Annotated in this window: 49 protein-coding genes and 1 pseudogene (1 of these 50 only partly in view); 24 read left to right on the forward strand and 26 right to left on the reverse strand. The window is 73.1% G+C overall.

Going from position 1 to position 49,663, the window contains the following annotated elements:
* Window positions 1-38, forward strand: the final stretch of a protein-coding gene (locus tag AB0A97_RS27980; RefSeq protein ID WP_361155041.1) for an SHOCT domain-containing protein. 274 nt of this gene lie to the left of the window's left edge; only the last 38 of its 312 coding nucleotides appear in the window; its start codon lies beyond the left edge, outside the window; the stop codon is at window positions 36-38.
* Window positions 39-158: 120 nt separating this feature from the next.
* Here AB0A97_RS27980 and AB0A97_RS27985 read toward each other — a convergent pair whose 3' ends face one another.
* Together AB0A97_RS27985 and AB0A97_RS27990 are read right to left on the reverse strand one after the other, a co-directional pair.
* Window positions 159-707, reverse strand: a complete 549-nt coding sequence (locus AB0A97_RS27985; protein ID WP_361155043.1) for an ATP-binding protein — start codon at window positions 705-707, stop codon at window positions 159-161.
* 172 nt (window positions 708-879) lie between these two features.
* Entirely contained in the window at window positions 880-1,170 is a 291-nt protein-coding gene (locus AB0A97_RS27990) for a hypothetical protein (RefSeq protein WP_030023665.1), read from the reverse strand.
* A gap of 304 nt (window positions 1,171-1,474) precedes the next feature.
* On the opposite strand from AB0A97_RS27990, the gene AB0A97_RS27995 reads away from it, so the two are divergent.
* Entirely contained in the window at window positions 1,475-2,572 is a 1,098-nt protein-coding gene (locus tag AB0A97_RS27995) for a PLP-dependent cysteine synthase family protein (RefSeq protein ID WP_361155254.1), read from the forward strand.
* 80 nt (window positions 2,573-2,652) lie between these two features.
* Here the strand turns inward: AB0A97_RS27995 and AB0A97_RS28000 are convergent, their stop codons facing one another.
* Complete coding sequence (locus tag AB0A97_RS28000; protein ID WP_361155045.1) at window positions 2,653-3,498, reverse strand: DeoR/GlpR family DNA-binding transcription regulator; 846 nt, start codon at window positions 3,496-3,498, stop codon at window positions 2,653-2,655.
* Between the two features lie 427 nt (window positions 3,499-3,925).
* Between AB0A97_RS28000 and AB0A97_RS28005 the strand changes: the two genes are divergently transcribed.
* A complete protein-coding gene (locus AB0A97_RS28005) occupies window positions 3,926-6,187 on the forward strand; it encodes a hypothetical protein (protein ID WP_361155255.1) in 2,262 nt (753 codons plus the stop codon).
* 7 nt (window positions 6,188-6,194) lie between these two features.
* On the opposite strand, the gene AB0A97_RS28010 is transcribed toward AB0A97_RS28005, so the two are convergent.
* The gene (locus AB0A97_RS28010) at window positions 6,195-8,651 is read right to left on the reverse strand and encodes a right-handed parallel beta-helix repeat-containing protein (RefSeq protein ID WP_361155047.1); all 2,457 of its coding nucleotides are present in this window, start codon (window positions 8,649-8,651) and stop codon (window positions 6,195-6,197) included.
* A 258-nt stretch (window positions 8,652-8,909) separates the two neighbouring features.
* Entirely contained in the window at window positions 8,910-9,515 is a 606-nt protein-coding gene (locus AB0A97_RS28015; protein WP_361155049.1) for a hypothetical protein, read from the reverse strand.
* A 249-nt stretch (window positions 9,516-9,764) separates the two neighbouring features.
* Here AB0A97_RS28015 and AB0A97_RS28020 point away from each other — a divergent pair, with 249 nt between their 5' ends.
* Window positions 9,765-10,505, forward strand: coding sequence for a CBS domain-containing protein (locus AB0A97_RS28020; RefSeq protein ID WP_361155050.1), 741 nt, complete (start codon window positions 9,765-9,767; stop codon window positions 10,503-10,505).
* A gap of 70 nt (window positions 10,506-10,575) precedes the next feature.
* Here AB0A97_RS28020 and AB0A97_RS28025 read toward each other — a convergent pair whose 3' ends face one another.
* The 4 genes from AB0A97_RS28025 to AB0A97_RS28040 all read right to left on the reverse strand — a co-directional run bounded on the left by AB0A97_RS28025 (window position 10,576) and on the right by AB0A97_RS28040 (window position 13,487).
* Complete coding sequence (locus AB0A97_RS28025) at window positions 10,576-10,989, reverse strand: ATP-binding protein (RefSeq protein WP_361155257.1); 414 nt, start codon at window positions 10,987-10,989, stop codon at window positions 10,576-10,578.
* A 38-nt stretch (window positions 10,990-11,027) separates the two neighbouring features.
* A complete protein-coding gene (locus AB0A97_RS28030; protein ID WP_361155052.1) occupies window positions 11,028-11,870 on the reverse strand; it encodes an MEDS domain-containing protein in 843 nt (280 codons plus the stop codon).
* Window positions 11,871-12,094: 224 nt separating this feature from the next.
* Window positions 12,095-12,934, reverse strand: a complete 840-nt coding sequence (locus AB0A97_RS28035; protein WP_361155053.1) for an MOSC N-terminal beta barrel domain-containing protein — start codon at window positions 12,932-12,934, stop codon at window positions 12,095-12,097.
* 91 nt (window positions 12,935-13,025) lie between these two features.
* Window positions 13,026-13,487, reverse strand: a complete 462-nt coding sequence (locus AB0A97_RS28040) for a DUF6643 family protein (protein WP_361155054.1) — start codon at window positions 13,485-13,487, stop codon at window positions 13,026-13,028.
* 260 nt (window positions 13,488-13,747) lie between these two features.
* On the opposite strand from AB0A97_RS28040, the gene AB0A97_RS28045 reads away from it, so the two are divergent.
* Window positions 13,748-15,076 carry a TerD family protein gene (locus AB0A97_RS28045; protein ID WP_361155055.1) on the forward strand — a complete coding sequence of 443 codons (1,329 nt, stop codon included), beginning with the start codon at window positions 13,748-13,750 and terminating at the stop codon, window positions 15,074-15,076.
* 7 nt (window positions 15,077-15,083) lie between these two features.
* Here AB0A97_RS28045 and AB0A97_RS28050 read toward each other — a convergent pair whose 3' ends face one another.
* Entirely contained in the window at window positions 15,084-16,250 is a 1,167-nt protein-coding gene (locus tag AB0A97_RS28050) for a glycosyltransferase (RefSeq protein WP_361155057.1), read from the reverse strand.
* A gap of 120 nt (window positions 16,251-16,370) precedes the next feature.
* Here AB0A97_RS28050 and AB0A97_RS28055 point away from each other — a divergent pair, with 120 nt between their 5' ends.
* From AB0A97_RS28055 to AB0A97_RS28065, 3 genes are all read left to right on the forward strand, one after another.
* Window positions 16,371-17,171 carry an aspartate/glutamate racemase family protein gene (locus AB0A97_RS28055; RefSeq protein ID WP_361155058.1) on the forward strand — a complete coding sequence of 267 codons (801 nt, stop codon included), beginning with the start codon at window positions 16,371-16,373 and terminating at the stop codon, window positions 17,169-17,171.
* A 117-nt stretch (window positions 17,172-17,288) separates the two neighbouring features.
* Window positions 17,289-17,906, forward strand: a complete 618-nt coding sequence (locus tag AB0A97_RS28060; protein ID WP_361155060.1) for a hypothetical protein — start codon at window positions 17,289-17,291, stop codon at window positions 17,904-17,906.
* A gap of 81 nt (window positions 17,907-17,987) precedes the next feature.
* Window positions 17,988-18,470 carry an NUDIX domain-containing protein gene (locus AB0A97_RS28065; protein WP_361155061.1) on the forward strand — a complete coding sequence of 161 codons (483 nt, stop codon included), beginning with the start codon at window positions 17,988-17,990 and terminating at the stop codon, window positions 18,468-18,470.
* A gap of 81 nt (window positions 18,471-18,551) precedes the next feature.
* Here AB0A97_RS28065 and AB0A97_RS28070 read toward each other — a convergent pair whose 3' ends face one another.
* Together AB0A97_RS28070 and AB0A97_RS28075 are read right to left on the reverse strand one after the other, a co-directional pair.
* Window positions 18,552-19,163, reverse strand: coding sequence for a hypothetical protein (locus tag AB0A97_RS28070; protein WP_361155063.1), 612 nt, complete (start codon window positions 19,161-19,163; stop codon window positions 18,552-18,554).
* 136 nt (window positions 19,164-19,299) lie between these two features.
* On the reverse strand, window positions 19,300-20,403 hold the full coding sequence (locus tag AB0A97_RS28075) for a hypothetical protein (protein ID WP_361155064.1): 1,104 nt from the start codon (window positions 20,401-20,403) through the stop codon (window positions 19,300-19,302).
* Window positions 20,404-20,638: 235 nt separating this feature from the next.
* Between AB0A97_RS28075 and AB0A97_RS28080 the strand changes: the two genes are divergently transcribed.
* Entirely contained in the window at window positions 20,639-20,842 is a 204-nt protein-coding gene (locus tag AB0A97_RS28080) for a CsbD family protein (protein WP_361155065.1), read from the forward strand.
* A 102-nt stretch (window positions 20,843-20,944) separates the two neighbouring features.
* Entirely contained in the window at window positions 20,945-21,145 is a 201-nt protein-coding gene (locus tag AB0A97_RS28085) for a hypothetical protein (RefSeq protein ID WP_361155066.1), read from the forward strand.
* 46 nt (window positions 21,146-21,191) lie between these two features.
* On the opposite strand, the gene AB0A97_RS28090 is transcribed toward AB0A97_RS28085, so the two are convergent.
* Window positions 21,192-22,016, reverse strand: coding sequence for an SAM-dependent methyltransferase (locus AB0A97_RS28090; protein WP_361155067.1), 825 nt, complete (start codon window positions 22,014-22,016; stop codon window positions 21,192-21,194).
* A gap of 343 nt (window positions 22,017-22,359) precedes the next feature.
* Here AB0A97_RS28090 and AB0A97_RS28095 point away from each other — a divergent pair, with 343 nt between their 5' ends.
* The 5 genes from AB0A97_RS28095 to AB0A97_RS28115 all read left to right on the forward strand — a co-directional run bounded on the left by AB0A97_RS28095 (window position 22,360) and on the right by AB0A97_RS28115 (window position 28,221).
* Window positions 22,360-22,941, forward strand: coding sequence for an RNA polymerase sigma factor (locus tag AB0A97_RS28095; RefSeq protein ID WP_361155068.1), 582 nt, complete (start codon window positions 22,360-22,362; stop codon window positions 22,939-22,941).
* A 3-nt stretch (window positions 22,942-22,944) separates the two neighbouring features.
* On the forward strand, window positions 22,945-23,661 hold the full coding sequence (locus AB0A97_RS28100; protein WP_361155069.1) for a hypothetical protein: 717 nt from the start codon (window positions 22,945-22,947) through the stop codon (window positions 23,659-23,661).
* A 166-nt stretch (window positions 23,662-23,827) separates the two neighbouring features.
* Window positions 23,828-25,138: an FAD-binding oxidoreductase gene (locus tag AB0A97_RS28105; protein WP_361155070.1), complete on the forward strand. Its 1,311-nt coding sequence runs from the start codon at window positions 23,828-23,830 to the stop codon at window positions 25,136-25,138.
* 24 nt (window positions 25,139-25,162) lie between these two features.
* Window positions 25,163-26,599, forward strand: coding sequence for a DUF1338 family protein (locus AB0A97_RS28110; RefSeq protein ID WP_361155071.1), 1,437 nt, complete (start codon window positions 25,163-25,165; stop codon window positions 26,597-26,599).
* Between the two features lie 86 nt (window positions 26,600-26,685).
* A complete protein-coding gene (locus tag AB0A97_RS28115) occupies window positions 26,686-28,221 on the forward strand; it encodes an aldehyde dehydrogenase family protein (RefSeq protein ID WP_361155073.1) in 1,536 nt (511 codons plus the stop codon).
* A gap of 60 nt (window positions 28,222-28,281) precedes the next feature.
* Here AB0A97_RS28115 and AB0A97_RS28120 read toward each other — a convergent pair whose 3' ends face one another.
* The 3 genes from AB0A97_RS28120 to AB0A97_RS28130 form a co-directional block, all read right to left on the reverse strand.
* Entirely contained in the window at window positions 28,282-28,635 is a 354-nt protein-coding gene (locus tag AB0A97_RS28120; RefSeq protein ID WP_361155075.1) for an STAS domain-containing protein, read from the reverse strand.
* A 233-nt stretch (window positions 28,636-28,868) separates the two neighbouring features.
* The gene (locus tag AB0A97_RS28125) at window positions 28,869-29,063 is read right to left on the reverse strand and encodes an antitoxin (protein ID WP_361155076.1); all 195 of its coding nucleotides are present in this window, start codon (window positions 29,061-29,063) and stop codon (window positions 28,869-28,871) included.
* Window positions 29,064-29,185: 122 nt separating this feature from the next.
* A complete protein-coding gene (locus AB0A97_RS28130; RefSeq protein ID WP_030017544.1) occupies window positions 29,186-29,698 on the reverse strand; it encodes a DUF5949 family protein in 513 nt (170 codons plus the stop codon).
* A gap of 354 nt (window positions 29,699-30,052) precedes the next feature.
* On the opposite strand from AB0A97_RS28130, the gene AB0A97_RS28135 reads away from it, so the two are divergent.
* Window positions 30,053-30,493, forward strand: coding sequence for a hypothetical protein (locus AB0A97_RS28135; RefSeq protein WP_361155078.1), 441 nt, complete (start codon window positions 30,053-30,055; stop codon window positions 30,491-30,493).
* Window positions 30,494-30,539: 46 nt separating this feature from the next.
* On the opposite strand, the gene AB0A97_RS28140 is transcribed toward AB0A97_RS28135, so the two are convergent.
* Together AB0A97_RS28140 and AB0A97_RS28145 are read right to left on the reverse strand one after the other, a co-directional pair.
* Window positions 30,540-31,127: an AAA family ATPase gene (locus AB0A97_RS28140; protein ID WP_361155079.1), complete on the reverse strand. Its 588-nt coding sequence runs from the start codon at window positions 31,125-31,127 to the stop codon at window positions 30,540-30,542.
* Between the two features lie 156 nt (window positions 31,128-31,283).
* The gene (locus tag AB0A97_RS28145; RefSeq protein WP_361155259.1) at window positions 31,284-31,976 is read right to left on the reverse strand and encodes a TetR/AcrR family transcriptional regulator C-terminal domain-containing protein; all 693 of its coding nucleotides are present in this window, start codon (window positions 31,974-31,976) and stop codon (window positions 31,284-31,286) included.
* Between the two features lie 224 nt (window positions 31,977-32,200).
* On the opposite strand from AB0A97_RS28145, the gene AB0A97_RS28150 reads away from it, so the two are divergent.
* Window positions 32,201-33,883 (forward strand): CocE/NonD family hydrolase, encoded by a 1,683-nt coding sequence (locus AB0A97_RS28150; RefSeq protein ID WP_361155261.1) that lies wholly within the window; start codon window positions 32,201-32,203, stop codon window positions 33,881-33,883.
* On the opposite strand, the gene AB0A97_RS28155 is transcribed toward AB0A97_RS28150, so the two are convergent.
* The gene (locus AB0A97_RS28155) at window positions 33,841-34,227 is read right to left on the reverse strand and encodes a nuclear transport factor 2 family protein (protein WP_361155080.1); all 387 of its coding nucleotides are present in this window, start codon (window positions 34,225-34,227) and stop codon (window positions 33,841-33,843) included. The genes AB0A97_RS28150 and AB0A97_RS28155 overlap by 43 nt on opposite strands.
* A 165-nt stretch (window positions 34,228-34,392) precedes the next feature.
* Here AB0A97_RS28155 and AB0A97_RS28160 point away from each other — a divergent pair, with 165 nt between their 5' ends.
* From AB0A97_RS28160 to AB0A97_RS28190, 7 genes are all read left to right on the forward strand, one after another.
* The gene (locus AB0A97_RS28160; protein ID WP_361155082.1) at window positions 34,393-34,752 is read left to right on the forward strand and encodes a metalloregulator ArsR/SmtB family transcription factor; all 360 of its coding nucleotides are present in this window, start codon (window positions 34,393-34,395) and stop codon (window positions 34,750-34,752) included.
* A 127-nt stretch (window positions 34,753-34,879) separates the two neighbouring features.
* Entirely contained in the window at window positions 34,880-35,125 is a 246-nt protein-coding gene (locus tag AB0A97_RS28165; RefSeq protein ID WP_361155083.1) for a hypothetical protein, read from the forward strand.
* Window positions 35,122-35,607: an MrpF/PhaF family protein gene (locus tag AB0A97_RS28170; protein WP_361155085.1), complete on the forward strand. Its 486-nt coding sequence runs from the start codon at window positions 35,122-35,124 to the stop codon at window positions 35,605-35,607. Before AB0A97_RS28165 ends, AB0A97_RS28170 begins: the two co-directional genes overlap by 4 nt.
* Entirely contained in the window at window positions 35,600-35,893 is a 294-nt protein-coding gene (locus tag AB0A97_RS28175; protein ID WP_361155086.1) for a hydrogenase subunit MbhD domain-containing protein, read from the forward strand. The genes AB0A97_RS28170 and AB0A97_RS28175 overlap by 8 nt, the downstream gene beginning before the upstream one ends.
* Window positions 35,890-36,687, forward strand: a complete 798-nt coding sequence (gene mbhE / locus AB0A97_RS28180; protein ID WP_361155088.1) for a hydrogen gas-evolving membrane-bound hydrogenase subunit E — start codon at window positions 35,890-35,892, stop codon at window positions 36,685-36,687. Before AB0A97_RS28175 ends, mbhE begins: the two co-directional genes overlap by 4 nt.
* The gene (locus AB0A97_RS28185) at window positions 36,684-37,031 is read left to right on the forward strand and encodes a cation:proton antiporter subunit C (protein ID WP_030598094.1); all 348 of its coding nucleotides are present in this window, start codon (window positions 36,684-36,686) and stop codon (window positions 37,029-37,031) included. Before mbhE ends, AB0A97_RS28185 begins: the two co-directional genes overlap by 4 nt.
* Window positions 37,032-37,060: 29 nt before the next feature.
* A complete protein-coding gene (locus tag AB0A97_RS28190; protein WP_361155263.1) occupies window positions 37,061-38,932 on the forward strand; it encodes a complex I subunit 5 family protein in 1,872 nt (623 codons plus the stop codon).
* A 48-nt stretch (window positions 38,933-38,980) separates the two neighbouring features.
* On the opposite strand, the gene dhaM is transcribed toward AB0A97_RS28190, so the two are convergent.
* The 7 genes and pseudogenes from dhaM to AB0A97_RS28225 all read right to left on the reverse strand — a co-directional run.
* Window positions 38,981-39,373: a dihydroxyacetone kinase phosphoryl donor subunit DhaM gene (gene dhaM, locus AB0A97_RS28195; protein ID WP_361155089.1), complete on the reverse strand. Its 393-nt coding sequence runs from the start codon at window positions 39,371-39,373 to the stop codon at window positions 38,981-38,983.
* Between the two features lie 20 nt (window positions 39,374-39,393).
* Window positions 39,394-39,975: a dihydroxyacetone kinase subunit DhaL gene (dhaL, locus tag AB0A97_RS28200; protein ID WP_361155265.1), complete on the reverse strand. Its 582-nt coding sequence runs from the start codon at window positions 39,973-39,975 to the stop codon at window positions 39,394-39,396.
* Window positions 39,976-40,325: 350 nt separating this feature from the next.
* Window positions 40,326-41,312, reverse strand: a complete 987-nt coding sequence (dhaK, locus tag AB0A97_RS28205) for a dihydroxyacetone kinase subunit DhaK (RefSeq protein WP_361155267.1) — start codon at window positions 41,310-41,312, stop codon at window positions 40,326-40,328.
* Window positions 41,313-41,850: 538 nt separating this feature from the next.
* Entirely contained in the window at window positions 41,851-42,375 is a 525-nt protein-coding gene (locus AB0A97_RS28210) for a hypothetical protein (RefSeq protein ID WP_361155090.1), read from the reverse strand.
* On the reverse strand, window positions 42,350-46,300 hold the full coding sequence (locus tag AB0A97_RS28215) for a polymorphic toxin-type HINT domain-containing protein (protein WP_361155091.1): 3,951 nt from the start codon (window positions 46,298-46,300) through the stop codon (window positions 42,350-42,352). Before AB0A97_RS28215 ends, AB0A97_RS28210 begins: the two co-directional genes overlap by 26 nt.
* Window positions 46,301-47,102: 802 nt before the next feature.
* A pseudogene (locus AB0A97_RS28220) lies at window positions 47,103-47,814 on the reverse strand (transposase); the annotation flags it as partial.
* A 335-nt stretch (window positions 47,815-48,149) separates the two neighbouring features.
* Window positions 48,150-49,663 (reverse strand): hypothetical protein (locus AB0A97_RS28225; protein ID WP_361155092.1); only part of this gene is annotated, 1,514 nt, incomplete at its 5' end.

A 49,663-nucleotide genomic window follows, 5' to 3' on the forward strand; every position in this document is an offset into this window, starting at 1 on the left:
AGCGGTTCGGCACCGGTCCGAAGGGCGGGGCGGCGTGAGCGGGCGGGCCCCGTCGGCGCTCGACGCCGCGTGCCGTGGGCACTCAAAGCGCTTGTAGCGCTCAAAGCGCCCTACGCCGCGCGCCGTGAACGTTCATGCCGCGCGCCCGCCCCGGCCCTTCAAGCGACTCCGGCGCCCCGCACCCGCGGACGGGTGTCCACCGCTGCGCGCAGGGGCGGTTCGGCCGGAGTGAGCGCCGGTTCGCGTGCCGCTGTGGCGCGCGCGCACGACGAGCGCCCCACCGACGTACGGCGTACCGCTTCCTCCGGTGCGAGCGAGAGCGCGGGGAGCGTGAACCAGACGACCTTGCCGCCACCGTCCGGGCGCACTCCCCAGCTCTCGCTCAGAGCGTCGATCAGCGACAGTCCGCGGCCCTCGGTGTCGAGGGTTCCGGCCGTCCGCACCCGGGGCAGCCGGGGGTCCAGGTCGCGTACCGAGACCGTCAGTTGGTCCAGGAGGACGAGCAGTTCGACGGTGCATTGTTTGCTGGGCACGGCGTGCTGGTGCACATTGGCCAGCAGTTCGGTCACGCCGAGCGCCGCCGGGTCTATCAAGGCGTCGAGACGCCAGTACCGGAGCTGTGCCGATACGATTCTGCGCACCTGGCCGATCCGGGCCGGAAGGGCCTGGAGCTCCACCGTGCAGTGTCTGCTGGGCTGCCTGATCACGACCGCGACTCCCTGATGAGGTCGGGCGCCCTCGTACGACGGGGGCGAAGATCGGATCCAGCGATGCCGCACTTCCACCACAGTGTCACCGCTGGTGAACCCTCAGTGATACGAGTCCAGGGTCGTCCCACCAGTGCGCTCCCGCAACCGCACCGTCCCCCGAGAGACCCTGTCAAGCGCGAGCGGAGCGTGCCGCGCGTACGGCGTCCAGGAAGCGGTCCGGGGTGCCCAGCGTCAGCGAGTAACGGTGTCCGTTGAGGGTCGCCAGTGCCCGGTCGCGGGCCGCGAACAGGGGTTTGTGCGCCTGTACGGCCTGCACCGGCGCGCTGTCTATCTCGGTGCCGTAACTCGTCAGCAGGGCCAGCCTGCCGTCCTTGATCACGACCTGGCCCGCCCGGGTGAGCGACCGGAGCAACCATTTCTCTATGCGCACCCCGGTCGCGTTGAACTCGGGCTCCGCCATGGCGATCACCTCCTCAGCACGTCGGGCGTGCGCTCTCCACCCGCCCCCTTGGTGCGCAGTCTGCCTGCGTCGTGCCGTGTGCACCAGTACCCCTTGGCCAAAGCTCGCCCACGGTCCGGTCCCAGGTGGTGCTTGGAGTTGCTCAAAGGGTTGTTTATGCAGGTGAGAAGCGTGTGGCAGGTGGTTATAGTCGGAACCGGCCCGGCGTCCCGCGCGGGCTCCGTACGACGTCGGGGAGCGCGCCATGAGCACCGCACAGTCATCACACAGCCCCGCCGACCGGGTGCCCGGGAGCGGCTGTCCGATGCCGACCGTGGACGTGGACCGCAGCGATCCGGACTACCGGAGCTGGCTCAAGGAGGCCGTCCGCAAGGTGCAGGCGGACGCCAACCGGACGGCCGACACCCATTTGCTGCGCTTCCCGCTGCCGGAGGAGTGGGGCATCGACCTGTACCTGAAGGACGAGTCGACCCACCCGACCGGCAGCCTCAAGCACCGGCTGGCCCGTTCGCTGTTCCTCTACGGGCTGTGCAACGGCTGGATCCGGCCCGGCAAGCCCGTCATCGAGTCCTCCAGCGGCTCCACCGCGGTCTCGGAGGCGTACTTCGCGAGTCTGATCGGTGTGCCCTTCATCGCGGTGATGCCCGCCACCACCAGCCGGGAGAAGACCCGGCTGATCGAGTTCCACGGCGGTACCTGCCACCTCGTGGACGACCCGCGGACCGTCTACGCGGTCTCCGCCCGGCTCGCCGCCGAGTCCGGCGGCCACTACATGGACCAGTTCACCTACGCCGAACGGGCGACGGACTGGCGGGGCAACAACAACATCGCCGAGTCGATCTACCAGCAGCTGCGCCTGGAGCGGTACCCGGAGCCCGCCTGGATCGTCGCCACGGCCGGTACCGGCGGCACCTCGGCTACCATCGCCCGCTACGTGCACTACATGCAGTACGACACCCGCATCTGCGTGCCCGACCCGGAGAACTCCTGTTTCTTCGACGGCTGGCGCACCGGCGACGCGAAGACGGACTGCGCCACCGCCTCACGCATCGAGGGCATCGGGCGGCCGCGCATGGAGCCCAGCTTCGTGCCCGGCGCCGTCGACCGGATGATGAAGGTCCCGGACGCGGCGAGCGTGGCGGCCGTACGGGCCCTGGAGCGGGCCATCGGCCGCAAGGCGGGCGGCTCGACGGGTACCGGTCTGTGGAGCGCGCTGAAGATCGTCGCGGAGCTGGTCGCCGCGGGGCGCACCGGCTCGGTCGTCACCCTGCTCTGCGACCCGGGCGACCGCTACCTGGACAAGTACTACTCGGACAGCTGGCTGGAGGAGCAGGGCCTGGACATCGCGCCGTACGCGGCGACGATCGACAGCTTCCTGGCGACCGGGAGCTGGCCGGGCTGAGCCACCCGGCACGCCGGGCCGGCCGCCGGTCCTTCAAGGGCCGACGCCCGGCCTTCGGAGGTCCGCCCCGGCGCCGGGCTTCAGAGATCCGTGCCGTCGCCCGGTTCGCCCGCGACGACCAGTTCCGGCGGCAGTTCCGCGATCTCCGTACGGGCCTGCGCCGACAGGCCGCGGTCGGTCACCAGGACGTCCACGTCCTCCAGGGAGGCGAAGGAACTGAGCCCCACCGTGCCCCATTTGGTGTGGTCCGCCACCACCACGACGCGGCGGGCGGAGCGGACGAAGTGGCGGTTGGTCTCCGCCTCGGCCAGGTTGGGCGTGGACAGGCCGGCCTCCACCGATATGCCGTGCACCCCGAGGAAGAGCACGTCGAAGTGGAGGGAGCGGATCGCGGCGTCCGCCACCGGGCCCACCAGGGTGTCCGAGGGAGTGCGTACCCCGCCGGTCAGCACCACGGTCGCCCCGCCCGCCCGGGGCGTCTGGCTGCCGCCGGCCGCCGCCCGCTGTGCGGTGTAGAACACGTCGGCGACCCGTACCGAGTTGGTGACGACCGTCAGGTCCGGCACCTCCAGCAACTGCTGGGCCAGCGCGAACGCGGTGGTGCCGCCCGCCAGGGCGATGGCGCCGCCGGGCGCGGCCATCCGGGCCGCCGCCTTGGCGATGTCCTCCTTGGCGCTCAGTTCCAGCCCCGACTTGGCCTCGAAGCCCGGCTCGTGGCTGCTCGGCTCGCTGACCGGGACCGCGCCGCCGTGCACCTTCTCCACCATGCCCTGCCGGGCGAGGGCGTCCAGGTCGCGCCGGACCGTCATGTCCGAGACGTTGAGCCTGCGGGTCAGCTCGTTCACGCGGACGCCGCCGCGCCGTCTGACCTCGTCGAGGATCAGAGCGCGCCGCTGCTCCGCGAGCAGGTTCTGATTGTCGCTCACCCCGGCCTGTCCCTTCCGCCCGGCTGCCGTTGCGTTCACATCCTCGCACGCGGCAGCGGGCGCATCCGCCCCGCCGGGGTGGGGTGTGCGTCCGCGGAACCGGGAAGAAGGCAGGCGCGAGGCGGGCGCCCGGAGACGCGGGTGCTCATTGAGCATGACATGACAGTGGAAGGCACCGCCGGGTACCGTGCGGCGCCGACCGGCACGTACGGCATCGGGGGAAAGACCAGTGGACAGCGGAAGCAGCACGCACCGAACGGCACCGGACCACCCGGACGCCGCACCGGACGAGCCGGACACCGCCCCGGACGGGGACGGCCCGGACACCGTCCCGGACGGGCACACGCCGGGCACCGCCCCGCCCGGCGAGCGGCAACTGGCCCTGGAACTGCTCGTGCACGGCGTCGGCGGCACGACTCCGGAGCGGATGCTCGGCGACCCGCGCACCGTCCTGATCACCGGCGACGACACCGCCGCCGTGTACCGCAGGACCGTCGACGCCGACGCCGAACAGCGCCCCGACGACTACCGCGCCGAACCGATCCGCGAGGCGTACTGCTGGTGCAACCTCACCTCCGGCAACGGAGCCCGCGCCCTGTGGCTGATCCTGCTGCCCTTCATGGTCGCCAACCTCGCCCACTGGATGCGCCCCGCCGCCCCCTCGCACCACAGGGGCCACCAGGTGTACGACATCCTCGTCCGCCTCCTCGCCCTCAGCCTCACCGTCCTGCTGGTCGCCGCCGCCTGCGAAGTGGCCCTGGACCTGACCGCCTGGCAGTGCGCGGGCAGCGCCGCCTGCGCGGCCGGCAAGTCCTGGATGGGCTTCATGAGCCCCGAGCAGGGCGGCACCTGGAGCGGGCCCGGCCGCCGCGTCGTGATCGCCGCCCTGATGCCGCTGCTGCTCGTCGGCTTCCTGTGGTGGCTCTCCCGCCGTACGTGGAGCGCGTACGAGTCCGCCTCGCCGCCGCCGCGCCGCCCCGGCACCTCCCGTGACGTCCCGCCCGACCAGCGTCCCGCGCTGACCCGCCGCGGCTTCTGGTACGGCCGCCGGGTGGTGGCCCGGCTGCGCGCCGCGCACACCGCGGCCGGACTGCTGACCATCGCCGTCGCCCTGCTCGTGACCGGGCTGGACTTCGACCGGCGTACGGGGCACGGCGGGGCGCTGTCCGCGCTCGGCCGGGTGCTGCTCGCACTGGTCCTGCTGCTCGTGGCGCTCACCGTCCGGGTCGTCTGCCGCACCGCGCGCTGCGAGGCCGAACCGGACGAGCACCACGACCGCTTCGTCGTCAAGGTGCTGCCGTTCGCCGCGCTCGTCGCCCTCGTCCTGACCGCCGTCCACACGGCCTGGTCCCGGCCCGGCTGGGTCAGCGACGACCGGTTGCCCGGCAGCGGCGCCTTCGGCGGCATCGCCGTCCTCCAAGGCCTGCTGGTCCTCGGCCTCCTCGTCACCGCGGGCTTCCTGCAGAACGCCGCACGGCGCCACGGGCACGGCGACGGGCGCGCCGCGCTGAAAGGGTTCCACGGCGCGGCCGTCGCCCTGCTGGGCTGCGCGCTGGGCGGCGTCCTCACCGGGGGAGCTGCGCAGCGGCTGGCGGACTGGATGGACGGCGGCGCGACCCCCGGGCGGCCGGGCGACCCGATCGCCGGTCCGGCCGTCGTACTGTCCTGGCAGGCGTCGGTGCTGCCGGTGCTCCTGGTGGTCGTCGCGATCTTCGCCGTCCTGGCCGGCGTCCAGGTGCTGCTGGTGCGCCGCAAGGTGGAACCGGACATCCCGGGGCTGTACGACAAGCAGGAGCGGCCCGACGAGCAGCGGGTGCGCCGGATCGCGGGGACCATCGCGCGGGCCGGACTCACGGACTCCGCCCCGGTCCTGGTCGGCGCGGTCTGCCTGGTCACGCTGGTGCTGGGCGCGGGCGCCGTGGCCGGCGCCTGGCTCACCGACCGGGCGCCGGGACGCGCCACGGAGCAGGCGCCGCTGCTGGTGCACACGGCCGCGGCGACGGCGGAGGCGCTCGGCTCCTGGCTGATGGGCGCCGGTGTCCTGCTGCTCGCCGTCATGGGCTGGCGGGCCTACCGCGACCGCTCCACCCGCCGTACCGTCGGCATTCTGTGGGACGTCGGCACGTTCTGGCCGCGCGCGGCGCACCCCTTCGCGCCGCCCTGCTACGCCGAGCGCGCCGTCCCCGACCTGACGTGGCGGATGGCCACCTGGACCGAGAACAACGACGGCCGCCTGGTCATCTCCGGTCACTCCCAGGGCAGTGTGCTGGCGGCGGCAGCCGTCTGGCAGCTGGACCTGGTCACCCGCAGCCGGGTCGCGCTGCTGACGTACGGCTCGCCGCTGGAGCGCCTGTACGGGCGGTGGTTCCCCGCCTGCTTCGGGCCGGAGGCGCTGACCGGGCTGCACCGGGAGATGGACGACTGGCGCAACCTGTGGCGGCTGACCGACCCCATCGGCGGTCCCGTGCGGCTCACCTGCGAGGACGGTCCGGACATCGACCTCGGGCCGCTGCGCGATCCGCTGGCCTTCGGGCGGACCCTCCAGCATCCGCTGCCCGCACAGATCCTGGGGCACGGTGACTACCAGTCCGACCCGGTGTTCGAGGAGACCCGCGCCGTACTGATCGCCCGGCTCGGGGCGGGCGTACCGCGTCAGCGCGGTACCAACGGGACGGGCGGCGGCTGCTGACTGGCCGTCAGGGCAGGTCGGGGAGGTCCTCCGCGTACAGCAGCGTGAGGTCGTCGGTGTCCGGGTCGGCCAGCAGGGCGACCCGGCCCGCGTGCCGCTCGACCATCGACTCGAACGTCTGCCGGGCGGTCCGACCGTTGCCGAACGAAGGGCCCTTGGGGAGCGCGGTGAAGTACTTCAGCAGCGCCTCGCCCGCCCCCTCGGCCAGCCGGTACTCATGCTCCTCACCCTGCTGCTCGACGATCCGCAGCAGATCCTCCGGCGCGTAGTCGCCGAAGGTGATGGTCCGTGAGAAGCGGGACGCCACACCTGGGTTGACGGCGAGGAAGCGCTCCATCTCGGCCGTGTACCCGGCCACGATCACCACCACCGCCTCCCGGTGGTCCTCCATCAGCTTCACCAGCGTGTCGATCGCCTCGCGCCCGAAGTCCCGCCCGGAGTCCTCCGGCGAGAGCGCGTACGCCTCGTCGATGAACAGCACCCCGCCGCGCGCCCGGTCGAACGCCTCCTGCGTACGGATCGCCGTGGAACCGATGTGCTCGCCGACCAGGTCCACCCGGGACACCTCCACCAGGTGCCCGCGCTCCAGGACGTCCAGCGCGGCCAGGATCTCGCCGTAGAGCCGCGCGACCGTGGTCTTGCCGGTGCCGGGGGAGCCGGTGAAGACCAGGTGGCGGCGGACGGAGGCGGCCTTGAGACCGGCCTCCTGCCGCCGGCGCCCCACCTCGATCATGTTGATCAGGCTGCGCACCTCGCGCTTGACGCTCTCCAGGCCGACCAGCTTGTCCAGTTCGCCGAGCACCTCCTCGGAGGGCCGGTTCTCCGCGGCGGTCCCGGCGGGGTCCGGCGCGGGCGGCGGCAGGACGGTCTGCGCCGGTACGGCGCCGAGCAGCCCGGCCGTCTGCGTCACCGGCACGCCGGCCGGCGCCCGTACCGCCGGCGCCGCCACCGCCGGTTCCCCGGCCGCCCGGCTCTCGTCGCTGGTGCAGTCCCGTACGGACGGCCCGCCCGCGTACCCCTCGCCCTGCGCGGCGGAGCTGTCCGCGAACTCGTACCCGCCGCGCGCGCACCGCTCGGTGCGGCAGTGCGCCAGCGTCGTACGGCAGCCGTCGATGATGTGGAACCCGTACCCGGAACTTCCGGTCACCCGGCAGCCGTTGAACGTACCGCGGCCCTCCGCCGAGACGTAGAAACCCGCCTCGGCCGGGGAGCTGACCACACAGCGCTCGACGGTGGGATCGGCGCCCTTGGTCACGATCACGCCGGTCTGCGCCGCGTCGATGGTGCAGTTGGCGAGTGTGCCGCCGCTGCCGTGGTCGCGGAACCACGCGCCGGTCGCCGCCTCCCGGATGCGGCAGTCGTCGAGCTGTACGGTCGCGCCGTCGCTCACCGACACCGCCGTGTTGCGCACCTGGGACAGGTCGGAGTCCACCACGTCCGCGCGCGAGCCCCGGTCCAGGACGAACAGCGCGTCCGGCACGTCGTGCACCCGCGTCGAGTCCAGGACGGCGGTGGCACCGTCGCTGACCCACACCGCCGGGTAGTCACCCGTACTGTCGTGGATCTCGCACTGGTTGGCGTCCACCCGGGTGCCCGGGTCCCACACGGACAGCCCGTTGCGGCCGAAGCGCCGCACCGTGCTGCGGGTCAGTGTCAGCACCGACCGGGACCGCAGGTCCACGGCGTTCTCCGGGATGTCGTGGATGTCGCAGTCGGCGAGCGTGAGCACCGCGTCGGTGTCCAGGGTGATGCCGTCGGCCGAGGTCCGGTGCACCGAGCAGTCGGTGAGCTGACCGCTCGCCCGCGAGGCGATCTGCACGCCCGCGCCCCTGATCTCGTACAGCTCGCAGCCGAACGCCTCCACGCCGCTGCCCTCGCCGTCGACCGACAGGCCCGCGCCGGAGGCGTTCCGCACCCGGCAGTTCTCCAGCCGCGGGTGCGCGCCGCCGCGCACCGCGATCCCGGACTGTCCGGCGGTCACCACCTCGCACTCCTCGAAGATCCCGCCGGCACCGTCCAGCACACTGATGCCCACACCGCCCGGGTTGTCGACCGTGCAGCGGCGTACGGTCGGACGCGCCCCGCCGCGCACCTCGACGCCGGACGCCGAACGCGTCACCACCCGCAGCCCGTCCAGCTCCGGCGCGCCGTCCTCCACCAGGATCGCGGGCGCCGTCGAGTCCTGCCCCTCCACCTGGAGGTCCTGGACCGTCGCCGAGGCCCGTACGGTCAGCGCGACACCGTCGGCGGGCGCGATCCGCACCGACCCGCGCGCGCCTTCGGGACCGCGCAGCGTCACCGCGCGCAGCAGCACGAGGTTCTCGCGGTACGTACCGGCACCCACGGTCAGTACGTCGCCGTCCCCGGCGGCTTCCAGGGCCGCGGCCAGCGAGCTGTATTCGCCCGTGCGGCGCCGCCACCGCGATGTGCCCGTGTGCGTCACCTGGACCGAGCCCTGTGCCATGGCGCTGTCGTGCCCCCACCTCGTGCGGCTGTTACCGGCCCGGCAGTTGTACGTCCGCGTATGTCCGCGTACGTGTGCCCGGGACCCCCAGCCGGGAGGCTGGCCGCTCCACCGTAGCGCGCCCGGCGGGCGCCGGATGACATGGTCAGCCTGTATGTGCGGGAGTTCGTCCAGGACGCCGGAGACCCCACCGTACGGGCATCCGGAAGCCTTTTCCGGGACCGGGCCGCGGCCTCTTCCGCAGCCCGCGCCCCCTGGTCAGCTGCCCGCTCCGGCCCGTCCCCAGTCCTGGCCCACGCGCTCCCACTCCCGTTCCCAGCGCCGGTATCGGCGGTTCAGCATCCGGCGTGTCACCAGCTCCCGGCCGCCCGCGGCCACGGCTCCCGTGACGGCCGCCGCGCCGAGCCCCGCGAGTACCGCGTGGGCCCGCGCCGTGCTCGGGTCCAGCGGCCGCGCCACCACCCGGCCCCGCGCGTCGGTCCAGATCAGGAACCGCTCGCCCGCCCGTACGGGCCCCGGGGCGGCGACCGGGCCGCTGTGCTCGCTGCCGTCCGGCGCGGTCCAGCGGGCCGCCACCCGACGGTGCGTCTCCCGGCCCGCGGCGGCCTCGGGGTCGGTGGCCGCGGAAGGGCGCGGAGCGGCCCGGTCCGCCGTCGCCCAGATCTGGTGCCGCTGCTGTGCCTGGGCCCGTACGGAGCGTTGCAGCGCGTCGTGGGCGGCACTGCCCGCCGCGAGGCCCGCGAAGCCGCCGCCCAGCACGAGCACCAGGAAGGCGGCCAGCGCCACCCACGCCTCCAGGAGGTCGGTCGTCCGGCGCAGCGGGTTGCGCCGCCAGCGCCACAGTCCCGCGATGACTCGTACCACGTCGTGCCCCCTCTCCGTGTCCGCAGGTACCTCGTCCGGCGCGCGTCATGCACGGACGGGGCGGACGGAGAGCGAAATCACCGGCGGTGTGCCGCGGGGCAGCGCGGACGGGGCGCCGAAGCGCGTACGGCGCGGAGCCCGCACGGCCCTCCCTCACCTGCGGGGCGCGCGCCGTATCGCCGCGTGCCGGGCCTTCAGCCGTACCCGGCGGCGGCCGACACTGTATCCCTGCGTGAGGGAGGCCCCGCGATGGATCACCGACAGGTCGGCCGGCTCATGAACACCGAGGTCGTCAGGGCCCGGCACACCACGTCGTTCAGGGAAGTGGTCAATCTGCTGAGCCGGCACCGCAAGACGGGGCTGCCCGTCGTCGACGGTGACGGCAAGGTCGTGGGCGTCATCTCCGAGACGGACCTGATGTACCGCCAGGCTGCCCAGGACATGCTGCAGAACCGCTGGTACCACCGGCGCCGGCTGACCGGCAGCGCCCGCGCGGCCCGGGCCAGGAAACGCAGCCTGCGGGCGGGCGAGCTGATGACCTCGCCACCGGTGACGATCGGCCCCCACCAGACCGTCACCGAGGCCGCCCGGCTGATGGTGACCGGGAAGCTGGACCGGCTGCCGGTCGTCGACGCGGAGGGCCGGCTGTGCGGACTGGTGACCCGCAGCGACCTGCTGAAGGTCTTCCTGCGCCCGGACGAGGAGATCCGCGAGGAGCTGATCACCGAGGTGCTGGTGCGCACCCTCGGCCTCAAGCCCGGCGCGCTCGGCGTGGCCGTGCGGGCGGGTGTGGTCACGCTGTCGGGGCGGCTGGGACGCAGCAGCGAGGTGCCGATGGCGCTGCGGCTGGCGGGGCGTATCGACGGGGTGGTCGCGGTGGTGGACCAGTTGGAGTACGAGCACGACGACGCCGCCGAACAGCACGGTGAGCAGATCGTGCGCGACCGGGCGCAGGAGTGGCTGCGGGCTCCGGAGGAAGGGACGCGCTGAGGCGGCGGGGGACGGGTGGGGCTGGTAGTACGGGCGGGACCGGCAGGGCCTGCCCGCCGCTCCGCGCGCGTCACCGCACCCGTACCGCCAGCGTGACCTCGGCCCCCCGCGCGCCGGACGCCTCCGAGTCGCCGGGGCGGACCGTGAACCGGTCCGCCACCAGGCGCGCGAGCCACAGCCCGCGCCCGTGGTGTGCCCCGTCTAGCCCCGGCAGCAGTTCGGGAATCACCGTTTCGCTGAAGCCGGGGCCCGAGTCGCTGATACGGCACTCCAGTTCGTCACCGATGCGCCGCAGCACCAGGCGGCCCGAGCCGCCCGCATGCTCCACGGCGTTGCCCGCGATCTCGTCCACGGCCAGCACGAACTCCCCGCGCCGCGGCTCCGCCAGGCCCTCGCGCAGGGCGCACTCCTCCACCAGCAGCCGCAACTGCGGCAGCAGCCGCGCGGTGAAGCGGCGCCGCAGCAGGCAGGTGGCGGTCCTCATGTCGACCGGCCCGTCCTCGGACGTGGCCGGGTCCGGGGTCAGCACGGCCGTATCACCTCCGTCATGGCCAGCCGGGGCACCGAGCCCGCGCCGAGCCGGTGCAGCGTGCGGGCGTGTACGCGGTCGCAGCGGACCTCGACCAGATCGTGACCGGTGGCCCGGCCGGCCAGTGTGATCAGTGCGGTGGCGCAGCCCACCGACAGCAGATGCAGCCTGGTCAGGTCGACGGTGAGCCGGCGGGCGCCGGCGCTGCCGGACAGCGCCAGCTCCAACGCGGTGCTGAAGGGCCGGCGGGCGGTGGTGTCCGCGTCGCCGATGAAGTGCACACTGCCGTCCCCGCCGCGCACCGACCGCAGGCTGCCGAGCCGTTCCAGGAGGCTGCGCGGATGGGCCCGGTCCATCGCGTGCAGCACCTCGCGGCTGAACCAGCGGCGGTCGTAGGCGCAGATCTCGCTGTACGGACGGCCGTCGAACAGCGCGTCCGCATGCGTCTCCCGGTGCATCATCACCCGCACGTCGGCATTCAAATCGGGCACCCACCGCATGTCGATGAAGGCCCGCAGGCCGGTGAAACCCTCGGCGGCCGCCCGCGCCGTCTCCGAGTGCAGCCGCCCGAGCTGCCGCTCGGGCGTGAACCGGAGGTCCGGGCGGATCAGCCCGCGCATGCTGCTCAGCACCAACTGCCCCCGTTCGCGGGCCGTCACGGTGCTGCGGCCGGTGAAGTCGAGCCGGGCCAGCACCTCGGCTTCCGGAAGCCACGGGTCCGGGAAGAGCACGACCTTCTCGCCCCGGGCGAGTCCGAGCCGTACGAAGGCGGTCATGACCTCCCAGCGCACCTCGTCGTCGTCGTAGCTCACAAAGGCGTGGTCCCCGGGACGCATGTGCTGCACCGGAATGAGATGGTCTCCGGGCGGTTCCCAGGTCGGCATCGGCACCTAGACACTCCCCACGGCTCCCGCTGTCGGCATCGCCGTGCGCTCACTGTAGGCAGCCGGACACGCGCCCGCAATGCGGCCGTGCGCTCCGCGGCCGGGGCGGGCGCCGCGGCCGACGGGGCGTCAGGCGCCCGCCGTACCGGGCACGGGGGCGGGAGGAGGAGCGGAGGTCAGGCTTCCGGGCGGCGGGAGAGCACCTCGAAGGGGTCGCCGACGCGGAGGGTGCCGGTGCCCTCCGGGATCAGGTTCTGGCCGAAGAGAAGCTGGTCACCGACGCGGCGGTGGCGGGCCAGGGTGCGCAGCGGCTCCTTGCCGCGCTGCCCGGTCCGCTGGTCGGTGGTGGTCATCACGCAGCGGCCGCACGGCTTCACCACGCGGAAGACGACCTCGCCGATACGTATCCGCTGCCACGCGTCCTCGTCCCAGGGCGCGGTGCCGTCCACCACGACGTTCGGGCGGAAGCGGTCCATCGGCAGGGGGCCCTCGTGGGCGTGGCCGCCCTCGTCTATGAGCGCGTTGAGGGCGCCGAGCGAGGAGGTGGTGGTGAGGAGCAGGGGGAAGCCGTCGGCGAAGCTGACGGTCTCACCCGGCCGTGAGTAGTCCGGGTCGGTGGGGCGCCGCCGGCCCGGCTCGTCCATGTGCACCAGTCGCACGGGTACGCCCAGGTAGCTGCTGAACCACTCGGCGGCGGCGCCGGACGCGGGCACCGCCTCGACCTTGTCCCCCCACACCTCGACCGTGACCGTCGTCCCGGGCTCCGGCACCCCGACGGTCAGCGGCGGCATGTCCGGCGCCGTCAGCCGTACGCCGCCGTCCGGGAGTTCCGCCGCGGCGGCCGCGGCGAGCCGGGGCCGGGCGCGCTGGGTGACGAACCGGTGCTCGTCGTCGACGAGCATCCAGCGACGGTCCCCGGCGAGCCCCCACGGTTCCACGACCGCCTCGCCGGGGCCTGACCCCGCCACGGACTTGACCGGATACCGGTGGATGGCCTGGAGGAAAGGGTTCGGCATGCCCTCATCCTGCCAGGCCCCCGCGGCGGCACCGGCACCGGTGCCGCCCGGTCGTGCAGGACCGGTTCTCCGCCCGCGTACGGCCCGTCGGTCAGTACCCGCGCGGATACTGCTGACGGCCGCCGTACGGATCGTCGTACGGAGACGGCGCGGGGCGCGGGGCGACCGGACCGGCCGGGCGCATCGCGTCGTAGCCCGTGCCGCCGTTGCCGGCGGGGCGCTGGGGCTGTTGCTGCTGGGCGGGGTAGCCGCGGGGGCCCGCCTGCTGCGGGATGTACGGCGCCGGGGTGCTCTGCAGCGGGGCGACCGGCTGGGCCGCGGCACCCTGATGACCCTGGCCGGAATACGGCTGGGAGGGCGCGGCGGGCAGCGCGGGCAGCGCCGACGGCAGGGCCGGCATGTACGACGAGCCCGAGTCATAGGGCAACTCGACCCGGATCGGGGCAATCTGCGGGGTGCCGCGCTCGGCGACGAGGGAGTCGTAGATCGGGGTGTCCGGGAAGGACGGCGAAGCGTAGTAGCCGCCGCCGTAGGTAGAGCGGGGGGAGGTCATACCTCTTAAGTTAAGCCCACGATGTGCCGGTTGGGGAGCCTGAAAAGAGGGTTGTTTCACGTGTCGTGTGAAGCCCGCGATCCACAATGTGAGCGAACTTGGCAAAATCGGTCGCGAACGCCCGTAGGGATCGTGTAAAGGCGGTGTCCACATCAGATGAACGGCGGACATTTTTCGGCAAGTAGGTTGGAACCTGCCACCGTGCAGGAAGGGGCACCGCACCGGAGCCCGGGCGAGCGAAGCGAGAGAGAGGCGCCACGATGCCGATGCCCAAGGGGAGCAACGTCGCGGTACCGGCCACGTCGGTACGGCTGGAACTGGGGTGGCGCACCGGCCCCGGCACCCCGGACGTGGACGCGTCCGCGCTGCTGCTGACCGCCGCGGGAAAGGTCCGCGACGACGCCGACTTCGTCTTCTACAACCAGCCCGCGCACGCCTCGGACGCCGTCCGCCACGAGGGCAAGCGGCCCGCCGGGGACGCCGCGACCGACAGCCTGTCCGTCGATCTGGCCCGGCTGGAGCCCGCCGTGGACAAGGTGGTGCTCGCCGCCTCGGCCGACGGGGGCACCTTCGGCCAGGTGGCCGGACTGCACATCCGGGTGCTCGACGCGGGCAGCGGCGCCGAACTGGCCCGCTTCGACAGTCAGGACGCCACCGCCGAGACCGCCTTCGTCCTCGGGGAGCTCTACCGGCGGCAGGGCGCCTGGAAGTTCCGGGCGGTCGGACAGGGGTACGCCACCGGGCTGGCCGGGCTGGCCACGGACTTCGGCATCAGCGTGGAGGAGGAGCCCCCGGCCCCGGCCGCCGCCCCGGCCCCATCCGCCGCCCCGGCCCCCGCCGCACCTCCGGCACCCCCCACCGCTCCGCCCGCCCAGCCGTACGGCGCGCCGCCGGTGCCTGCCCCCGCCCCGCCCGTGAGCCTGTCGAAGGTCACCCTCACGAAGGAGGCGCCCGCCGTCTCCTTGACGAAGCAGGGCGGCACCTCGGGCGCGATGCGGGTCAACCTGAACTGGCAGCAGGCCGGCAAACCCGCCTCCCGCCTGGGCAAGAAGCTGGGCCGCAGGACCATGGAAGCGCTGGGCGCCCGCGGCGCTCTGCTGCCGCGGTCCGGCGACCTGGACCTCGACCTGTGCGCGCTGTACGAACTCACCGACGGCAGCGCGGGCGTGGTCCATCCCATCGGCGGCAACTTCGGCACCCTGCACGCCCCGCCGTACATCCAGCTCGACCAGGACGACCGCACCGGCGCCGCCGCGTCCGGCGAGAACCTGACGATCAACCTCGACCACCAGGACCGCATCAAGCGCATCCTCGTCTTCGTCACCGTCTACGCGGGCGCCGGCAGCTTCGCCGGACTGCACGCCACGGTCACCCTCCAGCCCCAGTACGGCGCCCCCGTGGACTTCTCGCTCGACGAATGCACCGTCCCGTCGAACGTCTGCGCCCTCGCCCTCATCACCAACACCGGCAGCGAGCTGGTCGTCCAGCGCGAAGCCCGCTACCTGGTGCCCGCGCCGGGCGTCAGCCCGCAGCGCACCGTCGACGAGGCGTACGGCTGGGGCCTGAACTGGTCCCCGGCCAGCAAGTGAGCGCGTCTCAGGACGCGCCCGGCGCCCCGTACGTCCGGCCCTTCCAGGCGGCCCCGCGCCCCCGGTAGTGCTGGACGGCGGAGTCGACCGTCATCAGGAGGTAGAGCAGAGCGGTGCACGGCAGCAGCGGCGCGAGCCGGAGAGGCTGCCGGTAGTAGCGCAGCATCGGCAGGTACGTCCCGGTCATCACGGCCCACGCGGCACCGCCCAGCGCCGCGGCCGTCGCGCTCCCGGCCGCGAGACCGGCGGCCAGCGTGGCGGGCGGCGCCAGGTAGACGAGCGCGAGCCCGGCCACCGTCCCCGCCAGCAGCAGAGGATTGTGCCGTAGCTGTGCGTAGGCGCTGCGCGAGACCATCCGCCACAGCGTGCCCAGCCCCGCGTACGGGCGCACGCTCTCCACCCGGTCGCCCAGCCCCAGCCAGATCCGGCCACCGGCCCGCCGCACGGCCCCGGCCAGCGTCACATCGTCGATCACCGCGTGCCGGATGCTGTCGGGCAGCCCGGCCCGCTCGGCCACCGCACGCCGCAGCAGCACACAGCCGCCGGCCGCCGCGGCGGTACGCGCACCCGGCCGGTTGACCCACCGGAAGGGATACAGCTTCGCGAAGAAGTACACGAAGGCCGGGACGATCAGCCGCTCCCAGGGCGAGACCACCCGCAGCCGCGCCATCTGAGACACCAGGTCCAGCTCCGCCGAGCGCGCCGCGGCCACCAGCTCGCGCAGGCTGTCCGGGGAGTGCGCGATGTCCGCGTCCGTCAGCAGCACGTACTCCGCGTCGCCGCGCTCCCGGACCAGCGCCATGCCGTGCCGTACCGCCCACAGCTTGCCCGTCCAGCCCGGCTCCGGCTCGCCGGGCGCGGTGACGGTCAGCGGCAGCCCGCCCCGCCCGGTGGCCAGCTCCCGGGCCAGCTCGCCCGTCCCGTCCGTACTGCCGTCGTCGACGAGGACCACCTCGGCCCGCCCCGGATACTTCTGCGCCAGCAGGGACGGCAGGCTCACCGGCAGCACCGCGGCCTCGTCCCGGGCCGGGACCACGACGGCGACCGGCGGCCACCGCTCCGGATCGGCCCGCGCGGGCAGCCGTACGTCCGTACGCCAGAAGAAGCCCTGCCCCAGCGCCAGCCACACCCAGGCCGCCAGCGACCCGGCACCGATCCACTCCGTCGCTCCCACGCCCGCAGTCTGCCGCACCGGCACCCGCCGTGGCCGGAACCCGGCGGGCCGCCTCAGGGGCGAGGCGGACCGGCGTCACCGGTATGACAAGTACCGGGCGGCCCGGCGTAAAGTGTCCGGGTGAAGATCGCGCTCATGGACTCCGGTACCGGCCTGCTCGCGGCGGCCGCCGCGGTACGGCGGCTGCGGCCCGACGCCGACCTGGTCATCTCCTCCGACCCGGACGGTATGCCGTGGGGACCGCGCCCGCCGCACGACATCGCGGCGCACGCGCTCGCCGTCGCGCGTGCCGCGGCCGCGCACCGCCCGGACGCCCTGATCGTCGCCTGCAACACCGCCTCCGTGCACGCCCTGCCCGCCCTGCGGGCCGAGCTGGAGCCCGGACTGCCGGTCATCGGCACCGTCCCGGCCATCAAGCCCGCCGCCGCCACCGGCGGCCCGGTCGCCATCTGGGCCACCCCGGCCACCACCGGCAGCCCGTACCAGCGCGACCTGATCGAGCAGTTCGCCTCCGGCGTCGAGGTCACCGGCGTGCCCTGCCCCGGGCTCGCCGACGCCGTCGAGACCGCCGACGAGGCCGCGATCGACGCCGCCGTCACGGCCGCCGCCGCGCGCACACCGCGTGACGTACGGACCGTCGTCCTCGGCTGCACCCACTACGAACTGGTCGCCGAGCGCATCCGCGCCGCCCTCGAGCAGCCCGGCGCCCCCGCGCTCGTCCTGCTCGGCTCCGCCGAGGCGGTCGCCGCCCAGGCACTGCGCCGCATCGGCGCGGACCCGGCCCCCTCGGCCGCCCCCACCGGCACCGTCACCGTCCTTCTCAGCGGCCGCCCCGGACGCCTTCCCGAGGCCGCTCTCGCCTATGACGAGGGACGACTCCTGTCCGGCGCGGCGCAGGCCGGGGAACCCGCCCGCCACTGAAAGCCTGCCTTTGAACCCCGGTCGCTGCGCAGGCGGGGGGCTCAAAGACAGGCCCTGAGGCCCCGCGAGGCGCGCGACACGCTGCCAGGGCGGGCAAAGGCGCGTACGCTGCGACACATGAGGGACCACCCCCACGAGGGGGCAGCAGCCCCCGGCGAGCACGGCGGCCCGGTCGGCGACGACGGAGGTGCCTCCGGCAGCCACCGAGACCCCGCGGACGTCCCCGAGGAGTGGCACGGACGCGCCACCAACCGGGTGCAGTGGCTCCTGGCCGGCATCGGCGCGGCCTGTCTGGCCCTGGGCATCGAGCTGGCCGTCGACAGCGCCTGGACGACCGCTCTGGCGCCGCTGCTGATGTCGGTGGTCGGCTGTGTCCTGGCCGGACTGCTGGTGCTCTTCGGGACCCTCGCCTTCGTCCATGTGGCCGTACGGGTCGACAAGGAGTGCCTGGAGGTGCGGTGCGGCCACATGGGGCTGCCCCGCCGCCGGATCCCCCTCGACCACGTCGTCGGCGCCGACTTCGCGCCCCGCGTCACCCCGCGCCACTGGGGCGGCTGGGGCTACCGCTGGCGCCCCGAGCAGGGCACGGCCGTGGTCGTACGGCGCGGCGAGGCGGTGGTGCTCCGGCTCGGCGACGGCCGCAGCTTCACGATCACGGTGGACGACGCGGAGAACGCGGTGCGCTGCATCCGTGGCAGATGCGGGATCGACAAGGGCCGCGGCACCGGCGCCTGAGGCCCGCCCCGGTGGCCGTACGAGCGTTCCCGATCGTGTGGGTGACGCATCCGTCGTCCGGTGCTCGTTAGGGTGCGCAGTATGGCGACACCCGACTTCATCCGTGACCTCCGGGCCGGTATCGGCCACCAGCTCCTGTGGCTCCCCGGCGTGAGCGCCGTGGTCTACGACGACCGCGGCCGTCTCCTGCTCGGCCGCAGAGCGGACAACGGGATGTGGTCGATCATCGGCGGCATCCCGGAGCCGGGGGAGCAGCCGGCCGAGACGGCGGTGCGCGAGGTGTTCGAGGAGACCGCGGTGCACGTGGTCCCCGAACGGGTGATCCTCGTGGAGGCGCTCCAGCGGGTCCGCTACCCGAACGGCGACATGTGCCAGTTCATGGACATCTCGTTGCGCTGCCGCGCCGTCGGCGGCGCGGCAGCCGTCAACGACGACGAGTCGCTGGAGGTGGGCTGGTTCGCGCTGGACGCCCTGCCGCAACTGGAGGAGTTCTCGGTCGCGCGGATCAAGATGGCCATGGACGACGGGCCCGCCTGGTTCGCGGGCATCGGGCAGGGGCGGTAGTCCGGAGCGGGGCGGCTCGGGCTCCGGTTCCGGTTCCGGCTCGGCCTTCGGCGGGAGCGGCCGGAGGGCCCGGCGGCCGCCTCAGACGTGCATCCGGGGGAGACGGATCGAGGTCTGCGACTCCTCACCCCCGCCGGGCCCCTCGGGCCCTCCGGGCAGCTCGGACTGGCCCGGATCGCCCGGCGACTCCCCGGGGACGTCCGGCGACGAGGAGCGGCCCGCCTCCTCGGTGTGCATCTGCTGCCGTCCGCCGTCCTTGCGGCAACTGCTCAGCCAGGTGCCGGTGGGCCCGTTCTCGTACTGGCACTCCCAGCCCCGTACCGTCAGCGACGGCTGGGCAGCGTCCGCCTTGCGGAAGAACTCCGCCATCACGCTCCGGGCCTCGGCACAGTCCGCGGTCGGTCCGGCGCCGGGCCCGGAGAAGAGCTGCGCGGTCAGGCCCTCGCCCATGGCGTCGGGCAGCGCGCCGCAGTCCAGCGGCTGGCCGGGCACGCCGGAGGCGGAGCCGCCCGGCTCCGACGGACGCACGCTGCCGCCGCCGTCCGGGCCGCCCTTCAGGCTCTTCGTCGGACTCGCGCCCGGGCCCGAGCCGGAAGCGGCGGGGGAGGCCGCGGTGTCGTCCGGTCCGCTGCCACCGCACGCGGCGACGGCGAGGGCCAGCAGGGCGGTCGGTACGGCGATGAGCCGGCGCATGTCGAACTCCTTCGGCCGCGGGAGGCGCAGGCGGGAAGCTCCGCCGTACGGACGCTAGGAGCCTGCCGCGCGGGCTGCGATCCGGAACAGGCGAACGGGTGAACGCCGGACCCCGCCCGCCCGTCCGCCGTCGCGCTCACCCGAGGCGTTCGATGTGCATCCGGGCGGTGGTGCCCGCGTAGAAGGACGTGGTGCCGACGGACCAGTAGGCGGACGTGCCGGGAATGTGCGTCAGGTCCGTCATGAGGGCCGTCTCGGGCATCTCGGGGCCGCGCTCGCTCACCCAGGAGGTGCCGTCCCACCGCAGGTAGTGGGAGCGTTTCTGGTCCCAGAAGTCCCAGCCGGTGATCCGGTCGGGGCGGCCCTGCCGGTCCCCGCTGACGGAGCTGAGCAGGCCGACGCCGTACGGCGCCTCCACCGGCGTCCATCGTGCGCCGTCCCAGCGCTCGAAGACGACGCCGGGCGGTTTCCCTGGCGGGCCGCCGATGCCGTAGCCGTACCCGGTCAGCCAGATGTCGTCGTGGGCCACCGGGAGCAGCCCGGAGACGGTCGCGCGGATGCCGGTGGTGCGGGGAATCACGGTCCAGGCGCCGTCCCAGCGCGCGATGACGTCGCCGTACACCCAGACCTCGCCGCCAGGTGTCACATGGACGCGCCCCGGAGTGGGAGCCGCCGCGTCCGGCAGCGGAGCGCACCAGCGCCACTGGCGGCCGTCCCAGTGCAGCAGCCCCGCGCGCCCGTCGTGCCGGCCGCTGGCCCATGCCCGGCCGTCGGCGGCAGCCGCGACGTCGGTGACCGTGGTGCCGGTCCCGCCCTGGCCCGGGTACGGCGTCTTCTGCCAGGTCGTGCCGTCCCAGGCCAGCAGCAGACCGCCGGCGCCGACCGCCCAGGCGGTACGGGAGTCGGCGCACGTGACCGCGGTCAGGGGGCCGGTCGAAGCGAGCTGCCCCAGATCCGTACGCGACCAGGCGGCGCCGTCCCAGCGGAGCGCGACCGCCGTCCCGTCGCTGACGTTGCCCATGCCCTCCACACCGACGGCCCAGGCGAGACCGGGCCCGGCGGCGGCCACGCCGTACAGCCGGGCGCCCGGCCGCGCGTCGGGCACCGGGACGGCGGACCAGCCGGAGGCGGGGGCTGTGGCGGGGGAGGCCGCCGCGGTGGCCGTGGGGGCCGCGGCGCCGGCCAGGCCGAGGCCCGCGGCGGTGCCCGCCAGGCCGCTGACGAAGCTGCGTCTTCGCATGGGAGCGTCCTTGGAGTCGAAGCGGTCCGGGACTGCGGGGGACACCTTGGCCCCGGCGGTCGGAGAGGTCAATGGAGGCGGCGTGGGCAACCGCCCGGGAGGACCGGTGATGGCCGCTTCCCTCGTACGGACGGCCTGGAAGGGCCCCGCGCTACCGGTAGCCGCCTCCGGATGCGGCCGGTGCCCGGCTGCGGCAGCGTGGTGCTGTCCCACCCACCGGACCGAGGAGCAGGGCATGGGCGACGACAAGAGCGCCATGAACAAGGCCAAGGGCAAGGCCAAGGAGATGATGGGCAACGCCACCGGCAACGACCGGATGAAGGGCGAGGGCCGCGCCGACCAGGCCAAGGGCAAGGCCAAGGACGCGATGGACGAGGCCAAGGGCCAGGCCCAGGGCGTGCGGGACTCCCTCAAGAACAAGGGCGACCGCAGCACCTGACCAGGGGTGGCGGCCCATCGGGCCCCGCCCGGCACCCCGCCGTCCGTACACCGGTACGGGTGGCGGGGTGACCCGCGCGCCGGGGCGCTCGTTGTGCACAGCATGATCAAGAAGATTGCCGCCGCGGCCCTGCTGGCGGGCTCGGTCACCGCCACCGCCCAGACCACCGCGCAGGCCGTGGAAGTCCCCCAGGCCCTCGGCGCGACAGCCGTCCTGACGACACAACTGATCTCGCAGCTCCCGCACATCCACGACGTGCAGCCACCGCCCGCGTTCACGGCCCAGCAGGGCAACGGCCGATAGGCGCCTGCTCCGCGGCCGGATCCCGCGGTCGTTCCGGCCCGGCGCGTCAGGGCTTGCGCGCCACGGCGGCGTAGGAGGCGGCCACCGCGTCCGTGACCCGCGTCGCCTCGCCCGGGTCGTCCGGGCGCCAGTGGTGCGCCAGCGTGATGCCGGGCTCCAGCAGTTCCCAGCCGTCGAAGAAACGGGCGAAACCGGCTTCCGTACGGAAGGTCACGGACGTGCCCGCCGCCGCGTAGATGTCCGAGATCCGGGCCATCGCCTCCGGGGCGAAGTCGGCGGTGGCGTGGGTCATGGCCAGCGTGCTGCCGCTGGGCAGGGCCGCCTTGAGGTGCTCGACGACCCGGTGCGCACGGTCCTGCCCGTCGTCCGGCACGAAGTGCATCAGAGCGATCAGGCTCAGCGCGACCGGGCGGCCGAGGTCGAGGGTCTGCCGTACCTGCGGCGCCGTGACGATGCCGGCCGGGTCGGTCACGTCCGCCTGGAGATAGGCGGTGCGCCCCTGCGGTGTGCTGCGCAGCAGGGCGGCGGCGTGTGCCAGCACGATCGGGTCGTTGTCCGTGTAGACCACCCGGGCGTCCGGCGCGACGCCCTGGGCGATCTCGTGCAGGTTGGGCGAGGTGGGGATGCCGGTGCCGATGTCCAGGAACTGGCGCAGCCCCGCCCGTGCCAGGGCACGGGTCGTACGGTGCATGAACTCACGGTTGATCCGCGCGGCGACCGCCGCCGACGGGAAGACCGAGAGCACGCTCGCGGCGGCCGTGCGGTCGGCGAGGAAGTTGGTCCTGCCGCCGAGGAAGTAGTCGTAGATGCGCGCCGAGTGGGCGCGGTCGAGTTGCAGGTCCACCACCGGTTCGCCGTGCTGCTCGCTCATCAGAGGACCGCCTTCCTGTACGGCTGCCGTGCCGACGCCGGAGCACTACCCCGCTGCCACCGACTTGCACCGGCGCGTGCGGGAGGCCGGGCGCCCCGCTTCGAATCATCACATCATCGCTTCCGGGGAGATTTCTTCCGGGTGGTGCCACAACCGGGCCGGTTTTCCGGTTCATTGGAAGGGAGGGCCGCCGCCCTCCCGCTGATGCCGGGGCCGGCCGGCCTCCCGGACCGCGGCGAACGGAACGAGGACCGCACGTGAGCACGTACCGGGACAGTCCCCTGCCGCCGTGCGCCCCCGAACCCGGACCCGGCGCCGGGCACCACGGCCGGCGGGAGCGGCCGTGACCCGCGACCGGCCGGGGTGCCCGGCCGGCGACCCGCTGCGACAGGCAGGCCGGCGGCTGGCCATCGCCTTCGAGGCGTTCCACGAGACGCACTACCGCAAATGGCTGGCCTACGCCTATCTGCACACCGGCAGCGAGGACGCCGCCCTGGAGGTGACCGGCTCCGCCTACCAGCGTCTACGGCTGTGCTGGCCGTACGCGCTCAAGCAGTCCTCGGTGGACTCCTACGCCTGGGCCGTCCTCAAGGAGTCCGTGGTCGACTGGCTCAGCCGGCACCGGCGCGCCACGGCCCTGACCCAGAGCGCCGCCTTCGCCGTCGTCACCCGCGCCCTGCTGCGCGAGTGCCAGCAGCAGTTCGCGCTGCTGGAGAGCCAGTTGGGGCTGTACGAGGCGATCGCGCGGCTGCCCGAGCGGCAGTGCGACGTGATCGTGCTGCGCCATGTCATCGGGTACTCCGACACCCAGATCGCCGCCCTGCTCGGCGTCGACGAGGCCACCGTCCGCTCCCACGCGAGCCGGGGCAAACGCCGGATCGCCGCCGCGCTGGGCATCGAAGCGGGCCCCACGAAGGGTAAGTGACCCATGCCGCACACCCACCGGGCCGAGCGGGACACCATCGAGTCCCTGCTGGCAGCAGCTGCCGACGTCCTCGCCGAGTGCTACGGCGCCTACGACACCGTGGCGGCCCGTGACCGGCTCACCGGCGACACCTACGAGGGCACCGGGGCCGCGTACCCGGCCGGGCCCCGCCCGGACGCCCCGGTGCCCACCGCCTACCCCAGCGCCCACGACGAGGCCACCCACGAACTCGACCTGGCCTGTGCTCTGGTGGTGAACGCCGCGGCGGCCGCGGACAGCCTGGCCCGGCTGGTCGACGACCACCGGATGGATCCCGAAGGCGCCCTCGTCTTCGCCTGTCTGCTGCACATCACCGGACGCGCGGAGGCCGCCGACTTCTGGTGGCGGTTCGGCGCCGGCGGCGGCAGCCGGACGGCCGCCTACTGCCTGTATCTGTCCCACCGCCGGTACGGCGAGTTCCGCGACGCGGCCTACTGGCGGACGCAGGCCGCCCACGACCCGGACGAGGAGCTGCCGGCGCCGGTCGCCTTCGACGCCGGGCTGCTGCTGCCGGACGCGGCCCGGCACGCCCTGCTCGTCCAGTGGCACAGCGGTTTCGCGCCCACCCTGCCCGCGGCCCTGGAGGGCGTCATCGACCGCCTCGACGTCGCGGGCGACGACGAGGACTTCGGCGAGATCCCCTGTCCGTCGCCGACGCTCGTGGACGACCTGCGGCAGTGACCGGCGACCGGAATGGACCGGCCGGGCGGACGCCGCATGGACGCGGCGGGCCGTGGCCGTCACCATCGGTACCAGCGGCATCACACGTACCGGAACCGGCAGCACGCCCGCCGCCGGAGGGCGGCACCCCGCAGCGCACCGAGCGAGCCGACGGAAAGGCGTCCGCATGGAGCGACGTACGGCCCAGGACCGCAGCACGGGCACGGGCCTCGGCAGGGCCACGGACCGCAGTACGGCCACGGACCACAGCGCCGACCCGGGCCTCGGCACCGCCGCCGCCTCGGCCCCCGTCCCCGAACGCGCCGACGTCGTCATCGTCGGCGGAGGCGTGCTCGGGGCGAGCATCGCGTTCCACCTGGCGGAGGCCGGGGTGCACGGCGTCCTGCTGCTGGAGCGCGACCGGCCCGCCGACGGATCCTCGGGCAAGCCCATCGGCGGCGTACGCGCCCAGTTCTCCGACCCGCTCAACATCCGCATCGGCCGGCGCAGCCTGGAGGCGTGGCGGGCGTTCGGCGAACGGCCCGGCGCCGACATCGGGTTCGAGAGCGTGGGCTACCTCTTCCTGCTCGGCGACGCCACCGAACGCGCCCTGTTCGAGGAGGGGGTGGCGGCACAGAACGCGCTCGGGGTGCCCAGCCGGATCATCGGTCCGGCCGCGGCCGCCGCACTGTGCCCGTACCTCGACCCGGACGGCATCGTCGCCGCCGCCTACTGCCCGACCGACGGGTACGCGCTGCCGCGGGAGGCGGTGACCGGCTATCTGCGCGCGGCCGCCCGGCACGGCGCGGAGATCCGTACGCACTGCCCCGTCACCGCGATCGAGACCCGCGACGGCGCCCTCGACGCGGTACGGACACCGCGCGGCACCGTCCGCACCACCACGGTCGTCTGCTGTGCGGGCGCCTGGTCCGCCGAGGTCGGCGCGATGGCCGGAGTACGGCTGCCGGTGACCCCGTTGCGCCGCCAGATCGCCTTCACCGGCCCGCTGGACGCCCCACCACCCCGCATCCCCTTCACCCTCGACTTCGCCTCCACGGCCTACTTCCACAACGACGGCGCGGGCGGACTGCTGCTCGGCATGTCGGACCCGCGCCAGGAGCCGGGCTTCGGGCGGGAGTTCAGCCGGGAGTGGCTGGCACCCTTCCGCGAGGCCGTCGGCCGCCGGGCGCCCGACCTGGCCACGATGCCCGTCAGTGGCGGCTGGGCCGGTCTCTACGAGACCACCCCCGACAACAACGCCCTCATCGGCGAGGCCGTGGACGTGCCCCGCTTCCTGTACGCCACCGGATTCTCCGGCCACGGCTTCCTCCAGGCGCCCGCCGTGGGGGAGCTGGTCCGCGACCTGTACCTGGGCCGCGAACCGTTTCTCGACGTCGGCCCGCTCGCCGCCACGCGGTTCGACTCCCGGCCCGCCGGCACGGGGGAGGAGGGTGGCGTACCGCGCGACGGCCCCCGCCCGGAAGCACACATCATCTGACCGGCACCCGTTGAGGAGGACCGCATGATCCCCACCTGGCGGCTGCGCGCCGCCTTCGCCCGCCGGCTGTCCGGCATGTACGGCGCCGAAGTCCCCGCGTACACCACCCTTCTGGAGGTGACGGGCGAGGTGAACGACGAGGTCGCGCACCGTGCCCCGGACGCCGGGCGGCTGGGCGGCATCGAACGGGTGGCCGCGGAGCGGCACGGCGCCATCCGCGTCGGCACGCCCCGCGAACTGCGCCAGGCGGCCCAGGTGTTCGCCGCCCTGGGAATGCGCCCGGTGGGCTTCTACGACCTGCGGGACGCCACCACGAGCGCGGTCCCGGTGGTCTCCACCGCCTTCCGCCCCGTCGAGCCCGAGGAGCTGGACCGCAACCCCTTCCGCGTCTTCACCTCGATGCTCACCACCGCCGACCGCCGGTTCTTCGACGCCGGACTCCAGGCCCGGCTGGAGACCTTCCTGGACCGCCGCACGCTCTTCCCGCCCGAACTGCTCAGCCTCGCCGAGCGCGCCGAACGCGAGCACGGCCTCGCACCGGAACCGGCGGAACGCTTCCTCACGCTGGCGGTCGCCGCCTTCGAACTGTCCCCCGAGCCGGTGGACCGCGCCTGGTACCGCGAACTCGCCCGGATCTCCGCCGTCGCCGCCGACATCGGCGGTGTCACCAGCACCCACGTCAACCACCTCACCCCACGCGTCCTGGACATCGACGCGCTCTACCGGCGGATGGCGGACCGCGGCATCACCATGATCGACGAGATCCAGGGGCCGCCTTGCTGGGACGGCCCCGACGTCCTGCTGCGGCAGACCTCCTTCCGCGCGCTGGACGAACCCCGCACCTTCCGCGAGCCGGACGGCAGCGTGACCACCGGCGCACTGCGGGTGCGGTTCGGCGAGGTCGAGGCGCGCGGCATCGCCCTGAGCCGTACCGGCCGCGCCCGCTACGACGCACTCACCACGGAGACGGACCGGCGGCTCGCCGCAGCGACGGAGCGGCGGCTCACCGACGAAGGGGACAGCCGGGGACCCGCCCGGCAGGACGTGGCCCGCCCCCTCTGGGAGGCCGGTTTCCCGCGCTCGGAACAGCGACTCGCCGCCGAAGGGCTGGGTTACTTCACGTACGCCCCGGCAGCCGCCCGCCCGCGCGACGGGCGGCACCCGCCCGCCGACCTGGCCGGTCTGCTGGAACACGGCTGGCTGACCGCCCGCCCGATCGTCTACGAGGACTTCCTGCCCCGTTCGGCCGCCGGGATCTTCACCTCCAACCTGACCGGACACGGCACCCGGGACACCGCCCGCACCGGAACGCCCTACGACGAACACCGGCTCGCCGAATGCATCGGCCGTCCCGTGCACGACCCCTTCCAGATCTACGCCGCTCAGCAGGACGCCTCCCTGCGGCGGGCGCTGGAAGCGCTGGGAGCGGACGACGCCCTTCGCGAACTGTGCCCCTCCTGACGGCTGTGCCCGCTTTCTGATCCGTACCGGCCCCCCTGCCGGCAGCCCCCGCCCGTCCTCACCCCGCGCCGAAGGAGCCACCCGCCGTGAGCACCCGCACCCAGCTCCCCAGCACCGCAGAACTCCGTGATCTGGCCGCCGACCGGCTGCGCCGCTGCGGCGTCGCGACCGTCCCCGAGGGCGCCGGGATCACCGCCCGTACGCCGCTCACCGGCGGCGTCCTGTACCGGCTGCCCGCCGCCACCGCGGAGCAGGCCGACGCGGCCGTCGCCGCCGCCGAAGCGGCGTTCCGGGAATGGCGCACCGTCCCCGCTCCGCGGCGGGGCGCCCTGGTCAAACGGTTCGGCGAACTGCTCACCGGACACCAGGACGCGCTCGCCGACCTCGTCACCGTCGAGGCCGGCAAGATCCGGTCCGAAGCGCTCGGCGAGGTACGGGAGATGATCGACGTCTGCGACTTCGCGGTGGGGCTGTCCCGGCAGCTCTACGGACGCACGATGGCCTGCGAACGCCCCGGCCACCGCCTCGCGGAGACCTGGCACCCGCTCGGCGTGACCGGTGTGCTGTCCGCCTTCAACTTCCCGGCCGCCGTCTGGTCCTGGAACACCGCCGTCGCCCTGGTCTGCGGCGACCCGGTCGTGTGGAAGCCCTCGGAACTGACCCCGCTGACCGCGCTGGCCTGCGAAGCCCTGCTGGCCCGCGCGATCGCCGACACGGGAGCGCCGGCCGCCCTGCACCGGCTGCTCCTCGGCGGCCGGGAGACCGGCGCGCGGCTCGCCGACGACCCGCGCGTCGCGCTGCTCAGCGCGACCGGCTCGGTCCGGATGGGGCGTGCGGTGGCGCCGCGGGTGGCCGCCCGCTTCGGCCGCTGTCTGCTGGAACTCGGCGGCAACAACGCCGCCGTGGTCACCCCGTCCGCCGACCTGGACCTCGCGGTGCGCGCCATCGTCTTCTCCGCCGCGGGCACCGCGGGCCAGCGCTGTACGACCCTGCGCCGGCTGATCGTGCACGAGGACGTCGCGGACCGCCTGACCGAGAAGATCGTGCACGCCTACGGGCAGCTACCGGTCGGCAACCCCTTCGACGCCGCCACCCTCGTCGGACCGCTGATCAGCCCCGCCGCCCACGCGGCCATGGCCAAGGCGCTGGACACGGCGCGGGACGACGGCGGCACCGTACTCACCGGCGGCGTCCCGCACCTCACCGACCAGGCGCCGGACGCCGCCTACGTGAGCCCGGCGGTCGTGCGGATGCCCGCGCAGACCGACCTCGTCCGCACCGAGACCTTCGCGCCCGTCCTGTACGTGCTGACCTACCGCACCTTCGAGGAGGCCATGGCCCTGCACAACGGCGTGCCGCAGGGCCTGTCGTCCAGCGTCTTCACCCGTGACCAGCGGGAGGCCGAGCGTTTCCTGGCCGCCGACGGCTCCGACTGCGGCATCGCCAACGTCAACATCGGCACGTCGGGCGCGGAGATCGGCGGTGCCTTCGGCGGGGAGAAGGAGACCGGCGGCGGCCGGGAATCCGGTTCGGACGCCTGGCGGGCGTACATGCGCCGGGTCACCACCACCGTCAACTACTCCGACGCCCTGCCGCTGGCGCAGGGCGTCAGCTTCCTCTGAAGCCGTGAGCCCGTGGGTGGGAGGCGCGCCGTGCCCGTGGGTGGGCTGCCCGTCCGGTGCTCAGTTGAGGGTACGGGCGGACAGCAGCCGTTCGATGACGACGAAACGCTCGTCGAGCGGAGCGAGCCGCAGCAGCCGGCGGACCACGGGGCGCGGCCCGAGCAGCATCAGACGGCCACCGCGGTTGACGACCCGTTCACGGACCCGGCACAGCAGGGCCAGGCCGCTGCAATCCATGAACGTGACCTGACAGAGGTTCACGACGACCGTGCCGGGCCGGGGCGGCAACGCCTCACCGAGGACGGGTTGCAGGGTCAGCGCCAAGGCGAGATCGAGTTCTCCCTTGAGCGCGAGCACGAACTGGTCCCCTACCGCGTACGTGAGCAGTGCCGTGTCGGCGGTGCGTTCGGTCATGGCGCCCCCCACCGGTTGCGCGGGCCGCGGAGCGCGGCTTCTGGCTGATGGCACCGGGGACCGGGGTGCAGAAAAACCGTAGCGGGGCGCGTACGAGGAGAATCGATCAGGCAAGGTCGCGCCCCTCGAACGGGTGAAGTCTTGCGCTATCTCTTGACAGATCCTCCGGGGTGCGGAATGCGCCCCGGGCCGGGTGCCTTGACAGGCGGGGCCCGGCCCGGGGCGGCACGCGATCAGGACTGCGGCGGCTGGTCCTGGCCCTGATCCCTGCCGAGCTGGTCCTTGAGCTTGTCCTGGGCCGTGTCGACCTGGCTGCTGTACTTGCCCTGGGACTTCTCGTCGACGAAGTCGCCGGCCTTGTCGACGCCCTGGCCGGCCTTGTCCTCGTGACCCTTCAGCATCTGCTTGAGCTTGTCCATCACGGACATGAGTCGTCCTCCTCGCCACTGACGCCCCCACCTCTCCAGGGTCGCCGGGTCCGGCCGAATCCGCATCCGGGGTGCCGCGCGCCCGTGCCCGGCGGACCGGTGTACAGGGGCCGGAGGCGCTGCTAGGACGGGCGGCCCTGCAAGGTGCGCACGGGAATCAGACAGTGCGCGGAACTCTTGATCACGCCCTCGTCGCCCGCGAAGGCGCGCAGCATGTCCTCGCTGACCGGCCCGCCCGGCTTCGCCTCCGGCCACGGCCGGGTGGCGAACATGCCGTACACCTGGCCCCGGTGGTCCGCCGCCGCCAGCCACTCCGGCGGCACCGGGCACTGCGCGCTGAAGATCGGCATCGTCAGCACCGCCCGTCCGGCCTCGACGATCAGCGTCAGCGGGAGGGAAGGGGTGCGGGAGGCGTCCTGGAGCTCGCCGCCGACCAGCAGCCCGGCCTGGCTGAGCATGGTGCCCATGACCTCGGTCCCGGTCTCCGGGCCGTCCTTGCCGTCTCCGAGGGAGTAGGTGAGCAGGAAGGGTACGTCGTGACCGTCCTCGGGGTGCGCGCCGCTCCAGCCGATCATCATGAGGGTGCCCAGCTGGCTGTACGGAGGGTTGCCGGTGGTGGCCTGGGATGTGGTCATGGCGGGCACCTTAGTGACCTTCGCGTGCCGTCGTTCGCGCGCTTCACCCGGTTGGCGGAGCCTCGCCGGCATCCCAGCCGAACGGGGTCCGGACGGTCACCCGTACCGGCGATCCCGAGGGGCCGTACGCCACGTGCGCGTCAGGGCGGGGCCACGGGAGCGGCACCTGTACGGCGGGGGAGCGGCACCCGTACGGCGGGGGAGCGGGACGGGTACGCCCCGGGAGCGGCGGCGGCCGGTTCGCGCGTCCCGGGGGCGGGCACCATGACGGCAGGCCCGGCAGCGGCACGGGACGCGGTGCTCCCGGCGGCGGGCCCGGTGCCGGAACCCGGAGTCGGAGGGGGATGCGGCCCGATGGACCTTTCCGAGGTGGAGTACCACGACCCCGACGACGCGTCGGGCGAGGAGGCGATGGCCGACTACGCCCGGCTGGCCTGCGAACTCACCGGTATGGACCCCCGGTACGGCATACCGGCGCTGGTCACGATCGCGCGGCGGGAGTCCTCGTACAACCACCCGCGCTGGCGGGTGAACACCACCGACGGCAACGCCTGGGGGCCGGTCATGGCCGACGGGCACCCGCGCAACTGCTCACGTGGCGCCACCCAGTGCGTTCCGCAGACCTTCGCCGCGTACCACCGCTGCGGCACCGCCCGCACGCCGTACGACGTGGTGGCCTGCATGACCGCGACCATCGGCTACGTCCGCGACCGGTACGGCGTCGACGAGTCCGGCTCGAACTTCGCGGAGCGGGTGCAGCAGGCCGACCCGACCCGGCCGCCGAAGGGGTACTGAAGCGGGGCGCCGGCGGGCGGCGAGCGGCGGACGGCGCGGGCGGGGCTCAGGCGATGGCACCTTCCGTCCAGGCTCGGGTGAGGATCTCGTCCACGGTCTGTTCGACGGTCTGGTGCGTGGTGTCAAGCCACAGCCCGATCGGCGGGGTGTGCTCGCGCAGCGCCGTGTCGAGGTCGCGCACGCTCCAGTCGGGCCCGTACGCCGTCTTGGCCCGGGCCGCCTCCCGCTGCTCGACCGCCGACGGGTCCGGGGTGAGCACCACCACCGCCAGCGGGCGGGTCCTGATGTGCTCGGCCATCTCGGTCAGATGCTCGCCGAGCAGGATGTCCTGGGCAATCACGGTGAACCCGGCCTGGGCGTACTGGTCGGCGCAGGTGGCGGTCAGCCGGTGCCGCAGCCGCAGTTGCGCGAGGGCCGACGCGCCGGCGTCGGGCGTCATCTCCTCCCGCCCCCGGACGACCATGCGCCGGAACGTGTCACCGCGCAGGTGCACCGACCGCGCCAGCCGCTCGGCGAGCGCCTGGGCCACGGTGGACTTCCCGGCGGCCTGAATTCCCGTCAGGATCACGACCCCCGGGCCGAGCCACGGTCCCTGGGGCGCGGCGGGCGCGCTGTCGGTGGAGTGTGCCGTCATGGGTTCGGCTGCCTTTCCGCGCGGGGTTCCGGCCGGTCGCGGAGCGGTGGGGGCCGCTCCGCCGGGGCATCGTAGCGCCCGCGCCGATCACGGCGGTTGCCTGCCGGTGCGGTACGGGCACTGCGCTGCTCGCCCCCGGCCGTCAGCCCCTGGCTGTCAGCCGGTCGCCGTCAGCCCGTCGATCATGCGGTTGAGAAGCCGGTCGAAGGTCGCGTCGGCGGAGGGGGTGCCGCCCGGCGCGGTCAGGGCCTCGGCGACCTTCGGGCAGGCGTCCGTGACGGCGGCGGAGCGCAGATAACGGGCCTGCGCGTCGTGGAAGGCGCGGCCGGTGGCGGAAGCCGCCGCTTCCTGGGCGAGTTCATGGGTGACATGGCTCGCCACGAAGCCGGAGAGCAGGCTGAGGATTTCGAGTGCCGCCGGTGCGCCGAGCCCCACGGGAGCGAGGACGGCGAGGGCGTGCTCCAGGGTGGCGAGGGTGTTCGGGCCGAACGTCTGCCGTGCGGGCAGCGCCATGGGCAACCACGGGTGACGCCGCATCAGGTCGCGCTGCTCGTGGAAGAGGTCTCGCAGATCCGCGCGCCAGTCGCCGGACGGCCCGGGCGGCAGCCGGTGCTCCCCGGCGACCTCGTCGATCATCAGCTCCAGCAGCGTCTCCTTGTCGGGGACATAGCTGTAGAGCGACATGGTGCCGGCCCCGATCCGGGCCGCGACCGCGCGCATGGTGACCGCGCCGAGCCCTTCGGCGTCGGCGAGGGCGACGGCCGCGGCGGTGATCTCGGCCCGGCTGTGCGCCGGGGGACGGCCGCGCCGGGGGCGTTCGGCCGGTGCCCAGAGCGCCTCCGGGTCCACTCCGGCGGTACGGCCGGATGTGCCTGTACGGGTCACGGCAACCTCTCTCTGCTGTCCGTCGCCATCCAATCATCCGCTATTCTCGTACGCAGTACGGTAATAGCGCGCCATCAGGAAGAGCAGTCCGCACCAGGAATCGAGGCACCGTGACGACAGCGACGCACCGCCCCACCGCGAAGAAGCCGCCCCTGCTGGTCAGGGCGGTACGGCGCACCCTGCGCGGCATGCCCGACCCGCGCCACGACGTCGCCCACGAAGCCGGACTCGTGGTGCCGGCCGCCGACGGCAGCCCACTGCTGACCGACCACTACTTCCCCCGGGCCGCAGGCGACTTCCCCACCCTGCTGGTCCGCTCGCCGTACGGCCGCGGCATCCCGTGGGCGCCGATGTTCGGCATTCTCTTCGCCGAACAGGGCTTCCACGTCGTCCTGCAGAGCAGCCGCGGCACCGGAGGGTCCGGCGGCACCTACGCCTCGTGGCAGCACGAGGCCGCCGACGGCCGGGTGACCGTCGCGTGGCTGCGCCGGCAACCCTGGTTCACCGGCGTCCTCGGCACGCTGGGACCCAGCGCCCTCGGGTACGCGCAGTGGGCCCTCGCCGCCGCCCCGCCTCCGGAGCTGCGGGCCATGGTGGTCCAGGTCGGCTTGCACGACCTGCACGGCTTCTTCTACCCCTCGGGCCGTGCTCCGGGCCCGTTCGCCCTGGAGAGCGCCCTGGTCTCGACTCTCGGCCGGATGCACTACGGCCGGGGTGTCCTGGCCTTCGCGCGGGCCGCGCTGCGCCTGCGACGCCACCTCCGGAAGATCACCCGGACGCTGCCGCTCGGCGAGACGTACGGGCCCGGCCTCGGCGGCCGGGTGCCGTTCCTGGACGAGGCGATGGCCCGGCCCGATCCGGAGGACGCCCACTGGCAGGGTGCGGACGTCGGTGACGCGGCCGCGCGGGCGGCCGTACCGACCAGCCTGATCACCGGCTGGCACGACGTGTTCCTCGACCAGACGCTTCAGCAGTACGCCCGGCTGCGCCGCGCCGGATGCGACACCGCCCTGCTCGTCGGCCCCTGGACCCACAACTCCGCCATGCAGCAGGGCTGGGTGGACGTCTTCGCCGAAACCCTCGCCTGGCTCCGGGCCCACCTGTGCGACGACGCGTCCGGCCTGCGCGAAACGCGGGTGCGCGTCCATGTGGGAGGGCGTCAGGAGTGGCGGGAGCTGTCCGACTGGCCTCCGGTGGCGACCGGCCGCCGCTGGTACCTCGACGGCGAACGCGACGGCGCGCTGAGTGCTCGGTCCCCCGAGGGCGCGCCGCCGCTGTCCTTCCGTTACGACCCGGCCGACCCGACGCCCTCGGTCGGTGGGCCCCTGCTGAGCCGGACCGCCGGGCCCCGGGACAACGCCGCCTTGGAGGCCCGCGACGACGTGCTGACCTTCACCACCCCGCCGCTCGCCGAGCCGCTCGACGTCCTCGGCACGGTCGCCGTGGAACTGCGGGTCACGACGGACACCGGCTACGCCGATGTCTTCGCCCGGCTCTGCGACGTCGACGAGCGGGGGCGGTCGGTCAATGTCTGCGACGGGATCCGGCGCCTGGACCCCGCCACGGCCGGGAGCGCGGCCGGCCCGGCGGAGGTGACGGTGGCGATGAGCCCCACCGCCCACTCCTTCGCCGCCGGACACCGCGTCCGCCTCCAGATCAGCGGCGGCGCCCACCCGCGCTTCGCCCGCAACACCGGTACGGACGAGCCCTTGCCGACGGCCACCCGGCTGGTGCCCGTCGTGATCTCGCTGCACCATCCGTCGGCGCTGGTGCTGCCGCGGACCGACCCCGAGGCGGAAGGGGCGGAGCGGGCGGAACGGGCGCGGTCTCAGACGAAGAAGGCGTTCATGCCGTCCACGTCGGACAGGTAGGTCTCGATGGCCGCGATCTTCCCGTCGCGCACGGTGCACACCGTGGACAGGTGCTCGTCCAGGACCAGATCGCCGCGCTGTGCGGTGTTGTGCAAGGACAGCGCCATGTTGCGGGGGCTGACGAGGATGTGCAGCAGGGCGAAGTTCAGGCCGTACCCGGCGATCTTGCGGGCACGTTCGACGACGCCGTCCGCGCCGTGCGCCGTCCCGGAGATCGTGTTGTCGCCGGGCAGCTCCCAGGTCGCGTCCTCGTGCAGCAGGGAGCGGATCGTGTCCCAGTCGGCGGTGGCGAGCGCGGCGTGGAACTGCTTGCCGAGGGAGTAGTTGTCCTCGTAGACGGTCATGAGGGCTCCTTCATGCGAGAGGGTGCGGGCGGGCCGGTCCGGGCGGACCTGCCGACCCGTCAGTTCGTATGTTCTAGAACAGTAGCAGAGTGGGCGTGCGGGGAGGAGGGACGGGGAGGGTGGGGAGGTGGGCCGCGTGTCGGTCCGTCCGCGTACGCTCGGGGCATGGCCGTACTGAGTCACCCCGACCGTGCCGAACTACGCATCGCGGACGTCCTGGAGGCGTTCGCGCACCCGATCCGGCTGCGCATCGTGCACCGGCTCGCCCATGGAGCCGAACGCTCCTGCGGCGAGCTGCTGCCCGAAGTGTCCAAATCCACCGCCAGTCACCACTGGCGCGTGCTGCGCGAGAGCGGTGTGCTCCACCAGCGGCGGGAGGGCCGTCGCCTGGTGATGCACCTGCGGCGCGAGGACCTGGAGGCGCGCTTCCCGGGGCTGCTGGACGTGGTGCTGGCGGCTGCCGGGGGCGACCCTGAGGTGGTCGTGGGGGAGGGCGCGCAGGCCACCGGCGTGCTGCCGTCCTGACGGTGCTGCCCTCCTGGCGGGTGCTGCGGTGCTGTCGCGAATCGGCCCGTTCGGCGCGGTTCGTCCGCAGGGGATGTGCCGCATGAGAGCCTGACGGCCGGGTACCGGCGAGGCCGGAGGTGAGCGCATGTCCGGTGCGGCGAAACCGTCCGGTGCGACGACGGCGGTCGTCGAACTGGCCGCCTGGTGGGTCGTGCTGGCCGCGCTGTGGTTGGTGCTGGTCAGCAGCCTCGATCTGCTGGAGTGCCTGGTCGGCGCGGCAGCCGCCCTGCTCGGCGCGTGCGCCGCCCGCGCGGCCCGCAGGGCAGCCGTCAGCGGTGCCGCCGGCAACGGCCCCGCGCACACCCGCCCGGCGCAAGGCCGGCCGCGGTGAACGGCTGGCTGCTCGCGGCCGCGCTGCTGCTCCTCTTCGCCTTCGCCCCCACCGTGTGGGGTGCGGCGAGCGGGCCCGTACGGCGGCGGGTCATGGCGCAGAACCTCGCGACGCTCGTCGCCTGCCTCACCGTGCTGCTGCTCGCACAGGGCTACGCCCGGCCGTCGTACGTCGATCTGGGCCTCGTCCTGGCCGTCCTCGGTCCCGCCGGAACGCTCGTCTACGCCCGGCTGCTCGCCGACGAACTGGCCGGACAGCCGGTGCGCGACCGGGTCGCCGGCGTCCTCGACCGCGTCATGACGCCGCTCGCCGCCCTCTCCGTACCCCTGGTGGTGCTGCCGTTGTGCGTCGCCGCGGGACCGGGCAGGGCGATGGTGAAGCTGCTGGTCATCGGGGTGCTGCTGGTCGGCGGGAACATCGTGTCCTCGCGCGCGCTGTCCGGGCGGCGCGCCGGGGAGAAAGCCGGTGCGGCCGATGAATGACGTGCTGATCGTGCTGGCCCTGGCGTGCGTGGCGGCGGCCGCGACCGCCGCCGTACTGGCCCGCGACCCGGTCCGGCAGTCGACCGTACTGGCCCTTCTCGGCCTCGCCCTCGCCCTCCTCTTCGCCGTTCTCCAGGCGCCGGACGTCGCGCTCTCCCAACTAGCGGTCGGCTCCGTCCTCACCCCGCTGTTGCTGCTGCTCTCGGTGCGGAAGGTGCGGCGCAAGGGCCGGGCGGACGGTCACGACCGGGAACCCGGCAGTTCCGGGGAAGGGGAGCGGCGGTGAGCAGACGGATCCGGATGTGGGTGCTGGTCCTCGGCGGCCTGGGCGTGGCCGTCCTGCTGTTCGCCGCGAGCCTGGACCTGCCGGAGTTCGGCGGCGACCGGCACCCGTACGGCGCACGGGCCGTCGAGGCCGCCCTCGCCCGGCACACCGCCAACGTCGTCGCGGCGGTCAATTTCGACCAGCGGGCGTTCGACACCCTCGGCGAGGAATCGATCCTCTTCTGTGCGGCGCTCGGCACCGTCGTGCTGCTCCGCCAGACCCGCGACGAGCACCGGGTACGCCCCGAACCGGCGCGCGTGGCCCCGCCCGTACGCCGTTACGCTCTCGTCGCGCTCCCGGTCACCCTGCTCATCGGTCTGTACGTCGTCGCACACGGCCAGCTCAGCCCCGGCGGCGGCTTCCAGGGCGGGGTGGTCGTCGCCACCGCCCTGCACCTGCTCTACATCGCCGTGGACTACCGCGCGCTGGAGCGGATCAGACCGGTCGGCCTGTACGCGACGGCGGACGCGGCGGGAGAGGCCGCCTACCTCCTGCTGGGCGCCGCCGGCCTGGTCGCCGGAACCGCCTACCTGACCAACTTCCTCCCGTACGGCACCTTCGGCACGCTCGCTTCCGGCGGCACGGTCCCGCTGCTCAACGCGGCCATCGGGGTGGAGGTCGCCGGCGGGGTCGTGGTGCTGCTGGCCTCCTTCCTCGACCAGGCGGTGGAGATCGAGGACGCGGCGGAGCACGCCGGCCCCGGAGAGACCCGTCACCCCGTCCCACCGCCCCCGTCCGAGGAGAAGCCGACATGAGCGTGCTGCCGTATCTCGTCGCCGGCTGGATCTTCCTGATCGGCTGTTACGGGCTGGCCACCAGCCGCAACCTCATCCACGCCGTCGGCTGCCTCGCCGTCTGCCAGGCGTCCACGTACGTCCTGCTGCTCGCCGTGGGCTACCGGGACGGCGGCACCGCACCGGTCTTCTCCGACCTGCGGCCCGGCACCCGGCCGGTCGTCGATCCCGTCGTCCAGGCCCTGACCCTCACCGACGTGGTGGTGGGGGCGACGGTCACCGCGCTGCTGCTGGCCCTCGTCGTCCAGGTGGGCAAACGGCACGGCACCGTGGACCCGGACGAACTCTCGGAGCTGCGCGGGTGACCCCGACCGGCACGTTCGTCCCCGCCGCCATGACCCTCACGCCCGCCGCCACCCTCCCGCTGATCGTGGCCACCCCGCTGCTCGGCGCCGCCTTCCTGGTGGCCGCCGGACGGCGGATGCCGCGCCGGGCCGCCGAGACCGCGGGCACCGTCTTCGCCGCGGCCACCGCCGTCCTCGCCCTCTCCGTCCTGCTGCGCGGCACGCCCGCGGACGCGCCGGGCGCACGTGCCGTCGAATGGCTGGGCGGCCGGCACCCGCACGGCGGCGCGGGCCTCGGCATCGTCCTGGTCGGTGACCGGATCGGCGTCGGCCTGGCCGCCGTCACCTCGCTGCTCGTCGTCGCCGTCCTCGCCTACTCCTGGCGTTACTTCGACGAGCCGCCGCACCGCCAGGCGGGCACCTTCCCCGCCCTCGTCCTGATCTTCCAGGCGGGCATGTGCGGCTTCGCGCTCACCGGTGACCTGTTCAACGCGTTCGTCTTCTTCGAGCTGATGGGCGTCGTCGCGTACGCGCTCACCGGCTACCGCGTCGAGGAGAAACGCGCCGTCCAGGGCGCCCTCACCTTCGGCGTCGTCAACTCCCTCGGCGGCTACGCGACACTGCTCGGCGTCGGCCTGCTGTACGGACGCACCGGCGAACTCGGCTTCGCCCAGATCGGCGCCCGGCTGGCCGCCCACCCGGGCGAGCCCTCCGGCGGCGGCCCCGGCGGCCCCGACTTCCTTGTCCTGACCGCCTTCGTCCTCGTCCTGACCGGTCTGCTCGTCAAGGCCGCGGCGGTCCCCTTCCACTTCTGGCTCCCGGACGCCCACGCGGTGGCACCCACCCCGGTGTGCATGCTGCTGTCCGGCGTCATGGTCGAACTGGGCGTCTACGGCACGGCACGCGTCTACTGGACGGTCTTCGCGGGCCCCGGCGGCATCCCCACGGCCGACGCGCACCGCATGCTCCTCACCCTCGGCACACTCACCGCCGTCGTCGGCGCGCTCATGTGCTGGCAGCAGCGCCACCTCAAGCGGATGCTGGCCTTCTCCACCGTCGCGCACACCGGCCTGTTCCTGATCGGGCTCGCCGTCATGACTCCCGAGGGCACGGGCGGTACGGCGCTGTACGTCCTCGCCCACGCGGGCGTCAAGGCCGCGCTGTTCGCCGCCATGGGCATCCTCCTCGACCGCTTCCGCAGCGTCGACGAGCACGAACTCCACGGCCGCGGCCGGGAACTGCCCCTCGTCGGTGTGGTCTGCGCCGTCGGCGGACTGGCCCTGGCCGGGCTGCCGCCCTTCGGTACGGGACTGGGCAAGGCCGTCTCCGAGGAGGCGGCAGGCGGCTGGCAGGCGGCCCTGTTCGTGGTGGTGTCGGCAGTCACCGGGGGAGCGGTGCTGCGCGCCGTGGCCCGGATCTTCCTGGGAGCGGGGGTACGGCCCGAAGCCGCCGGTCAGGCGGAGGCCCGCGCGGACGAGACCAGCGGCAAGGACGAGGAGCCCGAGACCGCCGGCCCGCTGAGCCGCATCCCGGACACCATGCTGGCGGTCCCGGTCGTGCTGCTGGCGGGCGCCCTGGCCGTGGGCGTCGTACCAGGGCTGCGCGCGGCGGTCGGCCGGGCCGCCGACGCCTTCCTCGACCGGGCGGGCTACGCGGCCGCCGTCCTGCACACGCCCCCGGCCGCGTCCGTACCGACGCCCGCACCGCACTGGTCCGTGGCGGGTGTGGGGCTCGGCCTGCTGTCCGCCGCCCTGGCCTGCCTCCTCGCCCGGTGGGCCGTACGCCGCACGGGCCCGACCCGGCAGACCCGCTGGGCCGCGCCCGTGCGCCGCCTGCACTCCGGGCACATCGGCGACTACGTCGCCTTCGTCCTGGCAGGCATGGCCCTGGTGGCGGCGCTCCTGCTCCCGTCCCTCCACTGAGGCCCCGACAGGGGCAGCGACTGCCGGGGTCTCGGCGGAATCCGCCCCTCAGTCCTTCCGGTACGCGTACGCCTCCCCGGCAGCCGCAGCGACCGCGTCCAGGTCCGCCCCCGTGGCCGCGCTGACCACGGCGGCCACCGCGCCCTCGACGAACGGCGCGTCCACCAGCCGCGTGCCTTCGGGCAGTTCGTCCCCCTCGGCCAGCAGCGCCTTGACGGTCAGTACGGCGCTCCCGAGGTCCACCAGGACCGCGACGCCCGCGCCCCGGTCCACCGTCCGCGCCGCCTCGGTGATCAGCTCCGCGCTGGTCCCGAGACCGCCGTCCGGGGTGCCGCCCGCCGCCGCGACGGGCGCCTTGACGTCTCCGCCCGCCAGGCCGGTCGCCAGCCGCGCCACCGACTCGGCCACCGGCCCGCTGTGCGACACCAGCACGATGCCCACGTAAGAAGTGTCCGCGCCGCTCACTCGGCCACCCCCTGGCCGGCGGCCTCCGCCAACGCCGCGAACAGCAGCGCGGACGAGGCGGCCCCCGGGTCCTGGTGGCCGATGCTGCGTTCACCGAGATAGCTCGCCCGGCCCTTGCGGGCCTGGAGCGGCACGGTGTCCTGCGCCCCCTGCCCGGCCGCCTCGGCGGCGGCCGCGAAGGACGTGGCCAGCGCCTCGACGGCGGGGTCCAGCGCGTCGAGCATCGTCGCGTCACCGGGCGCGGACCCGCCCAACTGGGCGACGGCGTCCACCCCGGCTCGCAGCGCCGTCCGCAGCTCGTCGACGGTGACACGGTCCGCCTCGCCGAGAGCCTTGCCCGTACGCCGCAACAGCGTCCCGTACAGCGGCCCCGACGCACCGCCCACCGTGGAGATCAACTGCCGCCCGGCCGTTGTCAGCACGGCACCGGGTGTCTGCGGCGGCTCGGCTTCGAGGGTCTTGACCACGGCCGCGAAGCCGCGCTGTAGATTGCTGCCGTGGTCGGCGTCGCCGATGGCGGAATCCAGGTCGGTGAGGCGGGCCGCTTCCCGGTCGACGGAGGCGGCGGACGCCGTCATCCAGCGCAGGAAGAACCCGGCATCCAGTGCCGTTTCGGACACGAACTGCTCCTCTGGTCGTACGTGCGCGTGCGACGTCTTGGCACAGACTCACCTGTGCGGGTGAACGTCTCCACCAGTGTGTACCTGTCCACCCGTGTCCTTGCTGCACCAACGCCCCCGCGCGTCCGCACAGCTCGCGCGTCCGTACCGGCGTCCGCACCGCTCGCGCGTCCGTACCGGCGTCCGTGCCGCTCGCGCGTCCGCACCGCTCGCGCGTCCGTACCGGCGTCCGTACCGCTCGCGCGTCCGCACCGTCCGCACCGTCCGCACCGTCCGCACCGCCCGCACGTCCGCACCGCCCGCGCGCCTCAGCGTCCCCACCGCAGCGCCGCCGTCTGCACCGGCGCGTCCCACAGCCGCAGCAGCTCCGCGTCGGCCTGGCACAGCGTCACCGAGCAGCCGGCCATGTCCAGCGAGGTGACGTAATTGCCGAGCAGCGTACGGGCGACCGGCACACCCCGCTCACCGAGCACCCGGTGCACCTCGGCGCCGAATCCGTACAGCTCCAGCAGCGGCGTGCCGCCCATCCCGTTGACCAGCGCCAGCACCGGCTGCCGGGGGTTCAGGTCGGCCAGCACCGCGTCCACCGCGTAGTCCGCGATCTCGCGCGCGGTCATCATCGGCCGCCGCTCCCGCCCCGGCTCACCGTGGATTCCCACGCCCAGCTCCAGCTCACCGGCGGGCAGGTCGAACATCGGGCCGCCCTTGGCCGGCGTCGTACACGCGCCGAGCGCGACGCCGAAACTGCGCGAGGACTCGACGACCTGCCGCGCCAGCTCCGCCACCCGGTCCAGCGGCGCTCCCTCCTCGGCCGCCGCCCCCGCGATCTTCTCCACGAACAAGGTGGCCCCGGTGCCCCGGCGCCCGGCCGTGTGCAGCGAGTCCGTCACCGCCACATCGTCGTTGACGAGCACACTGGCGACCCGTACCCCCTCGTCCTCCGCCAGCTCGGCGGCCATCTGGAAGTTCAGCACGTCACCGGTGTAGTTCTTCACCAGGAACAGCACACCCTCGCCACTGTCCACGGCCGCCGCGGCCCGCACCATCTGATCGGGCACGGGCGAGGTGAACACCTCTCCCGGACAGGCGGCGTGCAGCATCCCCGGCCCGACATACCCCCCGTGCAACGGCTCGTGCCCACTCCCACCCCCGGAAACCACCGCCACCTTCCCGGCAACCGGCGCATCCCGCCGCACCACCACCCGATTGTCGACATCCACCACCAGCTCGGGGTGCGCCGCGGCCATCCCGCGCAGCGCGTCGGCGACGACGGTTTCGGGGACGTTCATGAGCATCTTCACGGGGCGCTCCTCGGTGGCTCGAAGGGCTTGGCGACGGACTCCGTCGGTACTGGTGCTGACCTCATGCCGATGTGCTGACGGAGGGTAAGTTACCGGGCGGGTTACTCAGCGTGACGGCCTCAGGATATGCGGAGGTGCTGGAGGTGGCGCAAGGGCCGGAGGGCGGAGGGCGTGCCCGGTATGGCTTGTTGGCGGGTGATGGCCTGGGCGTTCATCCCTGGACGCGGGGGGGGGGGGGCTTCGTGAGCCGGGGAGCCGGGTGGGCGTTGCCGTTTCGTCACCGGCTTGTCCGGTGGGCTCCGTCAGTCGTGCCAGAGACAAGTATGTGTGGCACACGGGCCGGGGTTCTGTCGTCTCCGGGCGGATTTCACATCCGCCGGGGGCAGACCCAGCCAGGCCGCAGCCTGACCCAGGACGGATGAGCGGCTGACCACCGCCTGAACAGATAAGGGCCCAGCAGGCGTTGTTGCCTGCAGGGCCCCCACTTTGCTCATCGGGTTGTCGATGCGGCGCACAGGTGTTCCGTGTCCGCTTACCGACCTTCGGGAGGGAGCTGACGCATCAGTTCGTTCCGGAGGAACCGCATGTATCCCTCGATCCCTTGCGCGATCACCTGTACGCCACGTTCTTCCGGATCGTAGACGGCGCCGACAAGTGACCCTCCTTCCAGTCGGACCACTTCATCTGTCCGTCGATCAATGGCGAAAAGTGCGCCACCGCCATCGGAGCCGAACGTCACGACATCCCGATCGGGCGGGCCGATCACCTTCGTGGGCTGGGCCCCGTCAAACCCCTCCGTCACCTCCTCGGCGGAGTCCACGAAGAAACCTGGACCGACATCAGGGAGGGTGATTCGATCCACGTGTGAATAGAAGACGGCCAAATCCCCGCTCAGTGCCGCGTCGAGCGATCCGTGGCCGCCGTGGTCAGGCGCCTTGGACACGTGATGCTCACCAGGCGGGTATCCGTACGCGGTCTCGAACCCCGCGACGAAACGTGCAGTCAAACGCGCCATTTCGTTGACCCAGTCGTCAACGTTCTGCCCAGTAATAGGCACCGTATCCCCTGTCGATCTGCCTGGCGAAGTCCTCGATTTGGGCTCGCGTGGGACTTGGGTTCAAGTCGCGGAACCACTTCCACTGATTAGTTATCTGTTGGTGGACGTTGGCTCCGCGGGACTTCATTCTACTACCGGGGATTCCGCGCATGTTAGAGGGTGCGTCGAAGTCGAAGTCCTTGAAATCTGGGTGGTCCCGGTACTCCTGCGGGACAGCGTGATGGGCGTCCCAGTCATTCGGTAGCCGCTTCAAGCCGTTGCGGTGCAAGTCTGCTTGGAATCTCCCACGATAGTTGCCGATGTCGATGGTGGGGGCTTCGGGAGCCTTGCCCACCGGGCAGTCGCTGTTGTGCACCAGGACCGGCGTTTTCCCGGCCATCACGTAGTATGTGTGCAGACCGGCGACGGTCAGGTTGTAGGTCCGGGCGTTCTCCGCAAACGAGCGATTGGCCTTGACCGCTACAGCGCTACCGTCGACGGTGCGGAGGGTCATCCCGGGAAAAAGATCAGCAGCTTCGACCCAGCGGTTTCGGGAGGGTGACCAGAATGGGTGCTCGTAAGTAGCTGTGAGCTGCTCATCACCCTGCGGAGTGGCTATGGTCAGCTCGTTGAAGCGTTTGTCGTGTTCAGTGACTATGAGTGCGGTTACGGTGCGTCGCTCCGTTTTGCCGCTCAGCGGAGAAGTGGCGACTACCTGATCGCCGACGGAAATCGACTCGATGTCCTTCGGCGTCTTGTCGGCCATGAGGACTTTGGTGCCGGCAAGGAAGCATTTGAAGCATTCGCCGAACCGCCAGACTCTCGTCTTCTGGGCGAGCTTTTCTACTGTTTTCCCGCCCACCTTGACCACGAACTTGCCTGCGAGTTTGACGCCCTTGCCCCAGGGGGTGACGCCGACGAGGAAGGATCCGCAGTCGGCGAGATTGGGGTCCTTGACGCAGTTCAGGGCCGTGTTGATGTCGGCGATTTCCCACACGATGGCGGAGAGGGTGGGGTCGATCTCGACTTGCTTGAGCGTGCCGCCGGCGGCCAGGCAGGGCAGGACGGCGGTTTCGCGGGTGGGGTGTTCGTAGCAGATCTTCTGCTCGGACTGCTCTTTCTCCTTCCGCTTGCGTTCTTCTTCGGCCTTGCGGCGGGCTTCGGCCTCCTCGGCCTCACGCTTCTTCGTCACCTCCGTCCACGCCTGGGAGGCCAGGGAGGAAGCCTCCTGGGCGCTCTTTCCAGCTTCCAGCGCGGACTCTCGGGCATCGGCAGCGGCGTCATCCGCGAACTTGGCCGAGTTGCGGGCGTAGTGGGCGGAGAATTCGGCCTGGGCTGCTGAGTGTTCGGCGTCGGCGGCGTCGCGTTGGGCGTTGTCGGCGGCGTTGCGGGCGGTCCTGGCGGACTTGGCGGCCTGGGCGGCGCTGGCTTCGGCGCTGTCGGCGGCCTTGTCGGCGTCGATGCGGTAGCCGTCGGCGAGTCTGGCGTTCTTCTTGGCCTCGTCGGCGGCCTTGGCGGCCTGGTCGGAGGCGTGGTTGGCCTTGGCGGCGGCGCCGGCGGCGATCCAGCGGTTGCGCTGGGCCTGGGCGGCGACGATGGACGCCTCGGCGACCAGGCGCTGGACCTGGGCGATGTGGGTGGCGGCGAGCTGGTCCTTGCGGTCGGCCATGTACTGGCCGAGCTGGACGAAGTCGTGCACCTGCTCGGCCGGGCCGGCCAGCGCGGCCTTCGCAGCCGCCTTGACCTCCGGGCCGCCGGTGTCGACCAGCTTGGAGGCGGCGACCTCCTCGTCGGAGCGCTGGGCCAGGTACTGGCCGGTGGCGATGAAGGCGGCCAGCACCTTGCCGCGCCCGTCCTTCAGCGCCGCCTTGGAGGCCTCCTTCACACCCGGCCCGCCCGCGTTGTTGATCTGTGAGACGCGCACCGTCAGGTCGGTGACGGCCACCTCGTACTGCCCGGTGGTGCAGAAGTCCCGGATCTGCTGGTCCGAGCCCTTGAGCGCGGCGGCGGCAGCGGTGCGCACCACCTCGTAGGGGCTGTGGGTGCTGAGCTGGAAGACCTTCTCGCGCATCTCGTCCAGGCCGGCCTTGTGCCACCCGCTGCGCAGATAGGCGAGCACGTCCTCGTCGGAGCCGGACAGTGCCTGCTTGGCAGCCTCCTGACTCCACGGACCACGCGCCTTCAGCGCCCGCATGGCCAGCGTCCGGCCCTTGGCGGCCAGGGCTTTGGTGTCGGCGTCGGGCTCGGCGGCCGCGGCGGCGAGTTCGGCGGCGGTGGCGTCCAGCGACTTGGCGTCGACCGCGGCGGCGGCCGAGGCGGAGGTCAGCTCGGCCAGGCGTGCTTTGTTGCTGCGGGCTTCCTCGATGGCGGCAGCGGTGCGGGTGGCCAGGTCCTCGGCCTCGGTGGCGCGGGCGATGTCGAAGACCTTGTGGGCGGCCGTGGCGGCGGCGTCGGAGGCCTTGGCGGCTTCCTCGGCGGCCTTGGCGTGCTTGGTGGCCTGCGCGGCGGCGTCGGCGGCCTCGCCGGCGTGCCGGGCGGCCTCGTCGGCCGCCAGGGCGGCCTTCTCGGCGTGGTCGGCCGCGGACTCTGCGGCGGCGCGGGCCTCGTCGGCGGCGTCGGCCGAGCGGTTGGCCAGCGCCTGGGCGGCGTTGGCCGCGCGCCGCGACTCGTCGGCGTGCCGGCGCGCCTCGATCGCGGCGTTGCGGGCCTCGCCGGAGTGGACTCCGGCTTCGTCGGCGAAGCGGTTGGCGCGCTCGGCGGAGTCGGCCGCGGAGTCGGCGTTGTCGCTGGCGCTCAGCGCCGCCTTGGCGGCGTTGCCGGATTCGCGGGAGGCGGCGCTGGCCTTCTTAGCGGCTTCGACGGAGTTGCGGGCCATCTTGGCCGCGTCGTGCGCCTTCTTGGCCAGGTCCCGGGCGTGCTGGGCCTTGCCGGCGTCGGAGGCGGCGGCGATGGAGGCGTTGAGGGCGTCGTTGGCGGCGTTGGCCGCGTTCGTGGCGGCCGCCGCGGTCTGGGCGGCGGCCAACGCGGCGATGCGCGCCGCGCGGTTGGCGGCGTTGGCCGCGCCGATGGCCTGCCGGGCCGCAGCGGCAGCTCCCCGGGCCGCGTCGGCAGCCTGCCTGGCCTTGACCGCTGCGCGCTGGGAGTCGTTCTTGGCCAGCTCGGTCTGCCTGGCTGCCTCGGCGGCGGCTTCCTTGGCGGCCTCGGACGCCTTGACGGCGCGGTCGGCGGCGTCCTTGGCCCGCTCGGTCTCGTCGGCGGCCCGCTTGCCGGCCAGGGTGGCCTGTTCGGCCAGCTCGGCGATGGTGGCGTGCTCCTGGTCGCGGTTGCGGGCGGTGAACTGCCCGATCTCCAGGAACTCGGCGATGTCCTCGGCCGTGCCCTTCAGCGCCACCTTCCCGGCCGCCTTGACGGCCGGGCCACCGGAGTTGACCAGCGCCGAGACCTCGACCTCGTTGTCCTGCCGGCGCGCCGCGTACTGGCCCTTGTCCAGGAACGCGCTGACGGCCTCGGGGCCGGCCCTCAGGGCCGCCTTGCCGGCTTCCTTGACCCCGTAGCCACCGAAGTTGATGACCTTCGAGGCCTCGACCTCGTTGTCCTGCCGCAGCGGCGCCTGCCAACCGCTCTTCAGGAATGCCCGCAGAGGCTCCGGGGCGTCCCGCTTGCTGGCCTTCAGAGCCGCCTTGGCCGCTTCACGGACCGCAGGGCCCCCAGCGCCGAGTATTCGGCTGGCATCGACGTAGTCGTCGTCGTACTGGAGGCTGTCCTTCTCGGCGAAGAACTTGTTGATGTCCTCGTCCGAGCCGGTCAGCGCCTGCTCGGCCGCCGCCTTGACACCGGCACCGCCGTCCGCCCAGTAGGCGACGAGTTCCTTGCGCAGATGGGGCAGGTCGTCTTGGCCGGTGGAGTCGGCCGTAGCCGCAGGCCCCGTGCCGATGAGCCCTGCCACCAGTGAAGCGGACAACACCGTCACGCCGGCCCCGCGTCGCTGGAACGCTTTTTTCCCGGAGCGGTGACCGTTCCCGAAAGGCCATACGGCCTTCGTCGAAAATCGTCTCTGTTTCATTCCGACAGCCTCTTCTTGTTCACTTTTCAGTCACCTTCCGGCGCTCGGGACGCACGGAAATCGCTCTCCGGCAGTCTGGCTCGAACGATGAGAGAGGGGATCGTGAGTGGCCGCATTTCCGGCGACCGACGGATGGTGCTACGAGTGCTACATGAGCTCTAAGTGCTGTGCGAGCTTCGTGAGGGCTCTGCTGAGATATGAGCGCATAGCTTAGCTATGCCCCCTTGGCCTTCCGTAGGCCAGCTTTCGCCGCCCACCTCGCCCCGGGCAGGCGCCGCGGCGATGCCGCGGGCCCGGAACTGCCTGATCACCGGCCTTGTCGGCGCGTCCTCCTGACGGTCCGCGAAGGCCGGCCTGACTGCCGCGCCGACCGTCTCGCAGCTCGCGACTTCGCCAACTTCGGCTGTGGGCTGCTTCACCGGGGATCTGCCTGCGGCGTGAGCAGAAGGGGCTTCCGGTGGCCCCTGGTCTGCTGCGTGAGACGCGGCGTCCGAAATGCCCGCGCAGAGAATCTCACCGAGATGGTTGGTTTCCGCCTGTCGGGACATGAACAGCCACCTGCCCAACGGGGGCCTTTACGTCTTCCGGCAAGGCGTCTCTGCCGGGTTCGGGGCGGGGATGGGCTTGCTCGGGTCATACGACGAGTTCGACGTAGGAGGCGAGATGGGTGGTGGGAAGCTGGTGCGTCGCCGACGGCGACCATCAGAACGGCGGCGGTCCTGACGCCGATGCCGGGCATCGACATCAGGACCGGGGAAGGGGGCGAGCCTCCAGCAGGGTGCTGATCTTGGCTTCCAGGGCTCGGCGCCAGGTGTGGACGGCGGCCAGGGGAACTGCCAGAGAGGAGGTGACGGTGTCGAGGGTGCCGGTGCCCGGGACGACGGCGGTCTGCTCGTCCAGGGCGGCGGGGGAGCCGTGACGCTCCGGGAGCCAGGTGGCCGCCTTGTGGTCCGGGCGTGGGGTGAGGGCGCGTTCGAGGCTGGGGTTGAACTGGGTGAGCAGGCCGCGGATCCGGTTGGAGGTGTGGGTGGCCTCGGCGGCGAAGTCCGGGTCGAAGCCGACGAGCACGATCAGTTCGGCGGTGATCTCGTCGGTGAGTTCCAGTGAGCGCAGGGTGTGGGGCATGGCGCGGGCTGCGTCCGCGATCACCGCGACGTCCCTGGCGTCGGTTTTGGCCTCGCCGGGAGACAGGCCGGCGATCCGGCACATCGCGAGTCCGGGCAGGTAGTGACCTTGCAGCCGGCGTTCCGGGCGACGGTCAGTGGCAGGGCGCCGATGGAGGCGGGCTGGTTCACGATCAGCAGGACGGTGCCGTATATCGCGGCCAGTTTGTCGAAGACGGCCCGCAGCTTGGGCTCGCTGTTGGGCAGCTGCTCGTCAAAGACGGCCTTGCCGGCTGCGAACTGCCCGGCATTGCACTGGGCCGGACGGCGGCCGGGCCTCTGATCAGCGTCTCCGAGGGCACCTCCCGGGCCCGGTGACGCCCCCAGGTCATGTTTTCGGCAGGGGGCAACAGCCATGCCGGGCCCGGAACCAGCGGCCTCTTGCAGGACCGCGAAGGACATGACGGGGGCCTTCCTCGCGGCGCGTCACCCCGTGCAGAGGTCGCGCAGCGTGACGAACTCGGGCTGTGCCGCAGGGCTGGAGGCGACGCAAGGTCTGTCTGTCCCGAGTCAGCCCGAAGGCCCCGACCGCGCTGCGATCGGGGCCCCGGCCTGCGGTGCAGGGGCGGTCAGGTGACGCGGGCGCTCAGTGGTACGGGGGTCAGGCGGCCGATGGCGGCCGAGCCGTCGTCGGACCGGGTGCCCGGTTCGGCGTCGGCCAGGGCGCGGATGCCGATGGTGTAGAGCAGGGCGGTCCTGTCCGTCGTTCCGGTGTTGACGTGCGGGTTGGAGGAGATGATCAGTGTCCGGCCGTTGTCCTCCAGGCGGGTGTCGAGGTTCCCGGTGACGGCGGGCTGGACGTAGTAGTAGCCGTACGAGGCGCCGCCGGTGAAGGTGAAGCCGGTGGGGGCGGTGAAGCGCTGCTCGATGGTGCCGGGGTTGACCGGCTGGTCGTTGAGCGAGCGGATCTCCAGGTTGAAGGTGGTGGACTGGCCGGGGGCGGCCTGCGGCACGCTCTCCTGGGTGGCGCGCAGCGCGGTCTCGTTCTGCGCGGAACCGGTGACGGTGCCGGTGAGCTGGACGGGCGTGTGCCTGCCGATGCTGGCCGAGCCGTTCGGGAAGGTGCCGGCCGCGGCGTCGGGCCGGGCCTGGACGGGGATGGTGTAGTACAGCGGCCCGGTGTCGCTGCTGGTGGTGTTGACGTGCGGGTTCGCCGTGACGATCAGAGTCCGGCCGCCGTCCTCGATGCGGTAGTCGAGGTTGCCCGAGATCACGCCCTGGGCGGTGTTGTAGTAGGCGTAGGTGGGCTGGCCGGGGAAGACGAAGCCGGACGGGGCGGTGAAGCGCTGGACGATGTCGCCGGGGTTGACGGGCCGGCTGCCGGCCGCGTCGTACTTCACGTTGAACGCGGTGCGCTGGCCGGGCGCCACCTGGGGAGTGGTGTCCTGGGTGATGGTCAGCGCCCGTTCGTCGGTGGGCGGCGGCGGGACGACGACGATGACCGGCAGCGTGTCGGTGTTGTCCTTGAGGTTGAGGTCACCGCCGTACTGGATCTCCAGGGTGGAGGTGTACTGGCCGGGGGGTGTGTCGCCGGGGACGGTGATGCGGAACACGCCGTCGAGCGAGCCCTGCTGGGGCTGGAGCTGCTGTCCGGAGAAGGTACGGGAGAGGCGCTGGCCCGTGGTGCCGGCCGGGCCGCGCAGTCCGTCGGCGAGGGTGAGGACGACGGTCACGTACTGGCCGTCGGCCGGGTTGGGGCCGCGGTTCTTGATCCGGGCGCCGAGGTCGAACTCCTGGCCGGTCTGGACCGAGGGCGAGCTGACGACCTCGCCGTACAGGTCGGCGGCGGGCGGGGGCGGCGGGGTCATGGTGGCGACCGAGGTGACGCCGCGGACACGGTTGTTGCTCGCGTCGGCGATGTAGAGGTTCCCCGCGCGGTCCAGCGCGACCGACCGGGGCTGGTAGAGCCGGGTGGCGATGGCGGGCCCGCCGTCATCGACGTATCCGGCGGTGCCGTTGCCCGCGACGGTGCCGATGCTGCCGTCCGTAGCGACCTTGCGGACCCGCTGGTTGAGGGTGTCCGCGATGTAGAGGTTCCCCACGTCGTCGAGGCTCACGTCCAGGGGATAGCTGATCTGGGTGG

It is taken from the genome of Streptomyces sp. NPDC045470 (assembly GCF_040646595.1).
Lineage (GTDB): Bacteria > Actinomycetota > Actinomycetes > Streptomycetales > Streptomycetaceae > Streptomyces.

Bases quoted from the DNA above. Each gene is read 5' to 3' on its own strand.
- AB0A97_RS27990 (WP_030023665.1), bottom strand. From the start codon at position 1,170: ATGGCGGAGCCCGAGTTCAACGCGACCGGGGTGCGCATAGAGAAATGG.
- AB0A97_RS27995 (WP_361155254.1), top strand. From the start codon at position 1,475: ATGCCGACCGTGGACGTGGACCGCAGCGATCCGGACTACCGGAGCTGG.
- AB0A97_RS28005 (WP_361155255.1), top strand. From the start codon at position 3,926: ATGCTCGGCGACCCGCGCACCGTCCTGATCACCGGCGACGACACCGCC.
- AB0A97_RS28010 (WP_361155047.1), bottom strand. From the start codon at position 8,651: ATGGCACAGGGCTCGGTCCAGGTGACGCACACGGGCACATCGCGGTGG.
- AB0A97_RS28020 (WP_361155050.1), top strand. From the start codon at position 9,765: ATGGATCACCGACAGGTCGGCCGGCTCATGAACACCGAGGTCGTCAGG.
- AB0A97_RS28025 (WP_361155257.1), bottom strand. From the start codon at position 10,989: ATGAGGACCGCCACCTGCCTGCTGCGGCGCCGCTTCACCGCGCGGCTG.
- AB0A97_RS28030 (WP_361155052.1), bottom strand. From the start codon at position 11,870: ATGCGTCCCGGGGACCACGCCTTTGTGAGCTACGACGACGACGAGGTG.
- AB0A97_RS28035 (WP_361155053.1), bottom strand. From the start codon at position 12,934: ATGCCGAACCCTTTCCTCCAGGCCATCCACCGGTATCCGGTCAAGTCC.
- AB0A97_RS28040 (WP_361155054.1), bottom strand. From the start codon at position 13,487: ATGACCTCCCCCCGCTCTACCTACGGCGGCGGCTACTACGCTTCGCCG.
- AB0A97_RS28045 (WP_361155055.1), top strand. From the start codon at position 13,748: ATGCCGATGCCCAAGGGGAGCAACGTCGCGGTACCGGCCACGTCGGTA.
- AB0A97_RS28060 (WP_361155060.1), top strand. From the start codon at position 17,289: ATGAGGGACCACCCCCACGAGGGGGCAGCAGCCCCCGGCGAGCACGGC.
- AB0A97_RS28065 (WP_361155061.1), top strand. From the start codon at position 17,988: ATGGCGACACCCGACTTCATCCGTGACCTCCGGGCCGGTATCGGCCAC.
- AB0A97_RS28070 (WP_361155063.1), bottom strand. From the start codon at position 19,163: ATGCGCCGGCTCATCGCCGTACCGACCGCCCTGCTGGCCCTCGCCGTC.
- AB0A97_RS28075 (WP_361155064.1), bottom strand. From the start codon at position 20,403: ATGCGAAGACGCAGCTTCGTCAGCGGCCTGGCGGGCACCGCCGCGGGC.
- AB0A97_RS28080 (WP_361155065.1), top strand. From the start codon at position 20,639: ATGGGCGACGACAAGAGCGCCATGAACAAGGCCAAGGGCAAGGCCAAG.
- AB0A97_RS28085 (WP_361155066.1), top strand. From the start codon at position 20,945: ATGATCAAGAAGATTGCCGCCGCGGCCCTGCTGGCGGGCTCGGTCACC.
- AB0A97_RS28090 (WP_361155067.1), bottom strand. From the start codon at position 22,016: ATGAGCGAGCAGCACGGCGAACCGGTGGTGGACCTGCAACTCGACCGC.
- AB0A97_RS28100 (WP_361155069.1), top strand. From the start codon at position 22,945: ATGCCGCACACCCACCGGGCCGAGCGGGACACCATCGAGTCCCTGCTG.
- AB0A97_RS28105 (WP_361155070.1), top strand. From the start codon at position 23,828: ATGGAGCGACGTACGGCCCAGGACCGCAGCACGGGCACGGGCCTCGGC.
- AB0A97_RS28110 (WP_361155071.1), top strand. From the start codon at position 25,163: ATGATCCCCACCTGGCGGCTGCGCGCCGCCTTCGCCCGCCGGCTGTCC.
- AB0A97_RS28120 (WP_361155075.1), bottom strand. From the start codon at position 28,635: ATGACCGAACGCACCGCCGACACGGCACTGCTCACGTACGCGGTAGGG.
- AB0A97_RS28125 (WP_361155076.1), bottom strand. From the start codon at position 29,063: ATGTCCGTGATGGACAAGCTCAAGCAGATGCTGAAGGGTCACGAGGAC.
- AB0A97_RS28130 (WP_030017544.1), bottom strand. From the start codon at position 29,698: ATGACCACATCCCAGGCCACCACCGGCAACCCTCCGTACAGCCAGCTG.
- AB0A97_RS28135 (WP_361155078.1), top strand. From the start codon at position 30,053: ATGGACCTTTCCGAGGTGGAGTACCACGACCCCGACGACGCGTCGGGC.
- AB0A97_RS28140 (WP_361155079.1), bottom strand. From the start codon at position 31,127: ATGACGGCACACTCCACCGACAGCGCGCCCGCCGCGCCCCAGGGACCG.
- AB0A97_RS28150 (WP_361155261.1), top strand. From the start codon at position 32,201: ATGCCCGACCCGCGCCACGACGTCGCCCACGAAGCCGGACTCGTGGTG.
- AB0A97_RS28155 (WP_361155080.1), bottom strand. From the start codon at position 34,227: ATGACCGTCTACGAGGACAACTACTCCCTCGGCAAGCAGTTCCACGCC.
- AB0A97_RS28160 (WP_361155082.1), top strand. From the start codon at position 34,393: ATGGCCGTACTGAGTCACCCCGACCGTGCCGAACTACGCATCGCGGAC.
- AB0A97_RS28165 (WP_361155083.1), top strand. From the start codon at position 34,880: ATGTCCGGTGCGGCGAAACCGTCCGGTGCGACGACGGCGGTCGTCGAA.
- AB0A97_RS28175 (WP_361155086.1), top strand. From the start codon at position 35,600: ATGAATGACGTGCTGATCGTGCTGGCCCTGGCGTGCGTGGCGGCGGCC.
- AB0A97_RS28185 (WP_030598094.1), top strand. From the start codon at position 36,684: ATGAGCGTGCTGCCGTATCTCGTCGCCGGCTGGATCTTCCTGATCGGC.
- AB0A97_RS28190 (WP_361155263.1), top strand. From the start codon at position 37,061: ATGACCCTCACGCCCGCCGCCACCCTCCCGCTGATCGTGGCCACCCCG.
- dhaL (WP_361155265.1), bottom strand. From the start codon at position 39,975: ATGACGGCGTCCGCCGCCTCCGTCGACCGGGAAGCGGCCCGCCTCACC.
- dhaK (WP_361155267.1), bottom strand. From the start codon at position 41,312: ATGCTCATGAACGTCCCCGAAACCGTCGTCGCCGACGCGCTGCGCGGG.